The following is a 57,671-nucleotide window of genomic DNA, read 5'->3' on the forward strand; positions in this document are numbered from 1 at the left end:
AGGCCTCTGCTCGGGGCTGCCGCCACTGGTGCCGGCTTGACGGCTTCGGCCTTGCCACCGGTCAGCGCGCTCAGGGAGTCGTTGCCGAAGGCCGAGTTCATCTTGGTCGGCGCGCTGGCGATCAACGCGTCGAGGCGGCCGATCTTGTGCAGGGCCTGCTTGACCTTGTTCAGCAATTGTTCGTTGGTGAACGGCTTGCTGACGTAACCGGAAACACCGGCCTGGATCGCCTGCACCACGTTTTCCTTGTCGCCACGGCTGGTCACCATCACGAACGGCATGGCCTTCAGATGGGTTTGCTCGCGGCACCAGGTCAACAGCTCAAGCCCGGACATCTCCGGCATTTCCCAATCGCACAGCACCAGGTCGAAAGACTCGCGCATCAGAATGGATTGCGCCTTCTTGCCGTTCACCGCATCTTCGATCTGGATCCCGGGGAAGTAATTGCGCAGGCACTTCTTCACCAGGTCGCGAATAAACGAGGCGTCATCCACCACCAACACACTGACTTTGCTCATCGACCCTTCATCCTATAAAACCTTTGCTGGCAGTACGCCTGACTGATGGCAGTTTGCCAAAACTCTGCAGTCACGTTAGGACTTATTTGGCCCTATCCGCAATAAATTCCGCTCGCCGCAAACGAAAACGCCCGGCCAATGGCCGGGCGTTAATTTCTCGGGCAACCTTACTTATCGTCAGATTCGCCCGGAACATTAGGGATAAGATCAGCATTGCCTTCAACTTCGGCTTTCATGCGCTTGAGGCCCATGTGCCGAACGTCGGTGCCGCGTACCAGGTAAATCACCAATTCCGAGATATTGCGCGCGTGGTCGCCGATGCGCTCCAGGGAGCGCAGCACCCAGATGATGCTCAAGACCCGCGAGATAGAGCGCGGGTCTTCCATCATGTAGGTGGCCAGTTCACGCAGGGCGGTCTTGTATTCGCGATCGATGACCTTGTCGTACTGGGCCACCGACAGCGCCAGGTCTGCATCGAAACGCGCAAACGCGTCGAGAGCATCGCGCACCATGTTGCGCACCTGATCGCCGATATGACGCACTTCCACGTAACCGCGCGGCGCTTCACCTTCTTCGCACAGTTGGATGGCGCGGCGGGCGATCTTGGTGGCTTCGTCGCCGATACGCTCGAGGTCGATCACCGATTTGGAAATGCTGATGATCAAACGCAGATCGGAGGCCGCCGGTTGGCGACGGGCCAGGATGCGCAGGCACTCCTCGTCGATGTTGCGTTCCATCTGGTTGATCTGGTCATCGATCTCACGCACTTGCTGGGCCAGGCCCGAGTCGGCCTCGATCAGCGCGGTGACCGCATCGTTGACTTGCTTCTCCACCAGGCCGCCCATCGCCAGGAGGTGGCTGCGCACTTCCTCAAGCTCGGCGTTGAACTGCGCGGAGATGTGGTGGGTAAGGCCTTCTTTGCTAATCATGTTGGCGTCCTTGGAGCGTCCGGTAAGGTGCGGAGAACCGCAGCGTCAGTGCAATCAGAACCACAGCTTCCTAGCCATAGCGACCGGTGATGTAGTCTTCGGTCTGCTTCTTCGCCGGATTGGTGAACAGGGTATCGGTGTCGCCGAACTCCACCAGCTTGCCCATGTACATGAACGCGGTGTAGTCGGAAACCCGCGCCGCCTGCTGCATGTTGTGGGTCACGATGACGATGGTGAACTTGGACTTGAGCTCGTAGATCAGCTCTTCGACTTTAAGCGTCGAGATCGGGTCGAGCGCTGAGCACGGTTCATCGAGCAACAGCACTTCAGGCTCCACGGCGATGGTGCGCGCGATCACCAGACGCTGCTGCTGGCCGCCGGACAGACCCAGGGCCGACTCGTGCAGACGGTCCTTGACCTCATCCCACAGCGCGGCGCCCTTGAGCGCCCATTCCACGGCTTCATCGAGGATGCGCTTCTTGTTGATGCCCTGGATGCGCAGGCCATAGACCACGTTTTCATAGATAGTCTTGGGAAACGGGTTGGGCTTCTGGAACACCATGCCCACTCGGCGGCGCAACTCGGCCACATCTTCACCCTTGCGGTAGATGTTGGTGCCATAGAGGTTGATCGCGCCTTCCACACGGCAACCGTCCACCAGGTCGTTCATGCGGTTGAAGGTGCGCAGCAGCGTGGACTTGCCGCAGCCCGACGGGCCGATGAAGGCGGTCACGCGCTGCTTGGGGATGTTCATGCTGACGTCGAACAGCGCCTGCTTTTCACCATAGTAGAGGCTCAGGCCGGGCACTTCGATGGCCACGGTTTCCTGGGCCAGGCTCAGGCTCTGCTTGTCGCGACCCAGGGCAGACATGTTGATGCCGTGGGAATGGGTTTCATGTTGCATGGGATGCTCCCTGTGCTACCAATTCATTTCATTGAACCGCCGGGGGCGGCTTACTCAAATTCTGTGTATGGCTTGGTCCAGTGTGGGAGGGGGCAAGCCCCCTCCCACATTGGATCGTGTCAGCTGTCCAGCGCCTTGTACTTCTCGCGCAGGTGGTTACGTATCCACACCGCCGACAGGTTGAGCGTGGCGATCACCAGCACCAGCAGCAACGCGGTGGCGTACACCAGCGGCCGCGCCGCCTCGACGTTGGGACTCTGGAAGCCGACGTCATAGATATGGAAGCCCAGGTGCATGATCTTCTGGTCAAGGTGCAGGTATGGGTAGTTACCGTCCAACGGCAGCGACGGGGCCAGCTTCACCACGCCGACCAGCATCAGCGGCGCCACTTCACCGGCGGCGCGGGCCACGGCGAGGATCATGCCGGTCATCATCGCCGGGCTGGCCATTGGCAGCACGATTTTCCACAGCGTCTCCGCCTTGGTCGCGCCGAGTGCCAGGGACCCTTCACGCACGGTGCGAGGTATCCGCGCCAGGCCCTCTTCAGTCGCCACGATCACCACCGGCACCGCCAGCAGCGCCAGGGTCAGCGAGGCCCAGAGCAGGCCCGGCGTGCCGAAGGTCGGCGCCGGCAAGGCTTCGGCGAAGAACAGCCGGTCCACCGAGCCACCCAGTACATACACGAAGAAGCCCAGGCCGAACACGCCGTAAACGATGGCCGGCACGCCCGCCAGGTTGTTGACCGCGATGCGGATGATCCGCGTCAGGGCGTTCTGCTTGGCGTACTCACGCAGGTACACCGCCGCCAGCACGCCGAACGGCGTCACGATCATCGCCATGATCAGGGTCATCATCACGGTGCCGAAGATCGCCGGGAAGATCCCGCCTTCGGTGTTGGCTTCCCGTGGGTCATCGCTCAAGAACTCCCAGACCTTGCTGAAGTAGAAGCCGATCTTGGTCATCGTGCCCATGGCGTTCGGCTGGTAGGCGTGCACCACTTTGCCGATGCCGATTTCGATTTCCTTGCCGTTGCCGTCACGGGCCGTCAGCGCGTCGCGGTTGAACTGCGCGTGCAGGTCGGCCAGGCGCGCTTCGATGTCCTGATAGCGGGCATTCAGTTCGGCGCGGTCGGCGTCCATGTCGGCTTGGGCGGCGGCGTCGAGCTTGCCTTCCAGTTCCAACTTGCGGCCGTGCAGGCGGACGCGCTCCAGCCCGGCGTTGATCGCGCCGATATCGGTTTTTTCCAGGCTCTTGAGCTGGGCGGCGAGCTTGTTGACCCGATCTACGCGAGCTTGCAGCTCCGGCCACGCGGCCTCGCCTTCGGCGATGACCTTGCCGTCCTGCTTGACGTTGACCAGGGTGCCGTAGAAGTTACCCCACTCACGTCGCTCGATGGTCATCAACTGCACCGGTTTGGTCTGGTCCTTCAACCATTCGCCGACGATCCAGGTGAAATCGTTGCCGTTCAAGTCGCGGTTGCCGACCTTGATCAGCTCGCGAGTCATGAACTCCGGGCCCTCGTCGGGCACCGGCAGGCCAGCGCTTTTCAGGCGCTCGCGGGGCACTTCTTCCTTCTGCACCACTTCGCCGATGACGATATGGTTTTCCTGGCCCGGCACGTTGTAGTTGGCCTGGATCAGGTCAGCCGGCCAGAAGTGGCCCAAACCGCGCACCGCAATCACCGCCAGCAAACCCAGGGTCATGATGACCGCGATGGACACCGCGCCACCGCTGATCCAGACGCCGGGGGCGCCGCTCTTGAACCATCCATTCAGGGAGTTCTGTTTCACAGACTTCTACCTTTCTTAAAGCGACGAGTATTTCTTGCGCAGACGCTGACGAATCAGCTCGGCGAGGGTGTTCATGATGAAAGTGAACAGCAGCAGCACCAGCGCCGAGAGGAACAGCACGCGGTAGTGACTGCCGCCCACTTCCGACTCCGGCATTTCCACCGCGACGTTGGCCGCCAGCGTGCGCAGGCCTTCGAACAGGTTCATCTCCATCACCGGCGTGTTACCGGTGGCCATCAGCACGATCATGGTCTCGCCAACCGCGCGGCCCATGCCGATCATCAGGGCAGAGAAGATGCCCGGGCTGGCGGTGAGGATGACCACGCGGGTCATGGTCTGCCAAGGCGTGGCACCCAGGGCCAGAGAGCCCAGGGTCAGGCCGCGCGGCACACTGAACACGGCATCTTCGGCGATGGAGTAGATGTTCGGGATTACCGCAAAGCCCATGGCCAGGCCGACCACCAGGGCGTTGCGCTGGTCATAGGTGATGCCCAGGTCATGGGAGATCCACATGCGCATGTCGCCACCGAAGAACCAGGTTTCCAGGTACGGGCTCATGTACAGCGAGAGCCAGCCCACGAACAGGATCACCGGGATCAGGATCGCGCTTTCCCAGCCATCGGGAACGCGCAGGCGGATCGATTCAGGCAAGCGACTGAACACGAAACCGGCCACCAGGATGCCAATCGGCAACAGCATCAGCAGGCTGAAAATCCCCGGCAAGTGCCCTTCCACATAAGGCGCCAGGAACAGGCCGGCGAAGAAGCCGAGGATCACCGTCGGCATCGCTTCCATCAACTCGATCACCGGCTTGACCTTGCGGCGCAGGGTCGGGGCCATGAAGTAAGCCGTGTAGATGGCGGCGGCAACGGCCAGCGGCGCGGCGAGCAACATCGCGTAGAACGCGGCCTTCAGCGTACCGAAGGTCAGCGGCGCCAGGCTCATCTTGGGTTCGAAGTCGGTGTTGGCGGCGGTCGATTGCCAGACGTATTTAGGCTCGTCGTAGTTCTCGTACCAGACCTTGCTCCACAGCGCGCTCCAGGATACTTCCGGGTGCGGATTGTCGAGCAGCAGCGGTTGCAGCTTGCCACCGGCCTCGACGATCACGCGGTTGGCCCGTGGTGACAGGCCGAACACGCCCTGGCCGTCGACCACCGGGTCGACCAGCAAGGTGCGGTGCGCGGTGCTGTGGAACACGCCGAACTGGCCCGAAGCGTCGAGGGCGGTGAAGCCTTTGCGACGTTCCTCAGCTGTGATTTCCACGATGGGCGCAGTGCCCATCTGGAAGGTCCGGATTTGCTTCAGGCGTTGTTCGCCATCCGGGTCGCGGGCCATGAACCACTGGGCCAGGCCACCTTTGGAGTTACCGACGATCAACGAGATGCCGCCCACCAGCTGGGTGCTGGCGGTGACTTCGGCATTGCCGTCTTCAAGCAGTTTGTAGCGACCGTTGAGGCTCTTGTCGCGCAGGCTGAACACATCGGCCAGGGCTCGACCGTTGATCACATACAACCATTGCTGGCGTGGGTCGATGAAGATCGCCTTCACCGGCTCGGTCATTTGCGGCAGTTCGACACGCTTCTGCTCGCTGGTGACTTCGCCGGTCATCATGTTTTCTTCACGGCTCAGGGTCAGCACGTTCAAATGCGAACCGGCCGAGCCGGCCACCACCAGGGAGGTATCGGTGGCATTGAGCGCGACGTGCTCCAACGGGCGGCCGGCCTCATCCAGTACGATCGGCGTTTCACCGTAGGGGTATTCGATCGCAGGGCTGATGGTTTTCTTGCCGTCCGGGTAGGACACCTTGTAGGTGTGGCGGAACACCATGGACTGGCCGTTGGACAGACCCAGGATCACCAGCGGGCTGCCCGGCTGGTCTTCGCCGATGGACACCACCTGGGTACCGGCCGGCAGTGGCAGGTCTACGCGCTTGAGTTCAGCGCCGGTGTCGACTTCAAAGAACAGTGCCTGGCCCTTGTCGGAAACCCGCATGGCGACCTGGTTCTGTTCTTCAAGCGAGATCAGCAACGGCTTGCCGGCGTCCTGCATCCAGGCGGGCGTCAGCGCGTCTTCCTTGGTCAGCGAGGCGCCTTGAAACAGCGGCGCAACGACATAGGCGAGGAAGAAGAAAATCAGGGTGATGGCAGCCAGCACAGCGAGACCGCCGACCAGTACATACCAACGGGTGAAACGATCCTTGAGCGCGCGAATGCGGCGCTTGCGTTGCAGCTCAGGCGTATTGAAATCAATGCGCTTGGGGGGAGAAGTCGTCGTCATGGTGGAATTGGCCAGATCATTCATGCGCACACCCTAGCGATCCTGTATGACAGAAAGATGACAATGCAGTGACGCAAGAAATCCGCCGCGTAGCAAAGCTGGCAGCGGACAGAAAATTAGGGCTGCAGGGGCCGTGTGTGGGAGCCAATTTCTCGCTCCCACAGGGCCCGCTGCTACACCAGGTAAAGCAGGCTTAGTTGCCTTCTTTCAGACCCAGGTCAGCCAGGGCCTTGGCGGCCACTTTGGCTGGCAGTGGGATGTAGCCATCCTTGACCACCACTTCCTGGCCCTGCTTGGACAGCACCAGTTTCACGAACTCAGCTTCCAGCGGAGCCAGCGGCTTGTTCGGAGCTTTGTTGACGTACACATAGAGGAAACGCGACAGCGGATACTTGCCGTTGAGGGCGTTTTCTTCAGTGTCTTCGATGAAGTCAGTGCTGCCTTTCTTGGCCAACGCCACGGTCTTCACGCTGGCGGTCTTGTAGCCGATGCCCGAGTAACCGACGCCGTTCAGCGAGGAGCTGATCGACTGCACGACCGAAGCCGAGCCCGGTTGTTCGTTCACGTTAGGCTTGTAGTCGCCCTTGCATAGGGCTTCTTCCTTGAAGTAGCCGTAAGTGCCGGACACCGAGTTACGACCGAACAGTTGCACCGGCTTGTTGGCCAGATCGCCGGTCACGCCCAGGTCACCCCAGGTTTTCACGTCGGCTTTGGCGCCGCACAGACGCGTCGAGGAGAAGATCGCGTCGACCTGTTCCATGGTCAGGTGCTGGATCGGGTTGTCCTTGTGCACGAAGACCGCCAGGGCGTCCACGGCAACCGGGATAGCGGTTGGCTTGTAGCCGTACTTCTGCTCGAAGGCCGCCAGTTCCGTGTCCTTCATCTTGCGGCTCATCGGGCCCAGGTTGGAGGTGCCTTCAGTCAGCGCAGGTGGCGCAGTGGCGGAGCCGGCAGCTTGAATCTGAATGTTGACGTTCGGGTATTCCTTTTTGTAACCCTCGGCCCACAGGGTCATCAGGTTGGCCAGGGTATCGGAACCGACGCTGGACAAGTTGCCCGACACACCAGTGGTCTTCACGTAAGCCGGGATGGCCGGGTCAACACCAGCAGCCACCGCGTTGGCAGTTGCAACGCCAGCAGCGACGAACGTCATTGCCGCCATCAAACGCTTCAGTTTCATGCCTTACTCCTAGCAGATAGGGATAGTTGGATCGGGGCCAAGTATCGGTAGGCCGTGTGAACACTCTATGTCTGGAATGTGACAATTAGATGAAAGGCCAGTATTGGAAGAGGACGGGCATTTGAGAGGCAAACGCTCGGAAATACTGGGTTGCATGAGCAAATGAGCGTCATGGGCCTATGGTTTAGAAACACTCTGTAATTGTTAACCGGAGATTTCCCACAGCTATTTAGGGTTGTCGCTCGGAACCAGCCTTACTAACCTCCCTCGCGCCAACGCAAACTCACCCGCCGGGATTCGAACAGCCAACATAGGCCTTAGGTTGACAAACAAATACAAAAGCATAGCCTTGTCAACCTAAGGAGATCTCACATGATTAATGATCGAATTCGCCGCGCAAGGTTGTTGCGTGGTATGTCGCTGGAAGCGCTCGCGCTCAGTCTTGGCGATATAACCAAGCAAGGTCTGAGCAAATATGAAAAAGGGTCGAGTACCCCCAACTCCCAGCGCCTTTTGCAATTGGCAAAGGCGCTGGAGGTGAGCCCGGAGTATTTTTTCCGTACCCAGGCATTGCCACTCGCTCCGCTGGAATTTCGTAAGCTGGCGAAGATGCCGCGATACCGTCAGGTCCAAGTCGAGGAGCAGATTCGAGAGCATCTGGAGCGTTATATCGCCCTTGAAGAGTGCTTCGACCCGGTGGACATCCAAACTGCTAAAACGCCTGCGCAGATGTTGTCGGTATCGTCTATTGGCGAAGCTGAACGGGCGGCAGATGAGCTCCGCCGATATTGGGACATCGGTGAAGATCCTATCGCCCATCTGACCGAGCAGTTGGAAGAGCACGGCATCAAGGTAGTGATGCTGAACGGCCCTGATGATTTTGATGGCGCCTGTGCAGCTACTCATGACGGCCAACACGTGTTGATTGCATTGAATGCGCAACGACCCGGTGAGCGCATTCGCTTCACTGCAGCCCATGAATTGGGACATTGGGTGATGCGCCTGCCAGATGATATGTCCGAGCGCGATAAGGAAAACTGCTGCCACCGCTTTGCAGGGGCTTTTCTTTATCCTGCTAAAAGTGTCACCGGAGACTTTGGCAGCCATCAGCGATCACGTGTTCACCCCCGTGAGCTTTTGATCGTCAAACGGCAATACGGGCTATCCATGCATGCGGCGCTCCGTCGTTTGAAAGACCTCAACCTGTTGGGTGAAGGTGGCTATAAGTCCCTGACTATTCAATTCAGCAGCAATGGCTGGCGAAAGGCGGAGCCTGAACCGCTGCCTTGCAAACCCCCTCAGCGTTTCGAATCACTGGTATTTTGGGGGTTGGCAGAGGGTCTTATTACCAAGTCACGAGCGGCTGAGTTACTGCGTCGTCCAGTGAAAGCTCTGGATCCCAATTTTCTGGGCTCACTGGAGAGTGCATGAGCCTGATCTATATCAGCGACACCAACATCTGGATTGACTTCAGAAACGCTGGATTGCTGGATCATATGTTCAGACTGCCATTCACTCTTTGTTGCACTGATTTCGTCATGCACGAACTGGAGGACTTTCCCCGTGACGAGCTGCTCGCGCGGGGCCTGCTTGTCGAATCATTCGATGACAAAGGCGTAAGAAAGCTCGTAGAACTCAAAGTCGAACACAACAACAGCTCATTGGCTGACGTTTCCTGCTACCTACTGGCACAAGCAACCGGCAGGCCGTTACTGACGGGTGATGGGAAGCTCCGCCGCCAGGCAATTCGAGACGGCCTGCAAGTGCACGGTGCACTTTGGTTGCTCGATCTTATGGTCGACTACCAAGTAATCAACACCCGCGACGCAGCAATGGCCCTGGATAACATGCTCACGGGAGGAGCTCGTTTACCAGCATCAGAATGCCAGACAAGGCTCTCCACATGGCGCCCCCCGTAAAATCCAGCTCGAAGGTACATCCGTGTACATAGAAGGCCTCCTAATCGCTCAACGCCCGCGTTTCCACAGATACCCACCCACCACCATCCCCATCACACACAGGACAGCCACGTAGTACGCCGGCCCCATCGGGCTCTCCTTCATCAGCAGCGACACCGCCAGCGGCGTCAGCCCGCCGAACACGGCGTAGGCCACGTTGTAGGAAAACGACAAGCCGCTGAAGCGCACCACCGGTGGGAAAGCTTTCACCATCACGTAAGGCACCACGCCGATAGTGCCTACAAACAGGCCGGTCAAGGCGTACAGCGGGAACAGCCAGTCCGGATGGGCCATCAGGCTGTGATAAAGCGTCCAGGACGTGGCCAGCAGTAAGGCGCAACCGCTGATCAGCACCCGGCCGGCGCCGAAGCGGTCTGCCAGTGCGCCGGCGGCGATGCAGCCCAGGCTCAGGGTGACAATGGCCAGGCTGTTGGCCTGCAACGCCACCGTGGGGCTGAAGTGGTAGACGGTCTGCAGCACGGTCGGGGTCATCAGGATGACCACCACGACGCCCGCCGACAGCAGCCAGGTCAGCAGCATCGACAACACGATGGCGCCACGATGGTCGCGCAGTACCGCGCGCAATGGCAGCTCGGCGGCCAGGGTCTTGCGTTGCTGCATTTCGGCGAAGATCGGCGTTTCATGCAGCCAGCGGCGCAGGTACACCGACAGTAAGCCGAACACGCCGCCGAGCAGGAACGGAATACGCCAGGCAAACTCTGAAACCTGCTCCGGGCTGTAGATCGAGTTGATCGCCGTGGCCACCAGCGAACCCAGCAATATACCGGCGGTGAGGCCGCTGGTCAGCGTGCCGCAGGCGTAGCCGATATGGCGTGGCGGCACGTGTTCGGAGACGAACACCCAGGCGCCGGGAACCTCACCGCCAATCGCCGCGCCCTGGATGATACGCATCAGCAGGAGCAGGAGCGGTGCCCACAAGCCGATCTGCGCGTAGGTCGGCAGCAGGCCCATGATCAAGGTCGGCACGGCCATCATGAAGATGCTCAGGGTGAACATTTTCTTGCGGCCCAGCAGGTCGCCGAAGTGCGCCATGATAATCCCGCCCAGGGGGCGAGCCAGGTAGCCGGCGGCGAAGATGCCGAACGTCTGCATCATGCGCAGCCATTCGGGCATGTCGACGGGGAAGAACAGTTTTCCGACCACCGTGGCGAAAAACACGAAAATGATGAAGTCGTAGAACTCCAGCGCCCCGCCCAAGGCAGACAGCGACAGGGTTTTGTAGTCGTTGCGGGTCAGCGGGCGCGAAGGTTGCGCGCTGCTTGCGGGCACGGAGGACATGGCAAGGCTTCTCTTATAGTAGTCATCGTAAAGGACTGCGCGCCTGTGACTTGCGGCGGGTTTGGCAAGATAGCAAATCGCTTGAAAAAGCACAGCGCCATGAGAACAGTTGCGCGCAAAAGCCCCGATACAGCGTCTATTTACCGACCAAATGAGCCTCAGGTGGTCGTCGTCGCGCCAGCGTCTCGATATACTCGCCCGTGCAAGCGCAGAAACCCCAGCCTTGAGGGGCTGCTGTGCCAAAACGTTGTTGGGCGCCATCCAGCCGATTTGGCAGAGTTTCCCTTTAGTTCGCCTTACGAGAAACGCATCGAGCGGTGTATGTTGGTGCTGAAACGTTTTTCCAGAAGACGGCTATCCACTTGAAATACCCATGAAGCGTCACGGGTCAGAGGCACCCTCGGCATGATCGAACTCGAACAAGAAGATCCTATCCCGCAAGGCGATCTCGCCTTGCAAATCACCGCGCTTCCGCGTGAAACCAATGGTTTTGGCGATATTTTCGGTGGCTGGCTGGTCGCGCAGATGGACCTGGCCGGCACTGCCATGGCCAGCAAGGTCGCGGGCGGGCGCGTGGCGACCGTGGCGATTGATCGCATGGCCTTCCTGGTACCGGTCGCGGTGGGCGCGCAGTTGTCCTTCTATACCCAGGCCCTGGAAATCGGCCGCAGCTCGATCCAGATGATGGTCGAAGTGTGGAGCGACGACCCGCTGTCCAGCGAATGGCGCAAGGTCACCGAGGCGGTATTCGTGTTCGTCGCCATCGATGGCAGTGGCCGCACGCGCTCGGTTCCGTCGCGCGCGCGTTAAACCTCACCGGGTTTTGACGGTCAATTGCCCCATTGCCTGCCACTGAGAGTGCTTTGTTATGCCGACGCCCCACGTTGAAACCGTGACAATCGACGAGCTGGACTGCTGGCGCATCCGCCACAACGGCGCCGAATTGATGGTGGCCCAACAGGGCGCGCATCTCTTCAGCTACCAGCGCGACGGCGAGCAGCCGCTGATCTGGCCGAATCCTGAAGCGGTGTTCAAAAAAGGCAAAGGCATCCGCACCGGCGTACCGGTTTGCTGGCCATGGTTTGGCGTATTCGACCGCAACCCGCAGAGTGTTAAGGCCATGCGCCACAGCGATCAGCCGGCCGGTGCCCACGGTTTTGTGCGTACGGCGCTGTGGGAATTAGCCGCGACCGAGTTGCAAGGCCAAGCGCTGCGGGTAGACCTTGTGCTGCCGGTACCCGCCGGCGGCTTTCCTGGTTGGCCCCATCCGGTCGATTTGAAGCTGAGCCTGGTGCTGGACGATCAGTTGCATATCCACCTGACCAGCCATAACCGTGGCACTGACACGGTGACGCTCAGCCAGGCGCTGCACACCTACTTCGCCGTCAGCAATGTGCGCAACGTGCAGGTCGAAGGCCTGGACGGGTCGGCGTACATCGACACCGCCGCTGGCTGGTCCGAGAAACAACAATCCGGCCTGCTGCACTTCACCGCCGAGACCGACCGCATCTATCTGGATACGCCGGCTGAACTGAGCATTGTCGATAAAGACTGGGGACGCCGTGTGCAACTCACCAGCCAGGGTTCGAAGTCGACGGTGGTCTGGAACCCCTGGACCGAACGCGCCAAGGCCTTCGATGACATGGCCGACGACGGCTGGCAGGGGATGCTGTGCATCGAGACGGCGAATGTGCTGGAAGATGTGGTGACTTTGGCACCCGGTGAAAGCCACACTCTCGGCGTGAGCATCAATGCTATCGCCCTGTAGATGAAGAACAAAATGTGGGAGGGGGCTTGCCCCCGATTGCGGTGGTTCAGTCAATTCATAGGTGACTGATACACCGCTATCGGGAGCAAGCCCCCTCCCACATTGATTTGTGGTGTGGTTTAAAGATCCGACTCCTTCACCACCCTCACCTTCCCTGCATCCAGTGCATACGCCGCATCCGCCAGATCGTTGTTCACCTTCTCTACCTTCAACGTGCCCGTGACCCACAGCGGCGTATAGATATCCTCCAGCTTCAAACCCTTCGGATACCGCACCAGCACCAGTTGGTTAGGCGGCGGTGGCGGCACGTGGATGCAGGCGCCTGGGTAGGGCACCAGGAAAAACAGGGTGCTGCGGCCCTTGGCGTCGGTTTCCAACGGCACCGGGTAGCCGCCGATACGGATGTTCTTGCCGTTCATGGCCGCCACGGTCTTGGTGGAATACATCACCGCCGGCAAGCCTTTGCTCTGCTTCAGGCCGCCTTTATCGGTAAAGGTGCCTTGGGCTTCGGGGGAGTTGTGATCGATCTCGGGCATGGCCTCGAGGGCTTTCTGATCCGACAGCGGCATCAGGTCAAGCCAGTCGGTTTCCGGCAGTTCGCCAGCGTGTACCAGGCCTGGGCCCAGCAAGAGGAGAGTCAACAAAAGATGGCGCATGCAGAGGCTCGGCAAGTTCAGGTGGCGAGCATTCTAGCCCTCTGCGCCTGCGCAGCGCAGAGGACTTTGTCGGCTGGTTACTTCCTTTTGATCAGGCCGTAGATCACCAGCAGCACAATGGCACCGACCAGCGCGCCGATAAAGCCTGCGCCTTGACCGGCCTGGTAGATCCCCAGGGCCTGGCCGCCATAGGTCGCGGCCAGGGAGCCGGCGATACCCAGCAGGATGGTCATGATCCAGCCCATGCTGTCGTCGCCAGGCTTGAGGAAACGCGCCAGCAGGCCGACGATCAAGCCGATAAAAATGGTTCCGATAATACCCATGGCATTTCCCTCTGATTGGTATGAGACATGCCAAAGCCTAGTCAGACTTTGGCATCCTGCAATCAGAGAGACGCCGAGCCTTAATGGTTCCCGTGGCGGCGCGGCTTATTGTTCGGCGATCAAGGCTTCGACCTTGAGAATCTGCGCCTGAAGGGTCGCGCGGTCCTTGCAGCGCAGGTTGGCGTGACCCACCTTGCGCCCGGCCTTGAAGGCCTTGCCGTAGTGATGCACATGGCAATCGTCGATCGCCATTACCCGCTCAACCGGCGGTACCACGCCGATGAAGTTGAGCATGGCGCTCTCGCCCACCTTGGCCGTGGAGCCCAACGGCAAGCCCGCCACCGCCCGCAGGTGGTTTTCGAACTGGCTGCACTCGGCGCCTTCGGTGGTCCAGTGCCCGGAGTTGTGCACGCGCGGGGCGATTTCGTTGGCCTTGAGGCCACCATCGACTTCAAAGAACTCGAACGCCATCACGCCGACGTAATCCAGCTGCTTGAGCACGCGGCTGGAGTAATCTTCGGCCAACGCCTGCAGCGGGTGGTCAGTGCTGGCCACGGAGAGCTTGAGAATGCCGTTGACGTGGGTGTTGTGCACCAACGGGTAGAAACGGGTTTCGCCATCACGGGCGCGCACGGCGATCAGCGAGACTTCGCCGGTGAACGGCACAAAGCCTTCCAGCAGGCAGGCAACGCTGCCCAGCTCGGCGAAGGTGCCGGCCACATCGGCAGCGGTGCGCAGCACTTTCTGGCCCTTACCGTCGTAGCCCAGGGTGCGGGTTTTCAGCACGGCCGGCAGGCCGATACTGGCGACGGCGGCGTCCAGGTCCGCCTGGGACTGGATATCGGCGAAGGCCGGCGTCGGGATGCCCAGGTCCTTGAACATGCTCTTTTCGAACCAGCGGTCGCGCGCGATGCGCAGGGCTTCGGCGCTCGGGTACACCGGTACGAACCGCGACAGGAAGGCCACGGTTTCGGCCGGGACGCTTTCGAACTCGAAGGTCACCAGGTCGACTTCGTCGGCCAATTGGCGCAAGTGGTCCGGGTCGCTGTAGTCCGCGCGCAGGTGTTCACCCAAGGCGGCCGCGCAAGCGTCCGGCGCCGGGTCCAGGAAAGCGAAATTCATCCCCAGCGGGGTTCCCGCCAGAGCGAGCATGCGGCCCAACTGGCCGCCACCGATTACACCGATTTTCATCGTCAACAACCTCAGGCGATACGTGGGTCTGGATTGTCCAGCACGCTGTCTGTCTGCTCAGCACGGAATTTTTTCAGCACCGCATGAAACTGCGGATGCTTGGCGCCCAGGATGCTGGCGGACAGCAACGCGGCGTTGATCGCGCCGGCCTTGCCGATCGCCAGGGTCGCCACCGGGATGCCGGCGGGCATTTGCACGATGGACAACAGCGAATCCACGCCCGAGAGCATCGACGACTGCACCGGAACGCCCAGCACGGGCAGGTGAGTCTTGGCTGCACACATGCCTGGCAAGTGCGCCGCACCGCCGGCACCGGCGATGATCACCTCGATGCCACGGGATTCTGCTTCATCGGCATACTGGAACAGCAGGTCCGGGGTGCGGTGGGCGGAGACCACCTTCACTTCATACGGAATGCCGAGTTTTTCCAGCATATCGGCGGTGTGGCTAAGGGTGGACCAATCGGACTTGGAGCCCATGATCACGCCAACCAATGCACTCATCGTCGTGCCTCTTCTCTCTGGGCGCCCGCAGGCGCGTCAAAAAACAACAAGCCACGCGGGAAATCCGGCGTGGCTTGGTGTACGAATTAAGGCCGGTTGGACCGGCCGAAGGCCGCGCAGTATACCGTAATAATCCAGATAAACAGCCCCTTGGACGACCATCTGCCCAGCGGTGCAAAGTGGCGGTTTTATTGACCCTGTAGGAGCGAGCTTGCTCGCGAAGATCGCCAACGATGACGCGGGCGTTCTGAATGGATGCGGCGCTCTCAGGTTTTTCGCGAGCAAGCTCGCTCCTACAGGGATCGCATTCAGGTGCCTTGCGCCGCGCCACCTTCCAACTTGCGCCACAACAACCGCACATTCGCCTTGCGCACCAGCGCACAGCGGTACAGCCGAATCTCCAGCGGCACGTGCCACTGCGCTCCGCCACACACCACCAATTCGCCTCGGGCCAGTTCCGCCCGCACGCTCAATTGCGGCACCCAGGCGATACCCAATCCTTCCAGCGCCATGCTTTTGAGGCTGTCGGCCATGGCCGTCTCGTAGATCGTCGTGAAACGCAAGGCGCGCTGGCGCAGCAGTAAATTCACCGAACGGCCCAGGAACGCGCCGGCGCTGTAGGCCAGCAACGGCACGCTGCCCTCGCCTTCGAGGTCGAACAATGGCTTTCCATCCGCATCGGCGGCGCACACCGGGAGCATTTCGGTATTGCCCAGGTGCAGCGACGGGAAGATCTCCGCGTCCATCTGCATCGCCGCATCCGGGTCATAGAACGCCAGCATCAGGTCGCAACCGCCTTCGCGCAGCGCATGCACGGCATCGCCGACGTTGGTCGCCACCAGCCGCGTGGCGATGTTCAGGCCTTCATTGCGCAACTGCGCGATCCAGCGTGGGAAAAAGCCCAGCGCCAGGGAGTGCGCGGCTGCCACTTGCATGACTTCGCCCTGCCCGCCTTCCAGGTGATGCAAATGGCGCAGCACTTCACCGAGCTGCTCGACCACCGTGCGGGCGGTGACCAGGAACAACTGGCCCGCCGCCGTCAGCTCCACCGGCGTGCGCGAGCGGTTGACCAGGGTCAGGCCCAACGCGGCCTCCAGGCTGCGAATGCGTCGGCTGAACGCCGGCTGGGTGACAAAGCGCCGCTCCGCCGCCTGGGAAAAACTGCGCGTCGCCGCCAAGGCGCTGAAGTCTTCCAGCCATTTGCTTTCAAGGTTCATCACTGCCTCCACGGGAATGCACCATTTTGGCACACACGCCCGTCATGGTAACCGGGTCACATCCACATTATGCCGTTTGTGCATAGGCCAGTGTTTAACAGCATTGGCCCAAAAACTTCTACAAGCCTAGCATTCGCAGCGTTCCGGCCAGTTCCGGGTCCATATCGAGATGATTTCCGTCATGTCCTCCGCTGCATCATTCCGCACAGAAAAAGACCTGCTTGGCGTACTCGAAGTACCCGCTCAAGCGTATTACGGCATCCAGACCCTGCGAGCGGTGAATAACTTCCGCCTCTCAGGCGTTCCGATTTCGCATTACCCGAAATTGGTGGTCGGCCTGGCAATGGTCAAGCAAGCGGCCGCTGACGCCAACCGCGAACTGGGCCAACTCAGCGAAGCCAAGCACGCGGCTATCAGCGAAGCCTGTGCCCGCCTGATCCGCGGCGATTTCCACGAAGAATTCGTGGTGGACATGATTCAAGGCGGCGCCGGCACTTCAACCAACATGAATGCCAACGAAGTCATCGCCAACATCGCGCTGGAGGCCATGGGCCACCAGAAAGGCGAGTATCAATACCTGCACCCCAACAACGACGTGAACATGGCGCAGTCGACCAACGACGCCTACCCGACCGCGATCCGCCTGGGTCTGCTGCTGGGCCATGACGCGCTGCTGGCCAGCCTCGACAGCCTGATCCAGGCGTTCGCCGCCAAAGGCGTCGAGTTCGGGCATGTGCTGAAAATGGGCCGTACCCAATTGCAAGACGCCGTACCGATGACCCTCGGCCAGGAATTCCGCGCCTTCGCCACCACCCTCGGTGAAGACCTGGCCCGCCTGAAAACCCTGGCGCCGGAGCTGTTGACCGAAGTGAACCTGGGCGGCACCGCCATCGGTACCGGCATCAATGCCGACCCGCGCTACCAGGCCCTGGCCGTGCAACGCCTGGCCCTGATCAGCGGCCAGCCGCTGGTACCGGCTGCCGACTTGATCGAAGCCACCTCCGACATGGGCGCCTTCGTGCTGTTCTCGGGCATGCTCAAGCGTACCGCCGTGAAGCTGTCGAAGATCTGCAACGACCTGCGCCTGCTGTCCAGCGGCCCACGTACCGGGATCAACGAGATCAACCTGCCGGCACGCCAGCCAGGCAGCTCGATCATGCCCGGCAAGGTCAACCCGGTGATCCCGGAAGCGGTGAACCAGGTGGCATTCCAGGTCATCGGCAATGACCTGGCGCTGACCATGGCAGCCGAAGGCGGCCAACTGCAGTTGAACGTGATGGAGCCGCTGATCGCGTTCAAGATCTTCGACTCGATCCGCCTGCTGCAACGCGCCATGGACATGCTGCGCGAGCATTGCATCGTCGGCATCACCGCCAACGAAGCGCGCTGCCGCGAGCTGGTGGAACATTCCATCGGCCTGGTCACCGCGCTGAACCCTTACATCGGCTACGAAAACGCCACCCGCATCGCGCGCATCGCCCTTGAAAGCGGCCGCGGCGTGCTGGAACTGGTGCGCGAAGAAGGCTTGCTCGACGACGCCATGCTCGACGACATCCTGCGCCCCGAAAACATGATCGCTCCACGCTTGGTCCCGTTGAAGGCCTAAGTGTTTGTTGCACCGCTCACCAGGTTGAGGGACTAGACACCTCTCACCTTTTGAGGGCCTGAAGGCTCGTTCTTCAGGCCCTTTTTTTTGCTCTGAGGTTGTGAAATGACGCCCATAAAAAATCCAATATCGCACCGCAAACCCACCTCTCCTGTAACGGCCTGGCTGAAACCTTTAATCGGCCCAGGCAGACGGATCACATTCGCCTAGGTATAGTGCCGCCCCTCTTCGCGTCTGCGGCCGTCGGTAACGAGGCCCGGGTACAACGCGAAACCGCATGAATAACAACACCCGCAAAAGGATTGGGGTCGAACGTCGTGCACTGCCTGGTGCCATACGATGTGTCGGACCGTCCTGCGTTTGCCATTAGAAAAATCAGCGAGGAACACTCCATGCTCGAAGTCATCAACGACTTCCTCTCAGGGAAAGTACTGATCGTGCTCATTGTCGGGCTCGGCGGTTATTTCACGATTCGCTCGCGTTTCGTGCAGTTGCGTCACTTTTTCCACATGTTCTCGGTGTTTCGCGACAGCCTCAAGAGCAGCTCCGGCCAACTCAGTTCATTCCAGGCGCTGATGCTCAGCCTGGCGGGCCGCGTCGGTGCCGGTAATATCGCCGGCGTCGGCATTGCCGTGACCCTGGGCGGCCCCGGTGCCGTGTTCTGGATGTGGGTCACCGCGCTGGTGGGCATGTCTTCGAGCTTCATCGAGTGCTCCCTGGGCCAGTTATACAAGCGCACCGACGCCGAAGGCACCTACCGTGGCGGGCCGGCTTATTACATCCAGCACGGCCTGCACAAACGTTGGCTGGGAATGGTGATGGCGTTCCTGTTGCTGGTGACCTTCGGTTTCGCCTTCAACGGCCTGCAAGCCCATGCCGTGACCCACTCGCTGAATAACGCCTTCGGCCTCGACACCACCTACACCGGCCTCGCGCTGGCGGTGCTGCTGGGCCTGGTGTTCATCGGCGGGATCAAGCGTATCGCCTCGATCGCCGACCTGCTGGTACCGGTCAAGACCCTGGTCTACATCGCCGTGACCCTGTACGTGATCGTGCTGCAATTCGACCACGTGCCGGCCATGCTCGCGACGATCGTCAAGAGCGCGTTCGGCCTCGACCAGGCCTTCGGTGGCCTGGTGGGCAGCGCGATCATCATGGGCGTCAAACGCGGCGTGTTTGCCAACGAAGCCGGCCTGGGCAGCGCGCCTAACGTGGCAGCCGTGGCGTCGGTGGAACACCCGATCGCCCAGGGTGTGGTGCAAGCGTTCAGCGTGTTCCTCGACACCTTTGTGATCTGCACCTGCACCGCTTTGCTGATCCTGCTCTCCGGCTTCTACACCCCGGGTTTTGAAGGCGACGGCATTGCCCTGACCCAGAACTCCCTGGCGGCGGTGGTGGGTGACTGGGGGCGCATGTTCATCTCGGTGGCCCTGGCGTTGTTCGTGTTCACCTCGATCATGTACAACTACTACCTGGGCGAGAGCAACCTGCGCTTCTTGGTCGGCAACAACCGCAAGGTGCTGATGGGCTACCGCGCATTGGTGCTGGTGCTGATTTTCTGGGGTTCCATCGAGAACCTGGGCACCGTGTTCGCCTTCGCCGACATCACCATGACCATGCTGGCGTTCGTCAACCTGTTCGCCCTGGCGTTCCTGTTCAAGATCGCCATGCGCATCCTGAACGACTACGACAACCAGCGCACCGCAGGCATCAAGACCCCGGTGTTCGACTCCAGCCAGTTCCCCGACCTGGACCTCGACCGCAAGGCCTGGCCGGCGAATCCGGTAAAACCGCAAGCTTCCCCGGCGGCTGAATTGAACGCTCAAGTGCAACGCTGAGCGTAGACAGATGACACGCCGCCTGGCCTTGGGCATGCTCTGGGCCCGGCGGCGTTTTTCGTTCAGGAGATTTTCAAATGCAACCAGCCAATAACGTCATGGTGCTCTACACCGGTGGCACCATCGGCATGCAGGCCAGCGCCAATGGACTGGCACCCGCTTCCGGATTCGAAGCCCGCATGCGTGACCAGTTCGCCAACCTGCAAGCGCCCGCCTGGCGTTTCCGGGAAATGTCCCCGCTGATCGACAGCGCCAACATGACGCCCGCCTACTGGCAGCGCCTGCGCACCGCCGTGGTCGAAGCCGTTGACGAAGGCTGCGACGCGGTGCTGATCCTGCATGGCACCGACACCCTGGCCTACAGCGCGGCAGCCACGAGTTTCCAACTGCTGGGCCTGCCGGCACCGGTGCTATTTACCGGCTCGATGCTGCCGGCCGGTGTGCCCGACAGCGATGCCTGGGAAAACGTCAGTGGCGCCTTGGCCGCGCTGGGCGAAGGCCTGGCACCGGGCGTGCACCTGTACTTTCACGGCGCGCTGATGGCACCGACCCGCTGCGCGAAGATCCGCAGCTTTGGGCGCCATCCCTTCGCCGCGCTGCAGCGCAACGGCGGCGCGGCCAAGGCCGAGTCGCTTCCCGCCGCCCTGGATTATCGCCAGCCCAAGGCCCTGGCCAACGTCGGCGTGTTGCCGCTGGTGCCAGGGATCGGCGCCGGGCAACTGGATGCGCTGATCGACAGCGGGATCGGCGCGCTGATCCTGGAATGCTTCGGCAGCGGCACCGGGCCGAGCGACAATCCGGCGTTTCTCGCCAGCCTCCAACGTGCGCAGGACCTGGGCATCGTGGTAGTCGCCATCACTCAATGCCATGAAGGCGGCGTGGAACTGGATGTGTATGAAGCCGGCAGCCGCCTGCGCGGCGTGGGCGTGTTGTCAGGCGGCGGCATGACCCGCGAAGCGGCCTTCGGCAAGCTCAACGCCCTGCTGGGTGCCGGCCTGGCCACTGCCGATACCCGCCGCCTGGTCGAACTGGACCTGTGTGGGGAGCTGCGCTGAGCCAGCGTCGACCGCTACATAATCACCCCCTGCCCTGACTGGCCGGTACCTAGCATGGAACACCCGAGTGGAGACCTCGGGTCGCTTCCATCAACCGGCCAGACAGGGATGCCCCATGACTACGCACAGCCGAACTTTTGAGCCGCCATCCGTCAAGCCTGCGGACCTGACACTGGACCTGCTCACCCAACTCACTGCACGGCCCTCATTCAGAGAAGTGGCCTCAGTGTTGTTGCGCCAGACCTTACAAGAGCAGTACCCGGCACTCGACATCAATCCCGACCTCAGCCTGGTCGGCAGCCCATCCTGGGAAATCGTCGAGGACAAGATCGTCCCCGGGCTGACGTTCTATCAAACCCTCAGCGACATCCTGGCCAGACAGTCCGTAGTCGGCGGGACGACAACGTACATCGAAGGCGAGCACTTCCTCACCCAGCAACCGCTGACCGACCCGCCGATGCTGCTGCCCGTGCGCATTGTCGACATCGCCCACACCCTCAACACCCTGGCGCCGGTGATGCCGGCCGCGTTCCAGGAACAGCAGGTGGAATTCTGGAACCACAGCACCGACAACGGCCCGCGCTGGCATGGGTTTTCCAACTCATTGCGGGCAGCGTGGAATGTTCAGAGGGTGGACGGCTGGGATGACGACGACTGCGCCATGGCTCGCCTGTTGTTTCACGCCCCGGCCCGTAGCGGGCGGCTCAATGACCCTTACAACCTGCGAGCGTGCCTGATCGACATCGATCAGGTCGACGACGAAAAAGTCACGCATTTGAACGAATGCTCGACAGCCGTACTGATCGGTCGACGGGACGAACGCGAGATTATCCTCACCTACTCCCTGCTCAAGGGGTATGAAAAATTCGCCTCGCTGGAGCAATTTGGCCAGAGCCTGCCGGACCGGCTGAGCCCATCGGCCACGCGAAAAAAAATCCAGTGGCGGCTGTTCGAACCGACCGGCGACTTTTTCGACCACCAGGCCTGCAGCCTGATCGCCTTGCAGATCGAGGCCATCGGCACCCAGGATTTTTCCATCGACGATGAACCCGAGACGGCACCGGCGCTGGTTACCCCCGAGCAGATCGCCAAAAACGGGCCGCCCCTGGATTGGTACCGGCAATTGCTGCCGGACTGGCTGCGGCAAGCCTCTCTCTCTGACCTGGGTTTCTATTCGCGGCATTTGAAAGACCTGGCCGCCCTGCAAAGCATGAACCTGGGCAAGTCCTACCAGGACGATATCCCGCCCATCGAGCAATATGCGCTTGAGGCGCTGACGGCCGAAATGCTCAAGGAGCATCCAGAGGCGCTGCACCTGCCGCTGGACAAGCTCAGCATCCGGGTTCAAAGCCTGGTCGTGTGGGGCACATTCACCGTGCCGGGACAGACGGACACCACCACCTTCAGCCTCAGCGAACTGGCCTTGCAGAACTTGGTCGCGGTGCCGCTGGGCAACAAGACGCTGCTCCAAAGCAATGAGCGGCCGTTGCCGCAATGGATGACCGTCAACTATGTGGAAAGCCTTGTCAGCAAGGCCGATATCGGCAAGCAGTACCCGGCACTGATCAACAGCAAGCTGCTGGAAATCACCAGCGAAGCTTCGCGGCGAAAGCGTCTCTTTGCCCATCACCTGCGCATCCAACTGCCGCTGCTGGCCCTGCAATGCAAGATTCGCCGCGAACACGGGATTGATGAACAAGGCTACCGCTACGTCGCCGCCGCGATGCAGGCTGACGCCGAGGACCGCAAGGTCGACGGGCAAGACATTGTCATCCGGCCCTTGGCCTTCGTGCCCCAGCGCCGCAGCGATGGCTCGCCGGACGAGGTGGAAAACATGTACGTGATCGGCGCGAAGGGCTCTTCCGCCGGCCCCTGCCTGCTGTATCGGCCGCAGTTCGACCCGGCCCTGATCCAATATCCTTCCCACGCCAACCTGATGTATGCCATCGCCCAGTCCCCCGACCTGCGCAAGTCAGTGCTGGCGTGGCTGCCTGATGACACGCGCAACCATTACGCCAATTATGTGTTCCCCGGGGCACTGCCCTCGCCGTGGGCCGTCGCGGACTTTCTGGTGGACGCCACGACACAGTGGACCATGAGTGGGCCGATAAGCCTGGGTGAACGCACGCTCGACGGCGATCTGTTTGCCGACCTCTATGAAGCCAATGCCCAAGCCCTGATCAAACTCGCCGATCGCCAGTCGGTATCGAATGCGGAAAACCGCTGGGAGACGCTCAAGCATGCCGGCTGGACGCTGCTCAATGCCGCACTGCCGTTTGCCAGCCCGACCGTGGCAACCGGCGCCTGGATCTGGCAGGTCGTCGAGCAAGTGCAACAGTTCGTCATTGCCTGGGAGGACGGCGCAAAACCCGAGCAATGGGCGGCGCTCACCGATGTGCTGCTCAACCTCGCGACCGCGATTACCCTGCACATCAGCATGCGCCTGCGGCCTGCGGGCCGTCGCCGGGAGCCCGAACCCACGCTCATCAACCCAGCGCCGCTGCCCACCGTGGAAACCCTCCAACTGGAAACGATTGCCACCCATGAGTTGCCACCCGGCCATGCGCGATGGCTGCACACCAGCGGCGCGGTCAATCGGGCGCCAGCCACACTGGGCCGTGTGCTGGACAGCTTCAAGGTGGGCAAGCCGCACGAGCCGAGCACCGTCGAAACGAACCAGGGGCCGCACCAACACCTGACCCGGCACGACCATAAGTACTACGCCCAGGTCGGCGAACGCTGGTTTGAAGTCGCCGTGGACGAGAACGATACCGTCATGATCATCGACCCGCAGCAGCCCGAGCGGACAGGGCCGACGCTGTTTCACAGTGCGGCGGGCCAGTGGGTTATCGACACCCGCTTGCGCCTGCGCGGCGGCGGCCCCAAACGGATGCTCAAGCTGGCGAAAGCCGAAGCGACCCTGCAGGCCGCCGAAGTACGCGACAAACTGGTGGCTTTCGAAAACGCGAAAAAAACCGCGCAAAGCGAGCTGCAGCAAACCCATCGGGCCATGACCGAAGCGCCTGGAACCTCCGCCGCCGCCAAGCGCGAACTCTACCTGCAGAAGCTCGGCACCCAGCGCGCCGACTATGAAACGGCGCTGCAGCAACTCAAGCGCCTGAACGTGTTCACCTCAGTGCCCGACTATCAACAAAAGGCCCTGGGCTACGTACGCGCGCAACTGGAACTCAACGAAGCCGGAATCCGCGAAGCGCAAACCCTTTTTACCCCCAAGCTCAAGACCACCCTGGACCAGATCGAACGCCAGAGCCGCGAAACCGGGCAGCGCGAGGTGGCGGGCGCGCAACAAATGACCGAGCTGAGCGAGGACATGATCGCGCGCCTGGATTACACGCAAACGCGATTCGCCCAACTGCGTACCCTGGCCCAGGACGGAATGCGCCTGATCCAGGACGCCAGGAAGCGACTGCCGGCCTACACCAGCACCGATCTCAAGGCACTGCAGGTGACCCTGGCGCGCAACCTGTGCCTGGAAAAAACCAGCGCGTCCACCGAACCCGATGCCTGGAAGGCCATGGACGAGATCGTCGACAGCGCCGACCTCTCGGTCCAGGCGTTGCGCGACACCCTGCACGAGCGCAGCGAATCACGCCTGGATGAACGTATCGACTCGCTAGGCAGCCTGATCGAGCAATTCAAGGTCATCGATGAACGCCTGGACGATTTCCCTCAGGAGTTTCCCGCCGTGGTCCTGTCGGACCCGCTGCAAGGCCTGCGTCTGAAGTTGCGTGAATTTTCCCAGGAGGCCCTGCAGCATTTGAGCCTGTTGCACGCCGAGCGTGACGTCTTCCGAAACCGGCCGACGCCACCGCAGACACCGCCAAGGCCGCTGAAAAAATTCATCCACACCCGTTACAACGGCGTACTGATCGGTGAACCTCGGCTGACGCCCATCGGTCTTGAAACCGACATGGTGGATATCCGGTCACCGCTGACCCAGCAGGTCATCGCAACCTTCCATGAGAAAAGCCCGAACATGTGGGTGCAACGTGTCACCACGCCCGAAGGCGAGGATGTGGTGCCCGACCTCCAGGTCAGCCTGGACCACGGCCGGGCACTGCTGGACGGTCTGGCAGCCTTCAAGCAGCGCGCCGTCGAGCAGGCAAAAAAGCAGGATCGCACCGCCGTCGGCATCGAGTACCTGTATCACCGGCATGCTTTGCTGCTGGAAGAAACCAACCGGCACATCGAGAAGGCGCTGGCTCGCGACAACACCACCACAGACACCCACTCACATTCGGCAGCCAGCCTCGGCAAACAACTCAACGACGCGGCGCAGGCGCTTTATAAACTCGCCTCCGATCACATGATGCGCATGATCAAGCAACATGCCCCGACCCCCGCCGGGGTTGAGTGGCTCAAGGACCGCAACGCGATCATCATCAAGAAGGTCATCAAGCGGCGTCGGCTCAAGAGCACCGTGCCGGATTATCTGGATGAATACACCATCAGCGAACGCTACAGCCATGAGGTGCTGTGGTATGCGCACTTTCATTACTCGGCGGCCTGGACGCCGACCAAGTCCTTTATTTCCGCGCGCTTGAAAACGCCCCAGGAGTACCGCAAGGGGTCGCTGGCCGATTCCATGCAAGGGCTCAATGAGCAACAGCAAATTGCTTATTTCCGCAGCGAGATCAACCTGGAAGCGGCCAAGCGCTTATTTTTCGACCACTGAACGGCACACTCCTTGCTGCTTCCTGCCAAACCCCGCCAGAACCCGCGCCTGGAGCAAGATCAAGTCCGGGACCTGATAAGCGTCGGCCAGGGACTGCGCGCCCTGGCTGTTTTATCTATCTACCGTCCCCAGGGCATCTTTGGACACTACCTTGCGACTCTCTCGTTCGACTGCTCGCAAGGAGCTGCAGATGCCCAATGACTCATCCCGAAACGACGACCCCGTCGCCCGCAACCTTCCTCCCAGCACCTACGATCTGCTGACACAACTGACCACCGGCCCTTCGATGCGCGAGGTCGCCTCAACCCTGTTGCGTACGGCGCTGCGCGAAGAGTTTCCGACGCTGGATATCGAGCCTGACCTGGCCATGGTGATTACGCCGCGCTGGAGCATCATTGACGATGTTCTCCAACCGGCGGAGCCGTATGTCGACTCGCTGACCACGGTCCTCGCTCGGCAAGCGTTGGCGCCCGCGCCGGTGATCTACATCGACGGCGAGCATTTCCTCACCCAACACCCCCACGCAGTACCCGCAGTCCACCTGCCGGTGAAAATCGACGCCATTGCGCGGTTGCTCAACGAGCTGTCGGCGCTGATTTTCGTCGCCTTTCAGGAGCAGCAACTGGACCACTGGAACGCGTCCAATGGCACCGCCGGCCCGCGCTGGCAGATACTTTCCCAGTCCCTGCGCAAGGTGTGGAACCTCAACAAGCTGGAAGGCTGGGATGAACACGACTGCGCCATGGCTCGAACGCTGTTCCGATTGCCGGATCCGACTGGCCGTCAAGAAGGCGATCCGTACCCGATCAATGTCTACCTGATCGACATGGACGTACGCCAAAACAACAAGACCGTGCATGCGGGCCTGGCGGACATAGCGGTACTGATCGGCGTCCATGAGCAGAAGCAGCGGATCCTGACGTACTCCCTGGTCGAGGGTTACGAGAAGTTCGACTCGATGCAGCAACTGGGCGAAGTCCTGCCGGTCAGGTTGAACCCGTATCACCCCGAGCTGGACGTGCAATGGCGGCTGTATCAACCCCCTGGGAATTTCTTCGACAGCCAGGCCTTCGCCATGATCACCCTGCAACTGGTGGTTATCGGCGCGTTTGGCTTGCGCACCCAAAAATCTTCCACCAGAAAAGGCATCAGCGACCAGGCCGTGATCAACGTCGTGCCGGTGATCGACGACCTGAGCGATCACTCGCTGTCGAACATCCGCCAGATTCATCAGCAACTGCCCGAATGGTTGGCGGACGCCTCGGACCTCGACATATCCACTTACGGCCGAGGCGTCATTGATCTGGCCCAGTTGCACACGCACAACCAAGGCCTGCAATTTGATGACGGTATCGCATCGATCCGCGACTACGCCCGGGCGCAACTGCGCAGTAAAATCCAGGCCCATCCCAATGGCGCCGGCCTGAACCTGGACAAGGTTGAAGTCAGCATCGAGAGCCCGGTGCTCTGGGGTACGTTTGTGGTGCCGGGAAGCAGTGACATCACGCGCCACAGCCTGATCGACCTGGCCCTGGCAAACCTCACCGGTTTGCCGACGGGTACAGCGAGCGTGCGCTACAACGGTGGCGACGCCCCGGACTGGCTGACCTACGACTACTTGAAGCAACTGATCGAAGCCATCGATATCGGCAAGCACTATCCGGCACTGATCAAGAGCACCCTGCTCACGGACCCGTTCGAGTCCAAGGCCCGCCAACTGCTCTACGTTTCAAACCTGCGAGTGCAATTACCGCTGCAAGCCCTGCAGTGGAAGATCAAGGGTGAGAATGGGCTCAACTCTCTCGGCTATCGCTATGTTGCAGCCGTTGTCCAGGCCCAGCAGCACGACCGCCAGGTCGAGGGGCAGGAGATCGTTATTCGCCGCCTGGCTTTCATCCCGACGCTGCGACCCGGTCATGAGCAGGATGTGGTCGCCAATATGTTCGTGATCGGCCCTCGCGATCACACCCAGGGTCCCTGCGTGCTTTATCGCCCGCTGCTCGAGCCGGTGCTGTTCCAATACCCCACCCGGCAAAACCTGCTGTATGCCATCAAGCACAGTCACCTGCTGCGCGAGTCGGTCCTGGCCTGGCTGCCGGAAAGTTCGCGCTTCAACTACGAGCAATACGTATTCCCCGACAAACTGCCTTCGCCGTGGACCGTGGCGCGGGTGCTGGTGGAGCCCGAGGTGGTCCTGCAAATGAGCGGGCCTATCGGCCTGAGCGATGAAGTGCTGACCGGTGACGTCCTGGGGATGCTGTTCGAGGCCAACGCCAATGCCATGATTGATCTGGCCAAGCAGCAATCGGTATCCAACACCCAGAAGCGCTGGGCAAGCTATCGACAGGCCGCCTGGCAGATTTTCGGCGCGGCCCTGCCCTTCCTCGGGCGCACAGCCGGGATCGCGGCCTGGATCTGGCAAATCATGGACGACCTGCAAGAAGCCACCGAGCAAGAGCCTGGACCTGACGGGACAACCTCATGGACGGCGCAGATCGACCTGCTCCTCAATCTGGGCATGGCGCTGGTGATGCACGTCACCCTGCGCCACTCATCACCGAAAAAGAGCGCCGAAGGTTTTGCGCTCGAGCCCGAACCGAAGCTGGTCGAAGAGCCAGAAAAGGCAGCGCCTGTGCCCAGGAAACCCATCGTGACCAAGCAACCGGACCTGTCCGAAGCCGAGCTACCCGCTGAACATCAGGGTCCATTGCACATCCAAGGGGCGCTGAGCCGCACACCTTCAAGCCTGGCGGCGACGCTGGATCGCTTCAAAATCTCTAAACCGGAAGGGTTGGGCGAATCGAACAAGGAGCCTGGCCCGCACCTGCATCTCCATGGCCTGGCCGGCAAATGGTACGCGCAGGTCGGTAAACGCTGGTTCGAGGTCACCGTCGACGACAACGACAACGTGGTGGTCGTCGACCCCCGCCAATCTTCGCAAACCGGCCCGGCATTGACGGGCAACCTGGCCGGCCAATGGTTTGTCGACACGCGCCTGCGCCTGCGCGGCGCCGGCTTCAGGAATCGCCGCCGGGTGGCGCGAAGCAAGGCCCCTTCGCGCATCAAGGAATTGCGTGAGAGCCTCACTGCGTTCGATGCCGATGAAAGACGCGGGCAGGCGGAAGTCGCTGCCGTATTTGACGCCATCGTCCGCGAGCCCGGGCCGTCCAGGGACACAACGCGCCAGGCATTCATCGAAAAGGTCGACGCTCGCCTGGAACAGTACGAGACACCCATCCGCCAGTTGCGCGCACTGAACATCATCGACTCGGTGCCCAATTACCAGAGCAGCATGACCGACTACCTGAACAAGCAATTGCTGCTGACCCGATCCGCCGTGGCTGAAAGCCTCCCCGAGTTTCGTGAAAAACTGCTCTGGACCCTCGAGCACATCGAGACCCTGTCCGCCCTTGAACCCAAGAAGCAGGCCGAAGCTGCCCAGGTCATGGCGAATTTGAACAAGGCAATGATCAGCCGCCTGGAATACGCCGAGTCGCGCTACCGTGAACTGGAAGGACTTGGCATGGAAGGCGCGAAGGTCGCACAGACCACCATGCGCGCGTTGCCCGGTATGCGGCTGCACGATCTCAAGGCCCTGCAAGTCACCCTGACGCGTTACCTGTGTATCCGCGAAGGCGACGGCGAGGCGTTTATCGATGCCCGCACCCAGATCGGCGAAATTGTCGAGATTGCCGACCTCAACATTCAAAACTGGGTTGAAACCCTGATCGAAGCCAACGTCAGCGGCCTGGATGAGCGCATCGAGGTGCTCAACAGCGTGGCCGACCAATTCGCCATCGTCGACCAACGCCTGCTGGACCTGCACGCCGAACACCCGGAGCAGGTAAACCGGGAAACCCTGGAGGACCTTCGCAAGGAAATCGACGGTTTCAATCAGCAGGCGGTGGTGGAGCTTGCGCGGCTGCTGCGCGAGAAAAAGACCCTTGAACCCAAGCCGGGTACGTCAAAGCCGCCGCCTACGCCCAAGCGCAAAGTCATCAAGACCCGCTTCAATGGCGTGGTGGTGGGCGAACCTCGCGCGACGCAAAGCCACCTGGTGGACGTCAAGGCGCCAATGACGGGCAGGCTCATCGCCACGTTCCATGAGAAAACACCGGGGGTCTGGGTCGAACGGGAAAGCCCGTCCCCAAGCCGTGCAGAGCCACACACCGTTGACCTGAATGCGGGCATGAACGCCGGGCAAGGTTTGCTGGACGAAGAGCAGGCCGTCACCCAGCGTATCCTTGCGCACTCCAGAAAAGCCGGGTGCATCCCGGTGGAAATCGAAGAGATGCTGCACCAGTACGCCGCACGCCTGGAGCGCTCGGTGAGCAGCATCGAGGAAGGACTGACGCGGCTCAACCTCACCGAAAGCGATCGTCCTTCCGCCGCCACCCTCAACAAAAACCTCAACGACGCTGCGCAGCGGCTCTACAAACTGGGCACCGACACCCGCATCAGCATGACCAAAGAACAACCGCCCACCGCAGCGCGGGTGGAATGGCTGCACGAACAGGGATTGGTGAAGATTGAAAAGGTCGTTACCCGCAAGCGTCTCAAGGGCCCCGGCAAGAACTATCTGGACGAATACGAAGTGCGCGATCACCAGAGCCGTGCCGCGTTGTGGTATGCGCACTTTCACTACGATTCCGTGCAAGCCGCGACCGAAAATTTCTTTGCCGGTCATCTGAAAACCCGCGAGCAGCGCAAACTTGGCGGAGCCATGGAGCGCGCAGGCCTGAGCGACCGGGACCAGATTGCGGTGTACCGCAGTGAAATCAGCCCGCAGCTGGCGCGCTCGTTGTTCTTCCAGAGCTGAGTGGGTCAGCCGCTGAGCCAGGCTTTGCCCAGACGCGAAAGGGCCTGGGTAATGGCTGCCTCAGGCACGGCGGCAAACCCCAGCACCAGGCCGGCGCGTTGATCCGGTGCCGGGCTTGAATCGGGCAGCCAATAGCTACTCAGGCCATTGATTTCTACGCCCACGCCGCGGGCTTGTGCCAGCAACTGCTGCTCACGGGCCAGGCTGTCTACCCGAACCGTAAGGTGCAGGCCCGCTGCAACAGCGGGCAGGTTGTCCACACCGGGCAGCCCGCTGGGCCAGCCGGCCAGCAAGGCATTGCGCCGACTCAGGGCGGCGCGACGCATGCGGCGGATATGGCGCTGGAAATGCCCGGCCGCCATGAATTCGGCCATCACCGCCTGAGTGCTGACTTCCGAGTGGCGCATGTCGACGGCGCGGCGCCGGGAGAACGCATCCACCAGACCCGGCGGCAATACCAGATAGCCCAGACGCAGGGCCGGGAACGCCACTTTGCCGAAGGTACCGACGTAGAGCACGCGCCCGCTGCGGTCCAACGCGGCCAGGGGCGCCAGCGGCGCACCGCTGTAGCGGTATTCGCCATCGTAGTCGTCTTCGATGATCCAGCCACCGGTGCGCTCGGCCCAGGCCAGCAGTTCCAGGCGCCGCGCCAGGCTCATCACCACGCCCAGCGGGTATTGATGGGAGGGTGTGACATAGGCCAGGCGGCAGTCTTCCAGGCCATTGAGGGTCTGGCAGTCGATACCTTCGCTGTCCACCGGCACACCCCGCAGGTTCGCACCAGCCAAGGCGAATGCGTGGCCGGCTGCACGATAGCCTGGGTTCTCCACCGCGACCCCGTCGCCGGGCTCCACCAGCAATTGTGCACAAAGGCTGATTGCCTGCTGTGCACCACTGGTGATCACTATTTGCTCAGCCGTGCACTGCATGCCTCGCGAGCTGCGCAGGTAAGCCGCGATCAGCCCACGCAGGCGTGCGTCGCCTGCGGGGTCGCCGTAGCACAACTGTTCCAGGTCCGGCTTGCGCCAGAAAGCCCCGTTCAGCTTGGCCCAGACCTCAAAAGGGAACAGATCGAAGGCGGGCACCCCCACGCGAAACGCCTTGGGCGGCCCGGTCGGCGGTTGGGATAAATGGTTGTGTTGCAGACGGTCCAGGGCCGGACTGTGGATAACTTCGGCACCCAGATCCACCGGCAAATTCGTGCATTTTGTGGATAAGGCTGGGGATAAGCCTGTTGGTAAGCCTGTGGATAGTTTTGTGGATAAAATTTTAGGGGTAGGCAGTTGGGCGACATAAGTGCCATCTCCCACCCGGCCTTCGATAAACCCCTCGGCGTACAGCTGATCGTAGGCGCGCACCACGCTGTTGCGGGAAATCGACAGGGCCGCAGCCAGATCACGGCTGGCGGGCAAACGCGTGCCGCTGACCAGGCGCCCGTCCAGCACGCGCAGGCGCAGGGCCTCATAGAGTTGGCGCGTGAGGCCCTGGCGCCGGTCCAGCTCGATACCGGCCGGGTTAAATGACAGAGGCGGCGAGAGTGCTGACATATTGGACCTACGAAATTGACCTTGGATGGCTCTTACAACGGACCATTAGCCTGCCTAGGATGCAGGCATTCGCCAAGGAAAATATTCATGTACACACCACGCGCCTTTGTCCTCGAAGACCTGCCCGAATTACACCAACTGATCCAGCACACACGCCTGGCGCAGTTGGTGACCTTTGGCGAGCAAGGCCTGCAGGCCAGCCATTTGCCACTACTGCTGAATCCCGATGAAGGCCCCAATGGCACGTTGTACGGGCACCTGGCCAGGGCCAATCCGCAGTGGAAAGACCTGCAAAACGGCAGCGAAGCCCTGGTGATCTTTGCCGGCGCCGATGCTTACGTCAGCCCGGCGTTTTACCCGGCCAAGGCCGAGCACGGCAAAGTGGTGCCCACCTGGAACTACATCGCGGTGCATGCCTACGGCACGGCCGAGGTGTTTACAGATGCCGAACGTTTGCTCGACGTGGTCAGCGCCCTTACCGACCGCCACGAGTGCAATCGCGCCCAGCCCTGGAAAGTCAGCGACGCCCCGGCCGACTACATTGATGGCATGCTCAAGGCCATCGTCGGCTTCGCGCTGCCCATCGATCGCCTGATCGGCAAACGCAAGCTCAGCCAGAACCGCAGCCCGGCCGACATCGCCGGGGTGCGCAACGGCCTGGCCGCCAGTGTCGACGTACGCGACCAGACCCTCGCCCGCTTTATGCCCCAAGGAGTTCCAGAATGAGCCCGCTCGAGATTCGCCAGGTCAGCGCCGCCGACCACACCGCCTGGTTGCCGCTGTGGCAGGCGTATTTGACGTTCTACAACACCCAATTGCCGGACGCAGTCAGCCAAAGTACCTGGCAACGCCTGGTCGACGCCGACGAGCCGACCCATTCGGCCCTGGCCTGGCAGGGTGGCAAGGCGGTGGGCATGGTCAACTTCATCTACCATCGCTCCAACTGGAGTATCGAGAACTCCTGCTACCTGCAAGACCTGCTGGTGGACTCGGCCCATCGCGGCACCGGTGTCGGTCGCAAACTGATCGAGTTCGTCTATGCCACGGCCAAGGCCGATGGCTGCGGCAAAGTGCATTGGCTGACCCACGAGACCAACGCCACGGCGATCCAGCTCTATGAGCGCATCGCTGAACGCCCAGGTTTAATTCAATTTCGCAAAGCCCTTTAAGGAGCGCAGCATGTCGATCTCCCTCGCTGACTGGAAAGGCGTTCCGGCGCCCACGGCTCAACTGCTCGAAGGACGTTTTATCCGCCTGGTCAAACTCGACCCCGCGCGCCACGCCGATCAGCTCTGGCAAGCCCTCGAAGGCCCCGGCGCAGACCCGAAGTTGTGGGACTATCTGCCTTACGGCCCGTTTGCCGAGCGCGCCGCGTTCGATGTGTGGTTGAACAACCACGCGGCCAGCACCGACCCGTATTTCTTCAGTGTGGTCGACCGCGCCAACGATGAGGTGCAGGGCATCCTGAGTTTGATGTCCATCGTCCCGGCCCAGGGCCGTATCGAAATCGGCCATGTCACCTTCGGCGCCCCGATGCAGCGCTCGCCGAAAAGCACCGAGGCGGTGTATCTGCTGGCCAAGTATGCGTTCGAGCAGGGCTACCGCCGCCTGGAATGGAAATGCAACAACGGCAACGCCCGCTCCCGATACGCAGCCGAGCGCCTGGGTTTCAGTTTCGAAGGGGTATTCCGCCAGCACATGGTGGTCAAGGGCCAGAACCGCGATACGGCATGGTTTTCGATGCTGGATTCGGAATGGCCGGCGATTGACGCGGGGTTCGAACAGTGGCTGTCGGAGGCTAACCAGACCAGCTCCGGGCAGCTGAAAACGCTGGCCGAGTGCAGAAATTGAAACGAGGGGTGCGCCCCAATGCCCCTGTAGGAGCGAGCTTGCTCGCGAAAAACGCCCAGGCAACACGTTCATACTGGATAAACGTGGAGGCCCCCGGTTCTTCGCGAGCGCTCCTGCAAAAAGCCTTAACCGATTGGGGTCAGGTGCTTGGCCAGCACCGCAATATGCTCCGGCCCGATGCCGCAGCAGCCGCCCAGATGGCTGGCCCCGCGCGCCTGCCAATCGGCCGCCCAGTGCAGATAGCCGGGTGGGTCAAGGTCATCGCGCAGTGGGTCGAGGCCATCGTTGGCCGTGGCCTCCTTGGGTTGCGGCGGGAACGCGTTGGCGTAGGCGCCAATCTGGATCGCCACGCCAAGCCGTTCGAACGTCTGGCGGGCAGCGTCAATCGCCGCGCCGATCACTTCCGGCTGGCTGCAGTTGAACAGCAGCACCTCCACGCCCAACTGCGCTGCCGCTTCGGCGGCGTCCGCCACCGGTTCGCCTGAGCGCAGGCGTGGCACCTCGTCCGTGTCTTCGTCCTTCAAGGTAAACGACAGCCAGAGCGGTTTACCGTCTTTCGGCAGCCCGGCCTGGATCGCCCGCGCCTCGGCGATGGAACTCTGGGTTTCCGCCAGCCACAGGTCGACATGGGGCGCCAGGCCGTTCACCAGAGGCGTCAGCAGCTCGCTCACCCGCCCAGGCTCGAACAAATCCGGCCGATAAGAACCGAACAGCGGCGGCAATGAACCCGCCACCCGCACCGCCTGGCCTGAAGCCTGCACCGCACGGCGGGCCAATTCACCAGCGAGCGCCGCCAGCGCCTGGCCTTCGGCGGCGAACCGCGCCTCACCAATATGAAAGGGCACAACGGCGTAGCTGTTGCTGGTGATCACGTTGGCGCCGCTCTGGATATACGCCGCGTGCACCGCCTCAACCGCCTGAGGCGCTTCACTCAACGCCAGCGCCGACCACTCCGGCTGCCTGAACGGCGCGCCACGGCGTTGCAGCTCACGGCCCATGCCACCATCGAGAATTACTGTAGGTTGTGCGCTCATATAGCTTTTACTCATATGCTTATGAAAATAACTCACTATGAGAGTCGTTCTTATAACTATTTAATACGCACCAGTCGGCTCATCACAACTCTTTTTTCTTCAGGTGTCTGCTTTGAAACTTAAACCGCTATTGGCCCTGGGCCTGACCATGCTCGCTGCCTCCACTCAGGCCTTCGGCGGTACCACCCTGGATCGGATCGAGCAAAAGAAAGAACTGGTGGGCGTGCTGATGGAGAGCTATCCGCCGTTTTCGTTTCTCAATGAGCAGAACCAACTCGACGGCTTCGACGTCGACGTGGCCAAGGCCGTGGCACAAAAACTGGGCGTGAAGCTTCGCCTGGAAACCCCGTCCTGGGACGTGATCGCCGCCGGCCGCTGGAGCGGGCGCTACGACATCTGCATCTGCTCCATGACCCCGAGCAAGGCGCGCGCCGAAGTGTTCGATTTCCCGGTGGAGTACTACGCCTCGCCTGCGGTGATCGTGGTCAATGCCAAGGATGACCGCATCCACGGCGCCAAGGACCTGAGCGGCAAGAAAGTCGGCCTGACCAGCGCATCGAGCTACGAGAGCTATCTGAACAAGAACCTGGTGATCGAAGGCGCCGAAGACACGCAACTGCAGTATCCGTTCGAGGACGTGCAGATCGCGCCGTACGACACCGATAACGTGGCCTTCCAAGACCTCGGCTTGGGCGCCGGCGTGCGCCTGGACGCGATCCTCACCAACCTGGTGACCGCACAGCCACGCTTGACCGCCGACAAGCGCTTCAAGCTGGCCGGCGAGCCGCTCTACTCCGAGCCCAACTCGGTCGCCATCGAAAAAGGCGACCCGCAGTGGGACAGCAAAGTGCGTGAGGTCTTCGCCCAGCTCAAGCAGGACGGCACCTTGAGCAAGCTGTCGCAAAAATGGATCGGCGCCGACATCAGCCAATGACCGCATTCCCGACCCCGCCCCAACCCCCGGTAACCACGTCGCGGCTGCGGCGGCTGTTCGGCTTTCGCACGCGGCTGTTCCTGACCTGGGCCGCGCTGTTTTGCCTGTTTGCCAGCTTCTTCCTGAGCTTTGACCTGAAGTTCTCGATCATCCTCGACAAGCTGCCCAACCTGGTTGGCGTGCACCTGGCGCCCAACGGCTTCCTGCAAGGCGCGGCGCTGACGCTGTTTCTGTGCCTGTGTTCGATCGTGGCGTCGTCGGTGCTGGGTTTTGTCACCGCGCTGGGACGCGTGTCGAAAAGCGCCGTGGCCTTCGGCATCGCCACGTTCTATGCCTCATTTTTTCGCGGTACGCCGCTGCTGATCCAGATCCTGCTGATCTACCTCGGCCTGCCGCAACTGGGCCTGGTTCCGGGTGCGATCGTCGCTGGGATCATCGCGCTGTCGCTGAACTACGGCGCCTACCTGAGCGAAATCTTCCGCGCCGGTATCCTCGGCGTGCCCCACGGCCAACGGGAAGCGGCACTGGCCCTGGGCATGCGCGACAGCGCGATCTTCTGGCACGTTACGCTGCCCCAGGCCATGCGCACCATCGTCCCGCCGGCCACCAACCAGTTCATCTCGATGCTCAAGGACTCGTCGCTGATCTCGGTGATGGGCGTGTGGGAAGTGATGTTCCTCGCACAATCCTATGGGCGCTCAAGCTATCGCTATATCGAGATGCTCACCACGGCGGCAATCATCTATTGGGTGATGTCTCTCGGACTGGAGCTGATCCAGGCGCGCATGGAGCGGCACTATGGCAAGGGCTATGCGGGCCGTAGGTGAAGGTTAGTAGAGCGGGCGTCGAACTCGGATCACGCCCATCTGCAAACCAAAAGGCCGCAGTACCGCGTCCAGCGTCTTCAGCGTCTGGTTACCCTCACCCTGTTCGATATGCACCAGCGTGCGCACAGAAATTTTGCACATGCGCGCAAACTGACTCTGGTGCAATCCCGTCACCTCGACACGCAAACGTCGCACCGCGTTCCCCAGTTCGAGCGAACCCTCGGCCAATCCTTCTTCGATAGCCGCAATCAGTTGCGCCCTTTGCTCCACGGACAGACTCATCTCAAACCCCACTTAATCAGGTGCTGATCCAAGCGCATAGCCGAACCGGCATGGCCCCATAAAACCGCTGGATGGCTCAAGAAACTCCAGATCCATAGCGTCCTGCCATCGGTCGTTGGCGAAGACCTGTACCGTGAGCTTTAATGTCGATTCGATTTGCAATTTAATGCACCTGCCTACTAAGATTCGTCGTCACATTTGCAATATAGTGCATAAAGCTGCCAGTCAAAGCGCGAAATACGCATTTAAATACATATCAGCACACTCAATCGCAGCCCTAGTGCTTAATCGCAACGGACTAAAGACATCTCCCGCAAATCCGCAGCCCCCGGCCTGACATTTATCCCCCCGGCACCCCGCTAAATTCCCAGCCTCATACATTAAGAGGTGGGTTTACATGCCGCTCATACACAAACAACTCACACTGGCCATCACCCTGGCGTTCGCAGCGATCAGCACTCAACAGGTGCAGGCACGCGGCGACATCGAGCCAGACAGTGAATGGCTTGAGCCGGCTCCGGTGAACGGTGGAAAACAATATTTTGAACCGGCCCTCCCGGCGCCTGAAGACTTCTACTTCGCCAACACGGCTACCAGCCGCAACGGCTTGAGCGTCGCCCATGTGCTGGACTCCGCAGTGGACACACTGCTGGCGTCGGACGAACTGCACGAATGGGAAAAAGACCAACTTGAGCAATACGGCCAGCACCTGAGCACTTTGGAGCCAGGCAGGCTAGGTGCCGTGCTTGAGCAATTGGCAGGCAGCCAGAACGCCAACTTGGGCACCGCCACCCAAAACAGCATGAAACAATTGAACGACAGCCTGTTGTCGGCAATACGTCTGCCGGACAACCACGCCAGCGAGACGGGACGCGTGTGGTTCCAAGGCTTGGGCAATAGCGGCAGCCTCGATGCCCAACACGGCAGTGCCGGTCTGAAACAACGCAGCCAAGGCCTGCTGCTGGGTGCTGACTGGTCAATCGACCACGCATGGCGGGTGGGCGTAGTCGGCGGCAAGTCCGGCAGTGAACTGAACGCCACGCGTTTCAAGGGTGATCTGGACAGCTGGCACTTGGGCGCTTACGCCGTGCGTCAAGACGGACTACTGGCGTTGCGCCTGGGCGCGCTTTACAGCAGCCATACCGGGAAAAACAAACGTACGGTCGATTTCGACCTCATTGACCATCGCCAGAACCTCACCGGCAAGTACAACGCCCAGAGCCAAAACGTATTCGCAGAGGCGGGCTATCAACTGGATATCGGCGGCTTGCACGCCGAGCCCTTTGCCAGCGCAGGTTTTCAACGTTATCAGCGCGACCGCTTCCAGGAAAAAGGCGGCTATAGCGCTTTGGACGTGGGTGCACAAACCCAGCAAAACTTCAGTAGCACCTTCGGTCTTCGCTTGAGCCACGACGTTGCAATGGGCGACCAGATGACCCTCAAACCGCACCTGAGCACCCAATGGAAACACCTGTATGGCGACGTTAACAGTCGCGTTCGCCAGTCATTTGCCTGGAATAAACGAGAGGACTTCAACAGCGAGTTCACCATCGGCGGCACTGCTCTGGACCGCAACAGCCTGGCGCTGCGTACCGGCATGGACATGGCACTGTCGGCTGAACACACCGTGGGCCTGGCCTACACCGCCGAGTTCGGCAGCACGAGTCGCAACCAGGGATTGATGGGGCAGTGGGCGATGGCGTTCTAAGGCGCCAATGCCTGATCAGCAGGCAAAAAAAAGGGGGCACATGCCCCCCGAGGTTTAAGCGGTAGTGTCGAAGGCTAGGTATCAGCCTTCGATTTCAATCAGGATTTCGCCAGGGTTCACGCGGTCGCCCTTGGCCACATGCACGGCGGTGACTTTACCGGCGATGGAGGCCTGCACTTCGGTTTCCATCTTCATCGCCTCGGTGATCAACACCGCCTGGCCGGCCTTGACCATGTCGCCTTCCTTGACCAGCACGTCGACGATATTGCCTGGCATCGCGGTGCTGACATGGCCTGGCTCGGTGGCATGCTTGCGCTTGCTGCCGCCGCTGCTGACGAACTCGTTGAGCGGTTCGAACACCACTTCTTCGGGCATGCCGTCGATGGACAGGTAGAAGTGGCGCTTGCCTTCGGCTTTCACCCCGACACCGGTGATGTCCACGCGGTAGCTTTCACCGTGCACATCGATGACGAACTCGGTCGGCACGCCTTCGCCACCGGCACGGGCCACGCCGCCGGCTTCAGGGATCGGCAGCAGCACTTCCGGCGCCAGGGTGCCGGCGTCGCGCTCTTCGAGGAACTTGCGGCCGATGTCGGGGAACATGGCGTAGGTCAGCACGTCTTCTTCGGACTTGGCCAACGCGCCGATTTCACCGCGCAGCTTGGTCATTTCCGGCTTGAGCAAATCAGCCGGGCGTACGTCGATCACCTCCTCGCTGCCGATGGCCTGGCGGCGCAGCTTCTCGTTCACAGTGCCCGGCGCCTTGCCGTAGCCGCCTTGCAGGTAGAGCTTCACTTCGTTGGTGATGGTCTTGTAACGCTCGCCGGCCAGCACGTTGAAGAACGCCTGGGTGCCGACGATCTGCGAGGTCGGGGTGACCAGCGGCGGGAAGCCAAGGTCTTCACGCACGCGGGGGATTTCGGCGAGCACTTCGCTCATGCGGTTCAGCGCGCCCTGCTCTTTCAACTGGTTGGCCAGGTTGGAAATCATCCCACCGGGCACCTGGTTGACTTGCACGCGGGTGTCGACAGCGGTGAACTCGCTTTCGAACTGGTGGTATTTCTTGCGCACGGCATAGAAGTACAGGCCGATTTCCTGCAGCAGTTCCAGGTCCAGGCCGGTGTCGAATTCGCTGCCCTTGAGGGCGGCGACCATCGACTCGGTGCCCGGGTGGCTGGTGCCCCAGGCGAAGCTGGAGATGGCGGTGTCGATGTGGTCGGCGCCGTTTTCGATGGCCTTGAGTTGGCACATCGCGGCCAGACCCGCGGTGTCGTGGGAGTGGATAAAGATCGGCAGGTTCTGCTCGGCTTTCAGCGCCTTGACCAGTTCGCCGGTGGCGTAGGGCGTCAGCAGGCCGGCCATGTCCTTGATCGCGATCGAGTCGCAGCCCATGGATTCGAGTTGCTTGGCCTGGGCCACGAACGCCTCGACGGTGTGCACCGGGCTGGTGGTGTAGGCGATGGTGCCCTGGGCGTGCTTGCCGGCGGCTTTGACCGCTTCGATGGCCACGCGCAGGTTACGCACGTCGTTCATGGCATCGAAGATGCGGAACACATCGATGCCATTAACGGCGGCTTTGGCAACGAACGCGCGGACCACGTCATCGCTGTAGTGGCGGTAGCCCAGCAGGTTCTGGCCGCGCAACAGCATTTGCAGGCGCGTGTTAGGCAATGCGGCGCGCAGTTGGCGCAGGCGCTCCCACGGGTCTTCTTTGAGGAAGCGCACGCAGGCGTCGAACGTCGCGCCGCCCCAGACTTCCAGGGACCAGTAGCCGACTTTGTCGAGCTTGTCGCAGATCGGCAGCATGTCGTCAGTGCGCATGCGGGTCGCCAGCAACGATTGGTGGGCGTCGCGCAGGATGGTGTCGGTTACGAAGATTTTCTTAGACATTGGAATGTTCCTCACAGGCCTGCGTGGGCGGCGATGGCGGCGGCGATGGCCAGGGCCAGCTCTTCGGGTTTGCGCTTGATCGAGTAGTTGGTCAGCTCAGGGTGGCTTTCCACAAAGCTTGTATTGAACTGGCCGCTGCGGAATTCCGGGTTGCGCAGGATTTCCTGGTAGTAGGCGGCGGTGGTCTTCACGCCTTGCAGGCGCATGTCATCCAGGGCACGCAGGCCGCGGTCCATGGCTTCTTCCCAGGTCAACGCCCACACCACCAGTTTCAGGCACATGGAGTCGTAGAACGGCGGGATGGTGTAGCCGGTGTAGATCGCCGTGTCGGTACGCACGCCGGGGCCGCCGGGGGCGTAGTAACGGGTGATCTTGCCGAAGCTTGGCAGGAAGTTGTTTTTCGGGTCTTCGGCGTTGATACGAAACTGCAACGCGAAGCCACGGTGCTGGATGTCTTCCTGCTTGACCGACAGCGGCAGGCCCGAGGCGATGCGGATCTGCTCACGGACGATGTCGATCCCGGTGATTTCTTCGGTGATGGTGTGTTCCACCTGCACCCGGGTGTTCATCTCCATGAAGTACACCTCGCCCTCGGCGAGCAAGAACTCCACGGTGCCGGCGTTCTCGTAGCCCACGGCCTTGGCCGCACGCACCGACAGATCGCCGATATAGGCGCGCTGTTCAGGGGTGAGCTGGGGGCTGGGAGCGATTTCGATGAGTTTCTGGTTGCGACGCTGGATCGAGCAGTCGCGCTCGAACAGGTGCACGACGTTGCCAAAGCTGTCACCGAGGATCTGCGCTTCGATGTGCTTGGGATTGACGATGCATTTTTCCAGGAACACTTCCGCCGAACCGAAGGCCTTGGTGGCCTCGGAAATCACTCGGGGGAAGGCTTGTTCAAGTTCTTCGCGGCTGTTGCAACGACGGATACCGCGCCCGCCACCACCGGAGGTGGCCTTGAGCATCACCGGGTAACCGATACGGTCGCCTTCGGTGAGGGCTTCATGGATATCGGCGACGTTGCCTTCGGTGCCCGGCGTGACCGGCACGCCGGCCTTGATCATGCTGCGGCGCGCTTCGGTCTTGTCGCCCATGCGGCGAATCACTTCCGCCGAGGGGCCGATGAACTTGATGCCGCGTTCGGCGCAGATGTCCGCCAATTCGGCGTTTTCCGACAGAAAGCCGTAGCCGGGGTGCAGCGCATCGCAACCGGTTTCCACGGCCAGGTTCACCAGCTTGCGCGGGTTCAGGTAGCCGGCCAAGGGCTCGGCACCGATGCTGTGGGCTTCGTCGGCACGCTTGACGTGTAACGCGTGGCGGTCGGCGTCCGAATAAACCGCAACCGAGCGAATGCCCATCTCGGCGCAGGCACGCACGATTCGTACGGCAATTTCACCACGGTTGGCGATCAGGATCTTTTTTATCACTTGGAAATTCCCTTGAGCCGATTGCTGCGTTCTTCGACCCGTTGTAGGCGAGTCGACGCGTGACCAAATGTTTCATGACAGTCGCGAGACACACACTATGCGCACTTGAGGATTAACAAAAATCAATAATTGTTGGGCTGTGTATAAGTAAAGACTTATAGTTGGCCGGACGACCGGGGCATGAGGAGTTACTTAATGCGTAAGTCATTGATGCGTATGACATTGCGTCAATTGCAGATTTTCAATGAAGTGTGTGATCTGCGTTCCTACAGCCGTGCAGCCGAGGAAATGTCCCTCACCCAACCCGCCGTCAGCCTGCAAATTCGCCAGCTCGAAGAGCTGCTTGGCCAGCCGCTGTTCGATTATGTCGGCAAAAAGCTCTACATGACCGAGGCCGCTGAAGCTTTGCAGCGGGCCAGCCGCGATATTTTCGGGCGCCTGGAAAATCTCGATATGCAGCTGTCGGACATGCAGGGCTCCCTGCAGGGCCAGTTGAAGCTGGCGGTGGAGTCCAGCGCCAAGTACTTCGTGCCGCACTTGTTCGCCGCCTTCAAGCGCCAACACCCGGAGGTGCAATTGCACCTGACCGTGGTCAATCGCGCCCAGGTGATTCGCCGGCTCTCGGACAACCGTGACGACCTGGTGATCATGTCCATGGTGCCTCAGGACATGGGCCTGGAATTCCTGCCATTTCTGAATAATCCGATTGTCGCCGTGGCGCTGCCGGATCACCCCTTGAGCCTACAAGGGCCGCTACGCCTGCAGGATCTGGAACCCTACACCCTGCTCATCCGCGAACCGGGTTCCGGCACGCGGCTGGCCTGCGAAGAGTACTTCAAGGAAAAACGCGTGCACTTCACGCAGACGGTGGAAGTGGCCTCGGCCGAGGCGCAACGCGAGTGCGTGGCTGCAGGGTTGGGCGTGGCCCTGCTGACGCGCCACGCCCTGAACCTGGAGCTGGCCACCGGCGGGCTCAAGGAGCTGCCGGTGGAAGAACTGCCGCTGTACCGCAGTTGGTGCCTGGTGCAAGCCAAAGCCAAGCGGCTGTCACCGGTGGCCCACGCATTCCTGGGCTTTATCCGCAGCGAACGGGTGCAGATCAGCGCGCTGGCTGAGCGTTTCGCTGGGCAGCCAAGGGTGCCTGCCAATGGAGTTCCGGGTAGTCACTGATGCTCTGCAGCAGTTGGCGCTGGTCGCAGCGGTCTTCGATTGCGCGACGGAACGCCATGCGGCGCTGGTCTTCCTGCTGACGACGGGTCTTGACGGTGCTGTTACTGTCTTCGTAGGGCCGGGCCATTTGGAGTCTCCCAATGCGAGTACGGGGAGTACAGGATGGTCGCGGAGGATGACGGGGCTATGACAGCCTGATGAAGATTCTGAGCACACAGAAGATGCAAATGTGGGAGGGGGCTTGCCCTAGAGCCCTCTGTAGGAGCGAGCTTGCTCGCGAAAAACTCACAGGCACCGCGTTCATTCAGAAAGCACGCGTTATCGTTGACGTTTTTCGCGAGCAAGCTCGCTCCTACAGACTGGCATTAGGGCTTGCCCCCCTCCCACATTTTGTTCTGTGTACAGTTGATCAGTCGTCGAGGGCTTTGACGGATTTTGGCGACAACCGCAGGCTTCGCAAACTGCGCTTCACGCTCTTGAGGTGGTTGACCAGGCTCGGCCCGCGGGCCATGGCCACGCCCATGGCCAACACATCGATCACCACCAGGTGGGCAATGCGCGAAGTCAGCGGTGTGTAGATCTCGGTGTCTTCGTGTACGTCGATCGCCAGGTTCACTGTGGACAATTCCGCCAATGGCGTCTGGCTCGGGCACAGGGTGATCAGCGAAGCGCCGCTTTCACGCACCAGGTTGGCGGTGATGAGCAGGTCTTTGGAGCGACCGGACTGGGAAATACAGATGGCCACGTCGGTGGGCTTCAAGGTCACCGCCGACATCGCCTGCATGTGCGGGTCGCTGTAGGCCGCCGCCGTGAGCAGCAGACGGAAAAATTTGTGCTGGGCGTCGGCCGCTACCGCGCCGGAAGCACCAAAGCCATAGAACTCCACGCGCTGGGCCTGGGACATCGCGGTCACGGCCTTTTGCAGCTCCACCGGGTCGAGCTTCTCGCGCACTTCCATCAAGGTGTGCAAGGTGGTGTCGAAGATTTTCAGGCTGTAGTCAGCGACCGAGTCGTCTTCATGGATCGCAAACTGGCCGAAGCTCGCACCGGCGGCCAGGCTTTGCGCCAGCTTGAGTTTCAAGTCCTGGAACCCGGAGCAACCGATGGCGCGGCAGAAGCGCACGATGGTCGGCTCACTGATGCCCACGCTGTGGGCCAGGTCGGCCATGGAACTGTGCATCACAGCCGCTGGGTCAAGCAGCACGTGATCGGCAACCTTGAGTTCCGATTTGCGTAACAGGTGGCGCGACTGGGCGATATGTTGCAACAGGTTCAAAGGGCAGGACTCTTGTTATTGGCAGACGCCAGGGATGTAGCAAGCTTGTAGTTATACTACAAGAATTGCCGTTTTGCCCGCCTGATGCAGCACTAAATCGCCCCGCTCCCCTCTGAAACTAAGGGCAGGGGCTTTGTAGCCACAGGGACGCCACTCGAATCGTTAAGAAAAATCTGGATTTTTTCGTAACAAATCTGCCAGCCCCTCAGCGTCCATCGGCCGGCTGATCAGATAACCCTGCACCTCGTCGCACTGCTCGCTTCGCAGGAAGTCCAGTTGCTGCTGGTCCTCCACGCCTTCGGCCACCACTTTGAGCGACAACCCATGGGCCATGGCAATGATCGCCCGGGTAATGGCCGCATCCTCGCGGCCCTGGCCAAGACCCCGGATAAAGGTCTGGTCGATCTTCACGTAGTCCACCGGAATCCGCTTGAGGTAGCTGAGGGATGAATAGCCGGTGCCGAAATCGTCGATGGCCAGCTTCACGCCCAGGTCGCGTAGCTGCCGGAAGGTGGTGATGATGTGCTCGACACTGTCGAGCAACTGGCTTTCGGTCAATTCCAATTCGAGGTATTGCGGGTCCAACCCGGTCTCCTCCAGCACCTGGCGCACCAGACTGACCAGCTTGCCCTGGCGCAACTGATGCACCGACAGGTTCACCGACACCCGAATCGGCGCCAGCCCCTGGCTTTGCCACTCACAGGCCTGCCAGCACGCCTGGCGCAACACCAGCTCACCCAACGGCACGATCAGGCCGGTTTCTTCTGCCAGGCCGATAAAGTCTCCCGGCGGCACCAGGCCCCACTGCGGATGTTCCCAGCGCACCAGGGCCTCGGCCGCATTAAGCGTGCCGGTGGCCAGGCACAGTTTGGGTTGGTAGAACACCGTGAGCTGGCCCTCGTCGATGGCCTTGCGCAGGTGGTTTTCCAGTTGCAAGCGCTCCAGGGTGCTGGCTTGCAGGCTGTCGGTGTAGAACTGGAAATTGTTCCCGCCCAGGTGCTTGGCGTGCTGCATCGCCATATTCGATTGGCTGACCAGCGCAGAAATTTCCCGCGCGTTATCCGGCAGCAGGCTGACGCCCATGGAGGCGCTGACCACCAGCTCATGCCCCTCCACCGTCACCGGCACGCGCAGCTTGGCCAGCAGCCGAGTCGCCACCCGCGCCAGGCTCGACAGGTTGCCATAGGCGTCGAACAGCACAGCGAATTCATCACCGGACAGGCGTGCAATGGTGTCGGCTTCCGGCAGTGCGTTGATCAAGCGCCGCGCCATTTTCTGCAACAGTTGGTCGGCCACTTCATGGCCAAGGCTGTCATTGAGCAGCTTGAAACGGTCGAGGTTGATGTGCAGCAGCGCCAGGCTGCGCCCACCCTGACGTACGCGTTGATGCGCTTCGCGCAGCCGTTCGCGAAACAGCGAACGGTTGGCCAGGCCGGTCAACTCGTCGTAATGGGTGAGGTAGCGCATGCGCTCCTCGGACTCGCGCCGCGCGGACAGATCGGCGAAAAAGCCCACTATATGGCTGACATTGCCGCGAACATCGCGCACCACGCTCAGTTGCAGCCACTGCGGGTACAGCTCGCCGTTCTTGCGTGTTTCCACCAACTCGCCCTGCCAGGTGCCGTGGCTGAGCAGCGCCTGGCGGATCACCGGGAAGTGACGCCGGGCATCGCGACTGCTGGGCAGCTCCACGACATTGCGACCGAGCATGTCGTCGATGTCAAAACCGGTGACACGGCTGAACGCCTGGTTGACGGCAAGCAGCACATAGTTCGGGTCAAGAATCACGATGCCTTCGCTGGCGGCCTCGAACACCGTCGAGGCGAGCCGTTGCTGTTCTTCCACGGCCTTGCTGGCACTGATGTCGCGGCGCGTGCCGAGCATGCGGATCACCCGGCCACTGGGCGAACGCTCTACCGCGCGCCCACGGTCCTCGATCCACACCCAGTGCCCGTCGCCGTGACGGATCCGGTATTCCACCTGATAGTCCTCGCTGCGGCCCTTGAGGTGCTCCACCAACGCGTGCTTGAGCAGCGGCAGGTCGTCGGGGTGCAGGCGCGGCTTGAGATGACTGAGCATCGCGGTGACAAACTCGGGTTCCAGGCCGAACAATTCCTTGAGCTGGGTGTGGTGCACCTCATCGGTTTGCAGGTTCCAGTCCCACAGGCCCAGTTCACTGGCCTGCAGCGCCATGGCCAGGCGCGCCTCGCTTTGATTCAGGGCGAGGCTGGCGGCGTCCAATTCCTGGCTGCGCAGCGCCACACGGTCTTGCAGGCCGACCTGGGCTTCACGCAGCTCCTGTTCGACCTCGCGGCGCTGCTCGACTTCGCGCAGCAGTTCCTGATTCAACTGCTCGCTGCGCTGCTGCGCCTGCTGCAAATGCTGGATCAGGGCCTGGTTCTGGAAGCGTCGCAGCAGCCCGCGCTGGATCAGGCGGTTGACCTGCCACGCCACCACACTCAACGACGCCAACAGGATCAGACCGAGCACGCCCCAACCCTGTTGCCGCGAGGTGCCATTCCAGAACAGATAGGCGATGACCGGCAACAGGCAGGGCAAGGCGAAGGACAGAAAGGCCCAAAGGCTGACGGCATAGGCCACGCTGGCCGACAACGTCGCCGCGCCGATCAGGCCGAACACCCAGGCCTGTTGCATGAAGCTGTCGGTCGGTACCAGGGCGATGGCGGCGATCGACAGGGTCAGGCCGCTGACCGCTGAACCGAGCATGAACATGCGGCGCCAGACGGGCTGGGCCTGCCGGCTGGGCATCGCCGAATCAAAGGCCGCCACCTGGATGACGCGCATCGCCACCAGGGCCAGCAACCAGACCAGCCAGACGCTGTCGAGCAGGTATTGCTTGGGGTCCCACAAAAGCCAGGCGCAGACCAAACCGTTGACCAGCATCAACAGGGTCGGCAGCAGCGAGCCCTGATACAGCAGGCGTGTACGCTCGACCGCGATCTCGGTGGCGTAGTGTTTGCGGATAACCTGCGCAGGCGCCGCCGAGGGGCCGAACAGGTCAGTGTCAAAGGTCATAGGCAGTGTTCTTATAATGGTGAGCCCGAAACGTCGTCGGAGCATACACAAGCCAGCGCTCGGACCAAACCGCTCCAGGTCATAAAAACCCATCGCCGGTTGAGCGCAAAACGTTGTCCCAGACAGCTAGAACGAGACGGCATGCGGGCTGTGGCGCATGACTAACCGGTCATCCGCACCCGCAGAATGTTTGCGCGCAGGTGGTTTTGCGTCGACCACCCGGCATTGGGATTTGCCCCTCTCCCCCCGGCACCCTAGAATGCGCCGATGCGCGATGATCTCTCCCTTTTGCTGAACTCCCTCAACGATGCCCAACGCCAGGCCGTAGCGGCCCCCGTTGGCCGTCAGTTGGTCCTGGCCGGTGCTGGCTCCGGTAAAACCCGAGTGCTGGTGCACCGTATCGCCTGGTTGATCCAGGTCGAGAACGCTTCTCCCCATTCCATCCTGTCGGTGACGTTCACCAACAAGGCGGCTGCCGAGATGCGCCATCGCATCGAGCAGTTGATGGGCATCAGCCCGGCCGGCATGTGGGTGGGCACCTTCCACGGCCTGGCGCACCGCCTGTTGCGGGCGCATTGGCAGGAAGCGGGGCTGAGCCAGACGTTCCAGATCCTCGACAGCGACGACCAGCAACGCCTGGTCAAGCGGGTAATCCGCGAGCTGGGCCTCGATGAACAGCGTTGGCCGGCCCGCCAGGCCCAGTGGTTTATCAACGGCCAGAAAGACGAAGGCCTGCGCCCGCAACATATCCAGGCCAGCGGTGATTTGTTCCTGGCGACCATGCGCAGCATCTATGAAGCCTACGAGGCGGCGTGCTTACGCGCCGGTGTGATCGACTTCTCCGAACTGCTGTTGCGTGCCCTCGACCTGTGGCGCGACAACCCCGGCTTGCTGGCCCATTACCAGAAGCGCTTCCGGCACGTTCTGGTGGACGAGTTCCAGGACACCAACGCCGTGCAATACGCCTGGTTGCGCCTGCTGGCCAAGGGTGGCGACAGCCTGATGGTAGTAGGCGACGACGACCAGTCGATCTACGGCTGGCGCGGCGCGAAAATCGAGAACATCTACCAGTATTCCGAAGACTTCCCGGACGCGGTGACCATCCGCCTCGAACAGAACTACCGCTCCACCGCCGGAATCCTGAAGGCCGCCAACGCCTTGATCGCCAACAACACCGGGCGCCTGGGCAAAGAGCTGTGGACCGACGGCGGCGAAGGCGAAGCAATTAACCTGTACGCCGCGTTCAATGAGCACGATGAAGCGCGCTACGTGGTGGAAACCATCGAAAGCGCGCTGAAAACTGGCCTGGCGCGCAGCGATATCGCCATTCTCTACCGCTCCAACGCCCAATCGCGGGTGTTGGAAGAAGCCTTGTTGCGCGAGCGCATCCCGTATCGCATCTATGGCGGCCAGCGCTTCTTCGAGCGCGCGGAAATCAAGAACGCCATGGCCTACCTGCGCCTGCTGGAAGGTCGCGGCAACGATGCGGCGCTGGAGCGGGTGATCAATATTCCGGCCCGTGGCATCGGTGAAAAAACCGTCGAGGCCATTCGCGAACACGCCCGCCATGCCGATGTGTCGATGTGGGAGGCCATGCGCCTGCTCATCGCCAATAAAGGCCTGACAGGCCGCGCCGCCGGCGCATTGGGCGTGTTTGTCGAGCTGATCGAGAACCTCGCGGCCAAATGCGCGGAAATGCCCCTGCACTTGATGACCCAGACCGTGATCGAGCAGTCCGGGCTGATCGCCTACCACGAGGCGGAGAAAGGCGAGAAAGGCCAGGCCCGGGTAGAAAACCTCGAGGAACTGGTCAGCGCCGCCCGCGCCTTCGAAAACATCGAGGACGATGAAGAGCAGACCCCGCTCGCCGCTTTCCTTGGTCACGCATCGCTGGAAGCTGGCGATACCCAGGCCGACGAGCATGAAGACAGCATTCAGCTGATGACCTTGCACAGTGCCAAGGGCCTGGAATTCCCCTATGTGTTCCTGGTGGGCATGGAAGAAGGCCTGTTCCCCCACAAGATGAGCCTGGAAGAGCCCGGCCGCCTTGAGGAAGAACGCCGCCTGGCTTACGTGGGCATTACCCGGGCCATGCAGAACCTGGTGATGACCTATGCCGAGACCCGACGCCTGTACGGTAGCGAGACCTACAACAAGGTGTCGCGCTTCGTACGTGAAGTGCCGAAGGGGCTGATCCAGGAAGTGCGCCTGTCCAACAGCGTCAGTCGCCCGTTCGGCGGCGGCCAGCAGCAGAACTCCAGCACTATGTTTGCCGGCTCCGAGATCCCGCAAACCCCGTTCAGCCTGGGCCAGCAGGTCCGGCATGCGATCTTCGGCGAGGGCGTGATCCTCAATTTCGAAGGCGCTGGCGCCCAGGCGCGGGTGCAGGTCAACTTCGCCGAGGGCAGCAAGTGGCTGATGATGGGCTACGCGAAGCTCGAAGCCGTCTGAAACCGGTGTATTGATCGTTCCCACGCTCTGCGTGGGAATGCCGCCCGGGACGCCCCGCGTCCGCTCTTAAAGCACTGACGCAGAGCGTCATAGGATGCGTTACCACGCGGAGCGTGGGAACGATCTGGGGTACTGCCCTTGTATTTAACGAGCGCGGGCCAATATCTGTAATAAGTCCTACAGACCATTCTGAATCGGTCCTACGTAAAAGCCCGAAACATTATGTCGCTAGCCACTGTCACGACACCTGTGCAACATGGCGCGCGTGCAATCCACAAATGGGAATTCCCTTTATGAAACGTTTTCTTAGCATCGCCATGGCGTTGTGCATCGGCTTGACGATGAGCCTCGACGCCAACGCCAAACGCTTCGGTGGCGGCAAAAGCATGGGCTCGGCACCAACCCACCAGACCAGCCAGATGGCTCCATCCGCCGGTGCCGGCGGTGCTGCGGCTACCGCAGGCGCGGCCGGTGCTGCGGGCGCTGCTGCCAAGGCCGGCGGCGCTTCGCGCTGGTTGGGCCCATTGGCCGGCATCGCCGCCGGTGGCCTGCTCGCCTCCATGTTCATGGGCGGCGGCTTCCAGGGCATGCAGATCTTCGACATCCTGATCCTGGCCGTTATCGCCTTTGTGATCTTCCGCTTTATCGCCGCCCGTCGCCGCAAGCAGCAGGAGCACCTGGCTCCGGCCGGCGCGCCGATGCAGCGTGAAGTGTTCGAGCAAAAACCGGCCATGGGTTCGATCTTCGGTGGTTCGGCAGCGCCTGCCGCCGCCCGTCCGGTGATCAACGCACCGGCCTGGTTCAACGAGGAGCGTTTCGTCGAAGCGGCCCGCAGCCACTTCCAGTCCCTGCAGCAGCACTGGGACGCCAACGAAATGGACAAGATCTCCGAGTTCGTGACCCCGCAACTGCTCGAGTTCCTCAAGCGCGAACGCGCCGACCTGGGTGACGCCTTCCAGTCGACCTATATCGACGACCTGCGCGTACAACTGGAAGGGGTGGATGATCGCGCCGACAAGACCATCGCCACCCTGACCTTCAGCGGTGTGTCGAAAACCTCGCGTTTCGACCAGGGCGAAGTGTTCAGCGAAAGCTGGAACATGGAACGCGCCCAGGGCGACAACCAGCCATGGCTGGTCGCCGGTATCCGCCAGAACGGCTGATACCTGCTCGTTTGAGCACGCGGTAACAAAAACCCCGGACATGTCCGGGGTTTTCTATTTCACGGTTGCACTTATAGCGAGCTACTGTATAAAACGCCCCTATAAACCGCGCCTACTAGCAAGAGGATCCCGGCCGTGGAAGAAATCATCGAACAACTGCGTGAAGCCAACGAACCGGTCCCGGTTCCTTTGGAGCTGCCTGACGAAGACCAACTGGTGGAAATCGAGGAACAACTGTTCATCGACATCCCGTTTGTGTTCCGCGAATTCCTGCTGACCGTCAGCGACGTGGTCTACGGCAGCCTTGAGCCGGTGACCGTCACCGACCCGCAATCCCACACCTATCTGCCGGATGTTGCCGCCAACGCCTGGGATGCCGGGGTTGATCGCAGCATGATCCCAATCTGCCAGGATGGCGACGATTACTACTGCGTCGAGGAAGACGGCACCGTGGTGCTGTGGTCCGCCGAGGAAGAACTGGTCCAGGAAGAGACCTGGGAGTCGGTGTGGCACTGGGCACGGGACGTCTGGCTGGAGAGCTGATTCCCAAACCCCGCTAGTGCTCCGGCGTATCCTTGTGGTTATCCAGCGTCTCCAGCAAGGCTACCTGCATCCGCGTATGCACGCGGATGAACCAGCGCCAGAGCACCGCCGCCACCGCAGCCGTGACTACCGCGATCAGCACCAGCAACTTGTTGGTCGGCAGAATACTGGCCGACAAGGCTGCCAACAGTAGGAAGATCACCAGCAGTGACAGGATGGGGATTAACTCTGCAATCACCCGCCGCACCCGCTGGGTATGCCGGCCCGCCATTTCCGGCTTTACGCTCATCTCGGCCAGCAACATCGACAACGCCTTGAGCTTGCGATAGGCCGCAATCAGGAACGGCAGCGACAACAGCAACGCCCCGCCCCAGATCAACGCCTTCTGCCAGCTTTGATCGCTGATCCAGCCTTCCAGATACCCGCCGATGCGCGCCGCGAAAAAGCTGCCTGCGAAGAAGATCGCGATCACCAGCGCCAGGTTCACTCCCACTTGCAGCACGATCTTGCGGATCATCGACGCCAGCATGGCGCCTTCACCTTGAGGCTGGATACTGCGCAGCCATTCGCCATACATCCCGAATACCCGGCTCATGCGCTGGGGCATCACGGCGGCAATTTTCAACGACAGCGGGTCGGCACCGCGGATCAGGTAAGGCGTGAGCAAGGTGGTGATCGCCGAAACCGCCACCGCCACCGGGTAGAGAAAGTCGCTGGTCACTTGCAGGGTCATCCCCAGCGCCGCGATGATGAAAGAGAATTCGCCGATCTGTGACAGCCCCATGCCCACCCGCAGCGAGGTACGGCCATCGTTGCCGGCGATAAACGCGCCCAGCCCGCACGACAGCATCTTGCCCAACACCACCGCCACGGTGATCACCGCAATCGGCCAGGCGTACTGCAGCAAGATCTGCGGGTCGATCATCAACCCAATGGCCACGAAGAAAATCGCACTGAACATGTCGCGCACCGGCTCGATCAGGCGCTCGATTTTAATCAGTTGGCGTGACTCGGCCATAATCGCACCGATCAGGAAGGCCCCCAGCACCATGCTGTATTCGAGCTTGACCACCAGCAGGCAGAAGCCGAAACACAGGCCCAACACGGTGATCAGCAGCATCTCGTTGCTTTCGAATTTGGCGACGTAAGCCAGCAGGCGCGGCACCAGCAGAATGCCAATTACCAGCGCAACAATCATGAACAGCGACAGCTTGCCCACGGTGGAAAACACCTCGCCGGAACTGACCGTGCCACTGACGGCGATGCTCGACAGCAAGGCGATGATGCCGATGCCCAGGATGTCCTCGACGATCAGCACGCCGAATATCAACTGGGCGAACCGCTGGTTCTTCATCTTCAGGTCATTGAGCGCCTTGACGATGATGGTGGTCGAGGAGATCGCCAGGATTGCGCCGAGAAACAACGAGTCCATGGTGTTCCAGTCGAACCATTGGCCGATTTCGTAGCCGATCCAGATCATCAGGATGATTTCCAGGAACGCCGCGATAAACGCCGTGGCGCCCACCTTGAACAGCTTGCGCAGGCTGAACTCCAGGCCCAGGCAGAACATCAGGAAGATCACCCCCAGTTCTGCCAGGGTCTTGATCGTATCTTCATCGTGAATCAGGCCGAACGGCGGCGTGTGGGGGCCAATGATGAAGCCGGCGACGATGTAGCCCAGCACCACCGGCTGCTTGAGGCGATGAAACAGAATGGTGACAACCCCCGCCACCAACATGATCACGGCCAGATCCTGGATAAAACTGATGGCGTGCATGGCGAAGGGCTCCTTGAAATGGCTGGCGCTTTCTCACTTTCCGCGTGTGCTACCGCTGAAAGAAAAGTCTGCCGTGATCGTAAGAAATGCCCGGAGATGGGCTTTTGAAGGTTAACACCGCGACTTCCGCCGGAAAGCCGGTGCAATATATGGAAACAGATCGACCCGCGCGTGACGGCAAGCCGTCCACTGGCGTCCCGTTAGGGATGGCGCTGCAAAGACCCCAGCACCCGCAGAGGTGCCCTACCAACCAATGCCTACAACCCGTGAGTGTGCTATGGAACCCGGAAACGCCCAGCTGTCGATGACGGTATTGATGACCCCTGACATGGCCAATTTCTCAGGCAATGTCCACGGCGGCACCCTGCTCAAGTACCTCGACGAAGTGGCGTACGCGTGCGCCAGCCGTTATGCCGGCCGCTACGTGGTCACGCTGTCGGTGGATCAGGTGATTTTCCGCGAGCCGATCCATGTCGGCGAGCTGGTGACCTTTCTCGCGTCGGTCAACTACACCGGCAACACCTCGATGGAAGTGGGCATCAAGGTGGTGACCGAGAACATCCGTGAACGCTCGGTGCGTCATACCAACAGTTGCTTTTTCACCATGGTGGCGGTGGACGACCAGCGCAAACCGGCCGCCGTGCCCCCCTTGCAGCCGCACAACAGCGAAGACAAGCGCCGCTTCGTGCAGGCCCAGCAGCGTCGGCAGATTCGCCAGGAATTGGAAAAGCGCTATCAGGAAATCAAGGCCGACGCGCCTTAAATTCCAAGCTGCGACCCGGATCAAATGTGGGAGGGGGCTTGCTCCCGATAGCGGTGGATCAGTCTCGAACATGCTGACTGACACACCGCCATCGGGGGCAAGCCCCCTCCCACATTGGTTCTGTGTGCTTACAGGCTGATCGGCGTGGCCTCGAACCGTACGCGGGGATGGGCAATGCGATCCTGCGCCCGCACCAGTTCCAGTTCATAACTGGCGCAGGCCTGGGTCTCCAGCAGCACCTCGTGCACCGCTGCGGCGGTGAATTCGAAGGCCGCCACCAGGCTATCGCCCAGCAGCACCCGCGCCAGGAACAACCCTGACGTCAGGTCGCCCACACCCACCGGCTGGCGCGGGAATGCCAGCAGCGGCCGACGCAAGTGCCAACTGCCATCAGCCGTCACCAGCAGCATCTCGAAGCCGTCCGGCAGCTTGCCGGGGTAATCCAGATGCTTGACCAGCACAGCCTTCGGCCCGCGCGCCAGCAGGGCTTTGGCCATCGCCAGGCAATCGAACAGCGATTGCGGTTTGCGCCCGGCAAAGCTGTCCAGCTCCAGTTGGTTGGGGCACAGGAAATCCGCCATGGCCGCCGCCTCGTTCAGCAGGAAATCACTGACTTCCTGCGGCACGATGCAGCCTTTTTCAGGGTGGCCCATCACCGGGTCGCACAGGTACATCGCCTTGGGGTTGAGCGCCTTGATGCGTGCTACGCCGGTAAGAATCGCACGCCCCTGATCCGCACTGCCGAGGTAGCCGGACAGCACTGCATCGCAGTTACCCAGCTCGCCGATGGCTGCGATACCTTCCACCAATGCCGGAATCTGCTGCGGCGCCAGCACTTCACCTGCCCAGTGGCCATACTGTGTGTGGTTGGAGAACTGCACTGTGTTGAGCGGCCATACATTCACCCCGACCCGCTGCATGGGGAACACGGCGGCGCTGTTTCCGGCGTGGCCGAAAACCACATGAGACTGGATCGCAAGCAGATGGGGTGTGCGTTTCATGCAGGAGATGTCCATAAAGCCGTTGAAATTCTGGCCGCGCAGTATGCGACTAAACGCAGCCTGTACGACAGACCGGCGACACAGTTAAGCTGCGCTCACTTTGTTGGAGTTCATGGAATGCTGACCCTGGGAAACATGTTCGTGTTGATGCTGCTGGCGACCGGCGCCGCTTGGGTCTGGCACAACCATGGCCTGCGCGAGCGCGCGTTGGAGCGAGTCAAGCAGCACTGCGCCAAGCTCGATATCGAACTGCTCGATGGCGCGGTGGCACTCAAACGCATCGGTTTCGTGAAGGATGCCAAGGGTCGGCGCAGGTTGGCACGGGTCTACAATTTCGAGTTCACCGTGACGGGCGAGGCTCGCCACAGCGGCACCATTACCCAATTTGGCGCCCACAGCGCGCAGATTGAATTGGCGCCCTACCCGTTCGAAGCCAAGGAGCCGCTGCCCAGCGCCAACGTCATCGAGCTGAGCCAGTGGCGCCAGGACCACGCGACCAAGAACCGTCAGTAACGGCAGGCAGCCAGAGCGGCCTGCAATGCCGCCACGTTCTGTGGTGCGCTGAAGATCAATTCGATACGTGAATCGCGGCGCCATTCGCTGGGTAGCCAGGCGAGTGAGCTGTTATCCACAGCGTTGGCGGACATCCACGCGTCACGGCTGTGGATAACCAGTTTGGCGCGACGCCATTGCAGACTCGTCAGCCATTGGCTCACTCGTTCCAGGTCAAATCGCTGGCTCGGATGCCAGCGCCAGCCAATGCTCCAGCCACCTTCCTCGGCCTGGCTCAAGCAGATCGGCAACGTGGGGTCGCTCCAGATCGCCGGCATTTGCGCCAAGCCTTGGGGCACCGCGAAGTTATCCACAACCCCGCCACCCTGGGCTTTCAAGCCAGGCAAGTGTTCCAGAGGCAACTGAGCCTGGCGCGTCCAATAGAGCGCGCTGCCAGATAACCGCTGCTCAATAGCCCGGCGTTGCGCAGCGTCCAGCGCCTCATCCTTGTTCAACACCAGCAAGCCGGCACCGCCCAGCGCCGCCTGCTGCGCTTGCGGCAAGGGTTTGCCCGCCGCCAGGGCCTGGGCGTCCAGCACCAGCACCCAGGGCTGAACCGCCAGCACGCCTTGCCATGGCGCTTCGCCTAACTGTTTGAGCAACTGCGCCGGATGGCCCAGGCCCGACGGCTCGATAAACAACCGATCCGGCTTGGCCTTACGCAATAACCGACCCAGGCCTACCTGGAACGGCGCGCCATTCACACAACACAGGCAGCCACCCGCCACCTCGCCCAAGGCAATGCCATCGTCAGCTTGAGTGAGCAAGGCCGCGTCCAGGCCGATCTGCCCGAACTCGTTGATCAGCACCGCCCAGCGCTCGTTGGCCGGGCGTTGGGCAAGCAGGTGTTTGATCAGGCTGGTCTTGCCGGCGCCCAAGGGCCCGGCAATCACATGGGTGGGAATGTTCTGCAGCATGGGTTGGCATCATTCAGACCGTGTAGAGCGTTTGATCCTACGCGTTTATGCAAGCCAATCCAGTGTGAGGATCAAGCGACGCTCACTGGCCTTGAGTGCCGGTGAGCGATGAATGAGACCATGGTTTTCATTGCCATGCCATTTGGTGCCCTTGAGCAGAGCCACCTCACCACAGAGGATTTGCTCGATGCGCTCGGTGGGCTCTGCGTCGGGCTGGCTTAATCGCCGGCGGTCCATGACGCCTTCGCGCAGCCATTGGCTGCCGACGCCAGCGTAGGTGGTGATCAGCCGCACAGGCACATGGTCGACGTGAAAACGCGGGCACATGGCCCTGTCCAGCAGGCGCAGACGCACGCCGATGCGCCTGGCGCCCAGCAGGCAGGCAAATGCACTGACCAGCCAGGACACATCGGCGATAAAACCATCATAGCCCTCAAGATCGCGACAATGGGGCGCCAGCCCGTGCAGGTTCGGCGCGCTGTCTTCGCGGTCCAACTCGATAACCAATGCCTCGGCCAGCGGCTCATCGAGCCCGACGATCAACGCGCCGAATTCGGCGATGTGCAACGGCAGTTGACGCTGCCACAGCGCCAGGTTCACGCCGTCTTCGAGAATGTCAGCCAGCGCCAGCGGGGTTTGCCCGCGGGTTTGGCGAACCACGGGCCGCAGGGGAGTAAGCGGGGCCAACATCAGGCGGCGGCCTCTTCATACCAAGGGCCAAAGGGGTCAGCCAGCTGGCGCCAACCTTCGACGCCCAGGGCCATTTCTTCATCCGTGAGCAAGCATTGGTCCAGTTCGGCGCGCATCTGCGCAAAGTCGATGTTCTGGCCGATAAACACCAGCTCCTGACGGCAATCACCGGTGCTCGTTTGCCAGTTGTCCATGATCGCCGCGACACTTTCTGCGTCTTGCGGCCACTGGCTTTTCGGCACGAAACGCCACCAGCGCCCGGCAAAGCCATGGCGCATCAAGCCACCGGCCTGGGACCAACTGCC

Annotated in this window: 46 protein-coding genes (2 of these 46 running past the window's edge); 21 read left to right on the forward strand and 25 right to left on the reverse strand. The window is 61.3% G+C overall.

Annotated elements, in window-relative coordinates; all coding sequences use genetic code 11:
• The 6 genes from C4J88_RS26820 to C4J88_RS26845 all read right to left on the reverse strand — a co-directional run.
• Positions 1-518, reverse strand: partial view of a response regulator gene (locus tag C4J88_RS26820; RefSeq protein WP_124408526.1) — the 5' portion only. The gene continues 385 nt to the left of window position 1, outside the view; the window shows 518 of its 903 coding nt (coding positions 1-518); it begins with the start codon at positions 516-518; its stop codon lies beyond the left edge, outside the window.
• A gap of 167 nt (positions 519-685) precedes the next feature.
• Positions 686-1,447, reverse strand: coding sequence for a phosphate signaling complex protein PhoU (gene phoU, locus C4J88_RS26825; protein ID WP_065953276.1), 762 nt, complete (start codon positions 1,445-1,447; stop codon positions 686-688).
• 70 nt (positions 1,448-1,517) lie between these two features.
• Complete coding sequence (pstB, locus tag C4J88_RS26830; protein ID WP_048723523.1) at positions 1,518-2,351, reverse strand: phosphate ABC transporter ATP-binding protein PstB; 834 nt, start codon at positions 2,349-2,351, stop codon at positions 1,518-1,520.
• Between the two features lie 119 nt (positions 2,352-2,470).
• Positions 2,471-4,141, reverse strand: a complete 1,671-nt coding sequence (gene pstA / locus C4J88_RS26835; protein WP_124368854.1) for a phosphate ABC transporter permease PstA — start codon at positions 4,139-4,141, stop codon at positions 2,471-2,473.
• A 15-nt stretch (positions 4,142-4,156) separates the two neighbouring features.
• On the reverse strand, positions 4,157-6,190 hold the full coding sequence (locus tag C4J88_RS26840; RefSeq protein WP_164487700.1) for an ABC transporter permease subunit: 2,034 nt from the start codon (positions 6,188-6,190) through the stop codon (positions 4,157-4,159).
• A 421-nt stretch (positions 6,191-6,611) separates the two neighbouring features.
• Positions 6,612-7,598 carry a phosphate ABC transporter substrate-binding protein PstS gene (locus C4J88_RS26845; protein ID WP_124365019.1) on the reverse strand — a complete coding sequence of 329 codons (987 nt, stop codon included), beginning with the start codon at positions 7,596-7,598 and terminating at the stop codon, positions 6,612-6,614.
• Positions 7,599-7,970: 372 nt separating this feature from the next.
• On the opposite strand from C4J88_RS26845, the gene C4J88_RS26850 reads away from it, so the two are divergent.
• The gene (locus tag C4J88_RS26850; protein WP_124408527.1) at positions 7,971-9,029 is read left to right on the forward strand and encodes a helix-turn-helix domain-containing protein; all 1,059 of its coding nucleotides are present in this window, start codon (positions 7,971-7,973) and stop codon (positions 9,027-9,029) included.
• Positions 9,026-9,517 (forward strand): type II toxin-antitoxin system VapC family toxin, encoded by a 492-nt coding sequence (locus C4J88_RS26855; protein ID WP_124408528.1) that lies wholly within the window; start codon positions 9,026-9,028, stop codon positions 9,515-9,517. Before C4J88_RS26850 ends, C4J88_RS26855 begins: the two co-directional genes overlap by 4 nt.
• Before the next feature lie 48 nt (positions 9,518-9,565).
• Here the strand turns inward: C4J88_RS26855 and C4J88_RS26860 are convergent, their stop codons facing one another.
• Complete coding sequence (locus tag C4J88_RS26860) at positions 9,566-10,855, reverse strand: MFS transporter (protein ID WP_124365020.1); 1,290 nt, start codon at positions 10,853-10,855, stop codon at positions 9,566-9,568.
• A gap of 405 nt (positions 10,856-11,260) precedes the next feature.
• Here C4J88_RS26860 and C4J88_RS26865 point away from each other — a divergent pair, with 405 nt between their 5' ends.
• Together C4J88_RS26865 and C4J88_RS26870 are read left to right on the forward strand one after the other, a co-directional pair.
• Positions 11,261-11,665: an acyl-CoA thioesterase gene (locus C4J88_RS26865; RefSeq protein ID WP_003176975.1), complete on the forward strand. Its 405-nt coding sequence runs from the start codon at positions 11,261-11,263 to the stop codon at positions 11,663-11,665.
• 58 nt (positions 11,666-11,723) lie between these two features.
• Entirely contained in the window at positions 11,724-12,623 is a 900-nt protein-coding gene (locus C4J88_RS26870; RefSeq protein ID WP_124368858.1) for a D-hexose-6-phosphate mutarotase, read from the forward strand.
• Positions 12,624-12,742: 119 nt separating this feature from the next.
• Here the strand turns inward: C4J88_RS26870 and C4J88_RS26875 are convergent, their stop codons facing one another.
• From C4J88_RS26875 to C4J88_RS26895, 5 genes are all read right to left on the reverse strand, one after another.
• Entirely contained in the window at positions 12,743-13,279 is a 537-nt protein-coding gene (locus tag C4J88_RS26875; RefSeq protein ID WP_124365022.1) for a DUF3299 domain-containing protein, read from the reverse strand.
• Between the two features lie 77 nt (positions 13,280-13,356).
• Positions 13,357-13,602 (reverse strand): GlsB/YeaQ/YmgE family stress response membrane protein, encoded by a 246-nt coding sequence (locus C4J88_RS26880; RefSeq protein ID WP_057006311.1) that lies wholly within the window; start codon positions 13,600-13,602, stop codon positions 13,357-13,359.
• A gap of 105 nt (positions 13,603-13,707) precedes the next feature.
• Positions 13,708-14,793 carry a 5-(carboxyamino)imidazole ribonucleotide synthase gene (locus C4J88_RS26885; RefSeq protein ID WP_124408529.1) on the reverse strand — a complete coding sequence of 362 codons (1,086 nt, stop codon included), beginning with the start codon at positions 14,791-14,793 and terminating at the stop codon, positions 13,708-13,710.
• 11 nt (positions 14,794-14,804) lie between these two features.
• Positions 14,805-15,296 carry a 5-(carboxyamino)imidazole ribonucleotide mutase gene (gene purE / locus C4J88_RS26890; protein ID WP_003195648.1) on the reverse strand — a complete coding sequence of 164 codons (492 nt, stop codon included), beginning with the start codon at positions 15,294-15,296 and terminating at the stop codon, positions 14,805-14,807.
• 308 nt (positions 15,297-15,604) lie between these two features.
• The gene (locus C4J88_RS26895) at positions 15,605-16,513 is read right to left on the reverse strand and encodes a LysR substrate-binding domain-containing protein (protein WP_124368860.1); all 909 of its coding nucleotides are present in this window, start codon (positions 16,511-16,513) and stop codon (positions 15,605-15,607) included.
• 181 nt (positions 16,514-16,694) lie between these two features.
• Between C4J88_RS26895 and aspA the strand changes: the two genes are divergently transcribed.
• The 5 genes from aspA to C4J88_RS26920 all read left to right on the forward strand — a co-directional run bounded on the left by aspA (position 16,695) and on the right by C4J88_RS26920 (position 30,527).
• Positions 16,695-18,119, forward strand: a complete 1,425-nt coding sequence (aspA, locus tag C4J88_RS26900; RefSeq protein WP_124368861.1) for an aspartate ammonia-lyase — start codon at positions 16,695-16,697, stop codon at positions 18,117-18,119.
• 392 nt (positions 18,120-18,511) lie between these two features.
• The gene (locus tag C4J88_RS26905) at positions 18,512-19,957 is read left to right on the forward strand and encodes a sodium:alanine symporter family protein (protein WP_124408530.1); all 1,446 of its coding nucleotides are present in this window, start codon (positions 18,512-18,514) and stop codon (positions 19,955-19,957) included.
• Positions 19,958-20,034: 77 nt separating this feature from the next.
• On the forward strand, positions 20,035-21,012 hold the full coding sequence (locus C4J88_RS26910) for an asparaginase (protein WP_124408531.1): 978 nt from the start codon (positions 20,035-20,037) through the stop codon (positions 21,010-21,012).
• Positions 21,013-21,127: 115 nt separating this feature from the next.
• Positions 21,128-25,708 carry a DUF6543 domain-containing protein gene (locus C4J88_RS26915; protein ID WP_256659065.1) on the forward strand — a complete coding sequence of 1,527 codons (4,581 nt, stop codon included), beginning with the start codon at positions 21,128-21,130 and terminating at the stop codon, positions 25,706-25,708.
• Between the two features lie 190 nt (positions 25,709-25,898).
• Positions 25,899-30,527, forward strand: coding sequence for a dermonecrotic toxin domain-containing protein (locus tag C4J88_RS26920; RefSeq protein ID WP_124408532.1), 4,629 nt, complete (start codon positions 25,899-25,901; stop codon positions 30,525-30,527).
• A 5-nt stretch (positions 30,528-30,532) separates the two neighbouring features.
• Here C4J88_RS26920 and C4J88_RS26925 read toward each other — a convergent pair whose 3' ends face one another.
• Positions 30,533-32,074: a PLP-dependent aminotransferase family protein gene (locus tag C4J88_RS26925; protein ID WP_124408533.1), complete on the reverse strand. Its 1,542-nt coding sequence runs from the start codon at positions 32,072-32,074 to the stop codon at positions 30,533-30,535.
• Between the two features lie 87 nt (positions 32,075-32,161).
• Here C4J88_RS26925 and C4J88_RS26930 point away from each other — a divergent pair, with 87 nt between their 5' ends.
• The 3 genes from C4J88_RS26930 to C4J88_RS26940 are packed head-to-tail and all read left to right on the forward strand — an operon-like array spanning position 32,162 to position 33,925.
• Positions 32,162-32,800: an FMN-binding negative transcriptional regulator gene (locus C4J88_RS26930; protein WP_124368866.1), complete on the forward strand. Its 639-nt coding sequence runs from the start codon at positions 32,162-32,164 to the stop codon at positions 32,798-32,800.
• A complete protein-coding gene (locus C4J88_RS26935; RefSeq protein WP_124408534.1) occupies positions 32,797-33,243 on the forward strand; it encodes a GNAT family N-acetyltransferase in 447 nt (148 codons plus the stop codon). The genes C4J88_RS26930 and C4J88_RS26935 overlap by 4 nt, the downstream gene beginning before the upstream one ends.
• 10 nt (positions 33,244-33,253) lie before the next feature.
• The gene (locus tag C4J88_RS26940) at positions 33,254-33,925 is read left to right on the forward strand and encodes a GNAT family N-acetyltransferase (RefSeq protein WP_124405706.1); all 672 of its coding nucleotides are present in this window, start codon (positions 33,254-33,256) and stop codon (positions 33,923-33,925) included.
• A gap of 125 nt (positions 33,926-34,050) precedes the next feature.
• Here the strand turns inward: C4J88_RS26940 and C4J88_RS26945 are convergent, their stop codons facing one another.
• A complete protein-coding gene (locus C4J88_RS26945) occupies positions 34,051-34,959 on the reverse strand; it encodes a homocysteine S-methyltransferase family protein (RefSeq protein WP_124408535.1) in 909 nt (302 codons plus the stop codon).
• A 112-nt stretch (positions 34,960-35,071) separates the two neighbouring features.
• Here C4J88_RS26945 and C4J88_RS26950 point away from each other — a divergent pair, with 112 nt between their 5' ends.
• A complete protein-coding gene (locus C4J88_RS26950; RefSeq protein WP_124368870.1) occupies positions 35,072-35,893 on the forward strand; it encodes an ABC transporter substrate-binding protein in 822 nt (273 codons plus the stop codon).
• Positions 35,890-36,720 (forward strand): amino acid ABC transporter permease, encoded by an 831-nt coding sequence (locus tag C4J88_RS26955; protein ID WP_124408536.1) that lies wholly within the window; start codon positions 35,890-35,892, stop codon positions 36,718-36,720. Before C4J88_RS26950 ends, C4J88_RS26955 begins: the two co-directional genes overlap by 4 nt.
• Before the next feature lie 3 nt (positions 36,721-36,723).
• On the opposite strand, the gene C4J88_RS26960 is transcribed toward C4J88_RS26955, so the two are convergent.
• On the reverse strand, positions 36,724-37,002 hold the full coding sequence (locus tag C4J88_RS26960; protein WP_124408537.1) for a helix-turn-helix domain-containing protein: 279 nt from the start codon (positions 37,000-37,002) through the stop codon (positions 36,724-36,726).
• A gap of 397 nt (positions 37,003-37,399) precedes the next feature.
• Here C4J88_RS26960 and C4J88_RS26965 point away from each other — a divergent pair, with 397 nt between their 5' ends.
• A complete protein-coding gene (locus tag C4J88_RS26965) occupies positions 37,400-38,710 on the forward strand; it encodes an autotransporter domain-containing protein (protein ID WP_124408538.1) in 1,311 nt (436 codons plus the stop codon).
• Between the two features lie 81 nt (positions 38,711-38,791).
• Here C4J88_RS26965 and oadA read toward each other — a convergent pair whose 3' ends face one another.
• The gene (oadA, locus tag C4J88_RS26970; RefSeq protein WP_124368874.1) at positions 38,792-40,600 is read right to left on the reverse strand and encodes a sodium-extruding oxaloacetate decarboxylase subunit alpha; all 1,809 of its coding nucleotides are present in this window, start codon (positions 40,598-40,600) and stop codon (positions 38,792-38,794) included.
• Positions 40,601-40,611: 11 nt separating this feature from the next.
• Positions 40,612-42,027 carry an acetyl-CoA carboxylase biotin carboxylase subunit gene (locus C4J88_RS26975; RefSeq protein ID WP_003195732.1) on the reverse strand — a complete coding sequence of 472 codons (1,416 nt, stop codon included), beginning with the start codon at positions 42,025-42,027 and terminating at the stop codon, positions 40,612-40,614.
• Positions 42,028-42,222: 195 nt separating this feature from the next.
• On the opposite strand from C4J88_RS26975, the gene C4J88_RS26980 reads away from it, so the two are divergent.
• On the forward strand, positions 42,223-43,197 hold the full coding sequence (locus tag C4J88_RS26980) for a LysR family transcriptional regulator (RefSeq protein WP_124368875.1): 975 nt from the start codon (positions 42,223-42,225) through the stop codon (positions 43,195-43,197).
• Here the strand turns inward: C4J88_RS26980 and C4J88_RS26985 are convergent.
• From C4J88_RS26985 to C4J88_RS27000, 3 genes are all read right to left on the reverse strand, one after another.
• Complete coding sequence (locus tag C4J88_RS26985) at positions 43,127-43,324, reverse strand: PA3496 family putative envelope integrity protein (RefSeq protein WP_124365036.1); 198 nt, start codon at positions 43,322-43,324, stop codon at positions 43,127-43,129. The genes C4J88_RS26980 and C4J88_RS26985 overlap by 71 nt on opposite strands.
• Before the next feature lie 282 nt (positions 43,325-43,606).
• On the reverse strand, positions 43,607-44,473 hold the full coding sequence (gene hexR, locus C4J88_RS26995) for a transcriptional regulator HexR (protein ID WP_003177007.1): 867 nt from the start codon (positions 44,471-44,473) through the stop codon (positions 43,607-43,609).
• Positions 44,474-44,635: 162 nt separating this feature from the next.
• On the reverse strand, positions 44,636-47,509 hold the full coding sequence (locus C4J88_RS27000) for an EAL domain-containing protein (RefSeq protein WP_124408540.1): 2,874 nt from the start codon (positions 47,507-47,509) through the stop codon (positions 44,636-44,638).
• Between the two features lie 267 nt (positions 47,510-47,776).
• On the opposite strand from C4J88_RS27000, the gene uvrD reads away from it, so the two are divergent.
• The 3 genes from uvrD (at position 47,777) to C4J88_RS27020 (ending at position 51,666) form a co-directional block, all read left to right on the forward strand.
• Positions 47,777-49,960 (forward strand): DNA helicase II, encoded by a 2,184-nt coding sequence (gene uvrD, locus C4J88_RS27005; protein ID WP_124408541.1) that lies wholly within the window; start codon positions 47,777-47,779, stop codon positions 49,958-49,960.
• Between the two features lie 293 nt (positions 49,961-50,253).
• Positions 50,254-51,123, forward strand: coding sequence for a Tim44 domain-containing protein (locus C4J88_RS27015; protein ID WP_124365039.1), 870 nt, complete (start codon positions 50,254-50,256; stop codon positions 51,121-51,123).
• 135 nt (positions 51,124-51,258) lie between these two features.
• On the forward strand, positions 51,259-51,666 hold the full coding sequence (locus tag C4J88_RS27020) for an SMI1/KNR4 family protein (RefSeq protein ID WP_078735291.1): 408 nt from the start codon (positions 51,259-51,261) through the stop codon (positions 51,664-51,666).
• A gap of 13 nt (positions 51,667-51,679) precedes the next feature.
• Here the strand turns inward: C4J88_RS27020 and C4J88_RS27025 are convergent, their stop codons facing one another.
• A complete protein-coding gene (locus tag C4J88_RS27025; RefSeq protein WP_065936464.1) occupies positions 51,680-53,443 on the reverse strand; it encodes a cation:proton antiporter in 1,764 nt (587 codons plus the stop codon).
• A gap of 277 nt (positions 53,444-53,720) precedes the next feature.
• On the opposite strand from C4J88_RS27025, the gene C4J88_RS27030 reads away from it, so the two are divergent.
• Entirely contained in the window at positions 53,721-54,206 is a 486-nt protein-coding gene (locus C4J88_RS27030) for an acyl-CoA thioesterase (protein ID WP_034110411.1), read from the forward strand.
• Between the two features lie 128 nt (positions 54,207-54,334).
• Here C4J88_RS27030 and pdxY read toward each other — a convergent pair whose 3' ends face one another.
• Complete coding sequence (pdxY, locus tag C4J88_RS27035; protein WP_124365040.1) at positions 54,335-55,207, reverse strand: pyridoxal kinase PdxY; 873 nt, start codon at positions 55,205-55,207, stop codon at positions 54,335-54,337.
• A gap of 117 nt (positions 55,208-55,324) precedes the next feature.
• Between pdxY and C4J88_RS27040 the strand changes: the two genes are divergently transcribed.
• A complete protein-coding gene (locus C4J88_RS27040; RefSeq protein WP_124365041.1) occupies positions 55,325-55,720 on the forward strand; it encodes a DUF3301 domain-containing protein in 396 nt (131 codons plus the stop codon).
• Here the strand turns inward: C4J88_RS27040 and C4J88_RS27045 are convergent.
• The 3 genes in view from C4J88_RS27045 to zigA are tightly spaced (at most 45 nt apart) and all read right to left on the reverse strand, a layout consistent with a single transcriptional unit that may run on beyond the window.
• Positions 55,714-56,676, reverse strand: coding sequence for a GTP-binding protein (locus C4J88_RS27045; RefSeq protein WP_124408542.1), 963 nt, complete (start codon positions 56,674-56,676; stop codon positions 55,714-55,716). The genes C4J88_RS27040 and C4J88_RS27045 overlap by 7 nt on opposite strands.
• 45 nt (positions 56,677-56,721) lie before the next feature.
• Positions 56,722-57,366: a DUF1826 domain-containing protein gene (locus tag C4J88_RS27050; RefSeq protein WP_124408543.1), complete on the reverse strand. Its 645-nt coding sequence runs from the start codon at positions 57,364-57,366 to the stop codon at positions 56,722-56,724.
• Positions 57,366-57,671: the end of a zinc metallochaperone GTPase ZigA gene (zigA, locus tag C4J88_RS27055; protein ID WP_124408544.1), read on the reverse strand. It continues 903 nt past the right edge of the window; only the last 306 of its 1,209 coding nucleotides appear in the window; the start codon falls outside the window, past its right edge; it ends in the stop codon at positions 57,366-57,368. The genes C4J88_RS27050 and zigA overlap by 1 nt, the downstream gene beginning before the upstream one ends.

Source organism: Pseudomonas sp. R4-39-08 (assembly GCF_003852275.1).
In the GTDB taxonomy this organism is placed as follows: domain Bacteria; phylum Pseudomonadota; class Gammaproteobacteria; order Pseudomonadales; family Pseudomonadaceae; genus Aquipseudomonas.

Excerpts from the sequence above, each read along its gene's own strand:
- C4J88_RS26910 (WP_124408531.1), top strand. The coding sequence starts at position 20,035 with ATGCAACCAGCCAATAACGTCATGGTGCTCTACACCGGTGGCACCATC.
- C4J88_RS27030 (WP_034110411.1), top strand. The coding sequence starts at position 53,721 with ATGGAACCCGGAAACGCCCAGCTGTCGATGACGGTATTGATGACCCCT.
- C4J88_RS26850 (WP_124408527.1), top strand. The coding sequence starts at position 7,971 with ATGATTAATGATCGAATTCGCCGCGCAAGGTTGTTGCGTGGTATGTCG.
- C4J88_RS27015 (WP_124365039.1), top strand. The coding sequence starts at position 50,254 with ATGAAACGTTTTCTTAGCATCGCCATGGCGTTGTGCATCGGCTTGACG.
- pstB (WP_048723523.1), bottom strand. The coding sequence starts at position 2,351 with ATGCAACATGAAACCCATTCCCACGGCATCAACATGTCTGCCCTGGGT.
- C4J88_RS26840 (WP_164487700.1), bottom strand. The coding sequence starts at position 6,190 with ATGCAGGACGCCGGCAAGCCGTTGCTGATCTCGCTTGAAGAACAGAAC.
- C4J88_RS26865 (WP_003176975.1), top strand. The coding sequence starts at position 11,261 with ATGATCGAACTCGAACAAGAAGATCCTATCCCGCAAGGCGATCTCGCC.
- C4J88_RS26920 (WP_124408532.1), top strand. The coding sequence starts at position 25,899 with ATGCCCAATGACTCATCCCGAAACGACGACCCCGTCGCCCGCAACCTT.
- C4J88_RS26955 (WP_124408536.1), top strand. The coding sequence starts at position 35,890 with ATGACCGCATTCCCGACCCCGCCCCAACCCCCGGTAACCACGTCGCGG.
- C4J88_RS26945 (WP_124408535.1), bottom strand. The coding sequence starts at position 34,959 with ATGAGCGCACAACCTACAGTAATTCTCGATGGTGGCATGGGCCGTGAG.
- C4J88_RS26925 (WP_124408533.1), bottom strand. The coding sequence starts at position 32,074 with ATGTCAGCACTCTCGCCGCCTCTGTCATTTAACCCGGCCGGTATCGAG.
- C4J88_RS26935 (WP_124408534.1), top strand. The coding sequence starts at position 32,797 with ATGAGCCCGCTCGAGATTCGCCAGGTCAGCGCCGCCGACCACACCGCC.
- C4J88_RS26960 (WP_124408537.1), bottom strand. The coding sequence starts at position 37,002 with ATGAGTCTGTCCGTGGAGCAAAGGGCGCAACTGATTGCGGCTATCGAA.
- C4J88_RS26870 (WP_124368858.1), top strand. The coding sequence starts at position 11,724 with ATGCCGACGCCCCACGTTGAAACCGTGACAATCGACGAGCTGGACTGC.
- C4J88_RS26985 (WP_124365036.1), bottom strand. The coding sequence starts at position 43,324 with ATGGCCCGGCCCTACGAAGACAGTAACAGCACCGTCAAGACCCGTCGT.
- C4J88_RS26965 (WP_124408538.1), top strand. The coding sequence starts at position 37,400 with ATGCCGCTCATACACAAACAACTCACACTGGCCATCACCCTGGCGTTC.
- C4J88_RS27045 (WP_124408542.1), bottom strand. The coding sequence starts at position 56,676 with ATGCTGCAGAACATTCCCACCCATGTGATTGCCGGGCCCTTGGGCGCC.
- uvrD (WP_124408541.1), top strand. The coding sequence starts at position 47,777 with ATGCGCGATGATCTCTCCCTTTTGCTGAACTCCCTCAACGATGCCCAA.
- aspA (WP_124368861.1), top strand. The coding sequence starts at position 16,695 with ATGTCCTCCGCTGCATCATTCCGCACAGAAAAAGACCTGCTTGGCGTA.
- C4J88_RS26860 (WP_124365020.1), bottom strand. The coding sequence starts at position 10,855 with ATGTCCTCCGTGCCCGCAAGCAGCGCGCAACCTTCGCGCCCGCTGACC.
- C4J88_RS26940 (WP_124405706.1), top strand. The coding sequence starts at position 33,254 with ATGTCGATCTCCCTCGCTGACTGGAAAGGCGTTCCGGCGCCCACGGCT.
- C4J88_RS27050 (WP_124408543.1), bottom strand. The coding sequence starts at position 57,366 with ATGTTGGCCCCGCTTACTCCCCTGCGGCCCGTGGTTCGCCAAACCCGC.
- C4J88_RS26880 (WP_057006311.1), bottom strand. The coding sequence starts at position 13,602 with ATGGGTATTATCGGAACCATTTTTATCGGCTTGATCGTCGGCCTGCTG.
- C4J88_RS26875 (WP_124365022.1), bottom strand. The coding sequence starts at position 13,279 with ATGCGCCATCTTTTGTTGACTCTCCTCTTGCTGGGCCCAGGCCTGGTA.
- C4J88_RS26930 (WP_124368866.1), top strand. The coding sequence starts at position 32,162 with ATGTACACACCACGCGCCTTTGTCCTCGAAGACCTGCCCGAATTACAC.
- C4J88_RS26845 (WP_124365019.1), bottom strand. The coding sequence starts at position 7,598 with ATGAAACTGAAGCGTTTGATGGCGGCAATGACGTTCGTCGCTGCTGGC.
- C4J88_RS27000 (WP_124408540.1), bottom strand. The coding sequence starts at position 47,509 with ATGACCTTTGACACTGACCTGTTCGGCCCCTCGGCGGCGCCTGCGCAG.
- C4J88_RS26895 (WP_124368860.1), bottom strand. The coding sequence starts at position 16,513 with ATGAACCTTGAAAGCAAATGGCTGGAAGACTTCAGCGCCTTGGCGGCG.
- C4J88_RS27025 (WP_065936464.1), bottom strand. The coding sequence starts at position 53,443 with ATGCACGCCATCAGTTTTATCCAGGATCTGGCCGTGATCATGTTGGTG.
- C4J88_RS26905 (WP_124408530.1), top strand. The coding sequence starts at position 18,512 with ATGCTCGAAGTCATCAACGACTTCCTCTCAGGGAAAGTACTGATCGTG.
- oadA (WP_124368874.1), bottom strand. The coding sequence starts at position 40,600 with ATGTCTAAGAAAATCTTCGTAACCGACACCATCCTGCGCGACGCCCAC.
- C4J88_RS26980 (WP_124368875.1), top strand. The coding sequence starts at position 42,223 with ATGCGTAAGTCATTGATGCGTATGACATTGCGTCAATTGCAGATTTTC.
- phoU (WP_065953276.1), bottom strand. The coding sequence starts at position 1,447 with ATGATTAGCAAAGAAGGCCTTACCCACCACATCTCCGCGCAGTTCAAC.
- C4J88_RS26915 (WP_256659065.1), top strand. The coding sequence starts at position 21,128 with ATGACTACGCACAGCCGAACTTTTGAGCCGCCATCCGTCAAGCCTGCG.
- purE (WP_003195648.1), bottom strand. The coding sequence starts at position 15,296 with ATGAGTGCATTGGTTGGCGTGATCATGGGCTCCAAGTCCGATTGGTCC.
- pdxY (WP_124365040.1), bottom strand. The coding sequence starts at position 55,207 with ATGAAACGCACACCCCATCTGCTTGCGATCCAGTCTCATGTGGTTTTC.
- C4J88_RS26885 (WP_124408529.1), bottom strand. The coding sequence starts at position 14,793 with ATGAAAATCGGTGTAATCGGTGGCGGCCAGTTGGGCCGCATGCTCGCT.
- C4J88_RS26855 (WP_124408528.1), top strand. The coding sequence starts at position 9,026 with ATGAGCCTGATCTATATCAGCGACACCAACATCTGGATTGACTTCAGA.
- C4J88_RS27040 (WP_124365041.1), top strand. The coding sequence starts at position 55,325 with ATGCTGACCCTGGGAAACATGTTCGTGTTGATGCTGCTGGCGACCGGC.